This window comes from Mesorhizobium sp. EU05-FHT14A09 (genome assembly GCF_058790995.1).
This window is the reverse complement of the sequence record NZ_JBYTDF010000010.1, coordinates 1-55,963: the sequence shown is the minus strand read 5'-3', so window position 1 is coordinate 55,963 and position 55,963 is coordinate 1. Positions and strand designations below refer to the sequence as shown.

The 55,963-nt window shown below is 63.6% G+C and carries 55 protein-coding genes and 2 tRNA genes (1 of these 57 cut by a window edge); 37 read left to right on the top strand and 20 right to left on the bottom strand.

From position 1 onward, the window contains the following. A protein-coding gene (locus AC3WTO_RS25660; protein WP_492463772.1) for a DinB family protein crosses the window boundary here: on the top strand, nt 1-285 show its 3' portion. It extends 225 nt beyond the left edge of the window; the window shows 285 of its 510 coding nt (coding positions 226-510); its start codon lies beyond the left edge, outside the window; its stop codon occupies nt 283-285. A gap of 33 nt (nt 286-318) precedes the next feature. On the opposite strand, the gene AC3WTO_RS25655 is transcribed toward AC3WTO_RS25660, so the two are convergent. Continuing rightward, a complete protein-coding gene (locus AC3WTO_RS25655; RefSeq protein WP_492463771.1) occupies nt 319-870 on the bottom strand; it encodes an AAA family ATPase in 552 nt (183 codons plus the stop codon). Between the two features lie 238 nt (nt 871-1,108). Here AC3WTO_RS25655 and thrS point away from each other — a divergent pair, with 238 nt between their 5' ends. The 4 genes from thrS (at nt 1,109) to AC3WTO_RS25635 (ending at nt 4,542) form a co-directional block, all read left to right on the top strand. Continuing rightward, nucleotides 1,109-2,314 (top strand): threonine--tRNA ligase, encoded by a 1,206-nt coding sequence (gene thrS, locus AC3WTO_RS25650; RefSeq protein WP_492463770.1) that lies wholly within the window; start codon nt 1,109-1,111, stop codon nt 2,312-2,314. Between the two features lie 451 nt (nt 2,315-2,765). Then, on the top strand, nt 2,766-3,119 hold the full coding sequence (locus AC3WTO_RS25645) for a hypothetical protein (protein ID WP_492463769.1): 354 nt from the start codon (nt 2,766-2,768) through the stop codon (nt 3,117-3,119). Nucleotides 3,120-3,159: 40 nt separating this feature from the next. Next, nucleotides 3,160-4,176: a trypsin-like serine protease gene (locus AC3WTO_RS25640; protein WP_492463768.1), complete on the top strand. Its 1,017-nt coding sequence runs from the start codon at nt 3,160-3,162 to the stop codon at nt 4,174-4,176. 39 nt (nt 4,177-4,215) lie between these two features. After that, nucleotides 4,216-4,542 carry a hypothetical protein gene (locus tag AC3WTO_RS25635; RefSeq protein ID WP_492463767.1) on the top strand — a complete coding sequence of 109 codons (327 nt, stop codon included), beginning with the start codon at nt 4,216-4,218 and terminating at the stop codon, nt 4,540-4,542. A 2-nt stretch (nt 4,543-4,544) separates the two neighbouring features. Here the strand turns inward: AC3WTO_RS25635 and AC3WTO_RS25630 are convergent, their stop codons facing one another. From AC3WTO_RS25630 to AC3WTO_RS25590, 9 genes are all read right to left on the bottom strand, one after another. Next, entirely contained in the window at nt 4,545-6,110 is a 1,566-nt protein-coding gene (locus tag AC3WTO_RS25630; protein ID WP_492463766.1) for an FGGY-family carbohydrate kinase, read from the bottom strand. 172 nt (nt 6,111-6,282) lie between these two features. Next, a complete protein-coding gene (locus tag AC3WTO_RS25625; RefSeq protein WP_492463765.1) occupies nt 6,283-7,761 on the bottom strand; it encodes a mannitol dehydrogenase family protein in 1,479 nt (492 codons plus the stop codon). Nucleotides 7,762-7,923: 162 nt separating this feature from the next. After that, nucleotides 7,924-8,697, bottom strand: a complete 774-nt coding sequence (locus AC3WTO_RS25620; protein ID WP_492463764.1) for an L-iditol 2-dehydrogenase — start codon at nt 8,695-8,697, stop codon at nt 7,924-7,926. A 31-nt stretch (nt 8,698-8,728) separates the two neighbouring features. After that, nucleotides 8,729-9,118: a VOC family protein gene (locus AC3WTO_RS25615; protein ID WP_492463763.1), complete on the bottom strand. Its 390-nt coding sequence runs from the start codon at nt 9,116-9,118 to the stop codon at nt 8,729-8,731. A 7-nt stretch (nt 9,119-9,125) separates the two neighbouring features. Next, complete coding sequence (locus AC3WTO_RS25610) at nt 9,126-10,124, bottom strand: ABC transporter ATP-binding protein (RefSeq protein ID WP_492463762.1); 999 nt, start codon at nt 10,122-10,124, stop codon at nt 9,126-9,128. 27 nt (nt 10,125-10,151) lie between these two features. Continuing rightward, on the bottom strand, nt 10,152-10,976 hold the full coding sequence (locus tag AC3WTO_RS25605) for a carbohydrate ABC transporter permease (protein WP_492463761.1): 825 nt from the start codon (nt 10,974-10,976) through the stop codon (nt 10,152-10,154). Nucleotides 10,977-10,985: 9 nt separating this feature from the next. Continuing rightward, nucleotides 10,986-11,858, bottom strand: coding sequence for a carbohydrate ABC transporter permease (locus AC3WTO_RS25600; RefSeq protein ID WP_492463760.1), 873 nt, complete (start codon nt 11,856-11,858; stop codon nt 10,986-10,988). A gap of 260 nt (nt 11,859-12,118) precedes the next feature. Next, nucleotides 12,119-13,429, bottom strand: a complete 1,311-nt coding sequence (locus AC3WTO_RS25595; protein ID WP_492463759.1) for an ABC transporter substrate-binding protein — start codon at nt 13,427-13,429, stop codon at nt 12,119-12,121. Nucleotides 13,430-13,693: 264 nt separating this feature from the next. Next, entirely contained in the window at nt 13,694-14,656 is a 963-nt protein-coding gene (locus tag AC3WTO_RS25590) for a sugar-binding transcriptional regulator (RefSeq protein WP_492463758.1), read from the bottom strand. Between the two features lie 245 nt (nt 14,657-14,901). On the opposite strand from AC3WTO_RS25590, the gene AC3WTO_RS25585 reads away from it, so the two are divergent. From AC3WTO_RS25585 to AC3WTO_RS25530, 12 genes are all read left to right on the top strand, one after another. After that, nucleotides 14,902-15,678: an HAD-IB family phosphatase gene (locus tag AC3WTO_RS25585; protein WP_492463757.1), complete on the top strand. Its 777-nt coding sequence runs from the start codon at nt 14,902-14,904 to the stop codon at nt 15,676-15,678. 14 nt (nt 15,679-15,692) lie between these two features. After that, nucleotides 15,693-17,129, top strand: coding sequence for an aspartate aminotransferase family protein (locus AC3WTO_RS25580; RefSeq protein WP_492463756.1), 1,437 nt, complete (start codon nt 15,693-15,695; stop codon nt 17,127-17,129). A 4-nt stretch (nt 17,130-17,133) separates the two neighbouring features. Further along, nucleotides 17,134-18,057, top strand: coding sequence for a hypothetical protein (locus tag AC3WTO_RS25575; RefSeq protein WP_492558442.1), 924 nt, complete (start codon nt 17,134-17,136; stop codon nt 18,055-18,057). Continuing rightward, nucleotides 18,054-18,422, top strand: a complete 369-nt coding sequence (locus tag AC3WTO_RS25570; RefSeq protein WP_492463753.1) for a DMT family transporter — start codon at nt 18,054-18,056, stop codon at nt 18,420-18,422. Before AC3WTO_RS25575 ends, AC3WTO_RS25570 begins: the two co-directional genes overlap by 4 nt. Next, on the top strand, nt 18,422-19,297 hold the full coding sequence (locus AC3WTO_RS25565; protein WP_492463752.1) for an alpha/beta hydrolase: 876 nt from the start codon (nt 18,422-18,424) through the stop codon (nt 19,295-19,297). The genes AC3WTO_RS25570 and AC3WTO_RS25565 overlap by 1 nt, the downstream gene beginning before the upstream one ends. Then, the gene (locus AC3WTO_RS25560) at nt 19,272-20,468 is read left to right on the top strand and encodes a GNAT family N-acetyltransferase (RefSeq protein ID WP_492463751.1); all 1,197 of its coding nucleotides are present in this window, start codon (nt 19,272-19,274) and stop codon (nt 20,466-20,468) included. Before AC3WTO_RS25565 ends, AC3WTO_RS25560 begins: the two co-directional genes overlap by 26 nt. Beyond that, nucleotides 20,465-20,851, top strand: coding sequence for an EamA family transporter (locus AC3WTO_RS25555; protein ID WP_492463750.1), 387 nt, complete (start codon nt 20,465-20,467; stop codon nt 20,849-20,851). Before AC3WTO_RS25560 ends, AC3WTO_RS25555 begins: the two co-directional genes overlap by 4 nt. Next, complete coding sequence (locus AC3WTO_RS25550; RefSeq protein WP_492463749.1) at nt 20,848-21,363, top strand: DUF2147 domain-containing protein; 516 nt, start codon at nt 20,848-20,850, stop codon at nt 21,361-21,363. The genes AC3WTO_RS25555 and AC3WTO_RS25550 overlap by 4 nt, the downstream gene beginning before the upstream one ends. A gap of 25 nt (nt 21,364-21,388) precedes the next feature. Then, nucleotides 21,389-23,152 (top strand): sensor histidine kinase, encoded by a 1,764-nt coding sequence (locus tag AC3WTO_RS25545; RefSeq protein WP_492463748.1) that lies wholly within the window; start codon nt 21,389-21,391, stop codon nt 23,150-23,152. Continuing rightward, on the top strand, nt 23,127-24,503 hold the full coding sequence (locus AC3WTO_RS25540) for a sigma-54-dependent transcriptional regulator (RefSeq protein WP_492463747.1): 1,377 nt from the start codon (nt 23,127-23,129) through the stop codon (nt 24,501-24,503). Before AC3WTO_RS25545 ends, AC3WTO_RS25540 begins: the two co-directional genes overlap by 26 nt. Beyond that, nucleotides 24,500-25,348 carry a MipA/OmpV family protein gene (locus AC3WTO_RS25535; protein WP_492463746.1) on the top strand — a complete coding sequence of 283 codons (849 nt, stop codon included), beginning with the start codon at nt 24,500-24,502 and terminating at the stop codon, nt 25,346-25,348. Before AC3WTO_RS25540 ends, AC3WTO_RS25535 begins: the two co-directional genes overlap by 4 nt. Before the next feature lie 265 nt (nt 25,349-25,613). After that, nucleotides 25,614-26,645 carry a COG3904 family protein gene (locus AC3WTO_RS25530; protein ID WP_492463745.1) on the top strand — a complete coding sequence of 344 codons (1,032 nt, stop codon included), beginning with the start codon at nt 25,614-25,616 and terminating at the stop codon, nt 26,643-26,645. 188 nt (nt 26,646-26,833) lie between these two features. Here the strand turns inward: AC3WTO_RS25530 and AC3WTO_RS25525 are convergent, their stop codons facing one another. Next, nucleotides 26,834-27,559 carry a helix-turn-helix transcriptional regulator gene (locus AC3WTO_RS25525; RefSeq protein ID WP_492463744.1) on the bottom strand — a complete coding sequence of 242 codons (726 nt, stop codon included), beginning with the start codon at nt 27,557-27,559 and terminating at the stop codon, nt 26,834-26,836. 295 nt (nt 27,560-27,854) lie between these two features. On the opposite strand from AC3WTO_RS25525, the gene AC3WTO_RS25520 reads away from it, so the two are divergent. After that, a complete protein-coding gene (locus AC3WTO_RS25520; protein ID WP_492463743.1) occupies nt 27,855-33,266 on the top strand; it encodes an autotransporter domain-containing protein in 5,412 nt (1,803 codons plus the stop codon). A 33-nt stretch (nt 33,267-33,299) separates the two neighbouring features. Here AC3WTO_RS25520 and AC3WTO_RS25515 read toward each other — a convergent pair whose 3' ends face one another. Beyond that, nucleotides 33,300-33,674, bottom strand: coding sequence for a winged helix-turn-helix transcriptional regulator (locus AC3WTO_RS25515; RefSeq protein WP_492463742.1), 375 nt, complete (start codon nt 33,672-33,674; stop codon nt 33,300-33,302). 133 nt (nt 33,675-33,807) lie between these two features. Between AC3WTO_RS25515 and AC3WTO_RS25510 the strand changes: the two genes are divergently transcribed. Beyond that, a complete protein-coding gene (locus AC3WTO_RS25510; RefSeq protein ID WP_492463741.1) occupies nt 33,808-34,269 on the top strand; it encodes a nuclear transport factor 2 family protein in 462 nt (153 codons plus the stop codon). 232 nt (nt 34,270-34,501) lie between these two features. On the opposite strand, the gene ilvD is transcribed toward AC3WTO_RS25510, so the two are convergent. Next, a complete protein-coding gene (gene ilvD / locus AC3WTO_RS25505; RefSeq protein ID WP_492463740.1) occupies nt 34,502-36,175 on the bottom strand; it encodes a dihydroxy-acid dehydratase in 1,674 nt (557 codons plus the stop codon). Between the two features lie 112 nt (nt 36,176-36,287). Between ilvD and AC3WTO_RS25500 the strand changes: the two genes are divergently transcribed. Continuing rightward, nucleotides 36,288-37,196 carry a LysR substrate-binding domain-containing protein gene (locus AC3WTO_RS25500; protein ID WP_492463739.1) on the top strand — a complete coding sequence of 303 codons (909 nt, stop codon included), beginning with the start codon at nt 36,288-36,290 and terminating at the stop codon, nt 37,194-37,196. 63 nt (nt 37,197-37,259) lie between these two features. Here the strand turns inward: AC3WTO_RS25500 and AC3WTO_RS25495 are convergent, their stop codons facing one another. From AC3WTO_RS25495 to AC3WTO_RS25475, 5 genes are all read right to left on the bottom strand, one after another. Beyond that, entirely contained in the window at nt 37,260-38,210 is a 951-nt protein-coding gene (locus tag AC3WTO_RS25495) for an alpha/beta fold hydrolase (protein ID WP_492463738.1), read from the bottom strand. Between the two features lie 28 nt (nt 38,211-38,238). Beyond that, complete coding sequence (locus AC3WTO_RS25490; RefSeq protein WP_492463737.1) at nt 38,239-38,670, bottom strand: DUF6841 family protein; 432 nt, start codon at nt 38,668-38,670, stop codon at nt 38,239-38,241. Nucleotides 38,671-38,885: 215 nt separating this feature from the next. Further along, nucleotides 38,886-40,109 carry a TadE/TadG family type IV pilus assembly protein gene (locus AC3WTO_RS25485; protein WP_492463736.1) on the bottom strand — a complete coding sequence of 408 codons (1,224 nt, stop codon included), beginning with the start codon at nt 40,107-40,109 and terminating at the stop codon, nt 38,886-38,888. A gap of 276 nt (nt 40,110-40,385) precedes the next feature. Then, nucleotides 40,386-40,736: a hypothetical protein gene (locus AC3WTO_RS25480; protein ID WP_492463735.1), complete on the bottom strand. Its 351-nt coding sequence runs from the start codon at nt 40,734-40,736 to the stop codon at nt 40,386-40,388. 142 nt (nt 40,737-40,878) lie between these two features. Continuing rightward, nucleotides 40,879-41,385, bottom strand: coding sequence for a MarR family winged helix-turn-helix transcriptional regulator (locus AC3WTO_RS25475; protein ID WP_492463734.1), 507 nt, complete (start codon nt 41,383-41,385; stop codon nt 40,879-40,881). Nucleotides 41,386-41,665: 280 nt separating this feature from the next. Between AC3WTO_RS25475 and AC3WTO_RS25470 the strand changes: the two genes are divergently transcribed. From AC3WTO_RS25470 to AC3WTO_RS25440, 7 genes are read left to right on the top strand one after another with little or no spacing between them, the layout of a single operon-like run. Next, nucleotides 41,666-42,838 (top strand): ABC transporter substrate-binding protein, encoded by a 1,173-nt coding sequence (locus tag AC3WTO_RS25470; protein WP_492463733.1) that lies wholly within the window; start codon nt 41,666-41,668, stop codon nt 42,836-42,838. Nucleotides 42,839-42,856: 18 nt separating this feature from the next. Then, the gene (locus tag AC3WTO_RS25465; protein WP_492463732.1) at nt 42,857-43,567 is read left to right on the top strand and encodes an ABC transporter ATP-binding protein; all 711 of its coding nucleotides are present in this window, start codon (nt 42,857-42,859) and stop codon (nt 43,565-43,567) included. A gap of 6 nt (nt 43,568-43,573) precedes the next feature. Next, complete coding sequence (locus AC3WTO_RS25460; RefSeq protein WP_492463731.1) at nt 43,574-44,329, top strand: ABC transporter ATP-binding protein; 756 nt, start codon at nt 43,574-43,576, stop codon at nt 44,327-44,329. Further along, the gene (locus AC3WTO_RS25455; protein ID WP_492463730.1) at nt 44,326-45,210 is read left to right on the top strand and encodes a branched-chain amino acid ABC transporter permease; all 885 of its coding nucleotides are present in this window, start codon (nt 44,326-44,328) and stop codon (nt 45,208-45,210) included. Before AC3WTO_RS25460 ends, AC3WTO_RS25455 begins: the two co-directional genes overlap by 4 nt. Then, on the top strand, nt 45,210-46,274 hold the full coding sequence (locus tag AC3WTO_RS25450) for a branched-chain amino acid ABC transporter permease (protein WP_492463729.1): 1,065 nt from the start codon (nt 45,210-45,212) through the stop codon (nt 46,272-46,274). The genes AC3WTO_RS25455 and AC3WTO_RS25450 overlap by 1 nt, the downstream gene beginning before the upstream one ends. 15 nt (nt 46,275-46,289) lie before the next feature. Beyond that, a complete protein-coding gene (locus tag AC3WTO_RS25445) occupies nt 46,290-47,192 on the top strand; it encodes an MBL fold metallo-hydrolase (RefSeq protein ID WP_492463728.1) in 903 nt (300 codons plus the stop codon). A 5-nt stretch (nt 47,193-47,197) separates the two neighbouring features. After that, nucleotides 47,198-47,782 carry a cysteine hydrolase family protein gene (locus AC3WTO_RS25440; RefSeq protein WP_492463727.1) on the top strand — a complete coding sequence of 195 codons (585 nt, stop codon included), beginning with the start codon at nt 47,198-47,200 and terminating at the stop codon, nt 47,780-47,782. A 202-nt stretch (nt 47,783-47,984) separates the two neighbouring features. Here the strand turns inward: AC3WTO_RS25440 and AC3WTO_RS25435 are convergent. Continuing rightward, a tRNA-Thr gene (locus AC3WTO_RS25435) sits at nt 47,985-48,059 on the bottom strand. Nucleotides 48,060-48,190: 131 nt separating this feature from the next. Here AC3WTO_RS25435 and AC3WTO_RS25430 point away from each other — a divergent pair. The 10 genes from AC3WTO_RS25430 to AC3WTO_RS25385 all read left to right on the top strand — a co-directional run bounded on the left by AC3WTO_RS25430 (nt 48,191) and on the right by AC3WTO_RS25385 (nt 55,227). After that, on the top strand, nt 48,191-48,382 hold the full coding sequence (locus AC3WTO_RS25430; RefSeq protein ID WP_492463726.1) for a hypothetical protein: 192 nt from the start codon (nt 48,191-48,193) through the stop codon (nt 48,380-48,382). A 132-nt stretch (nt 48,383-48,514) separates the two neighbouring features. After that, nucleotides 48,515-49,813 carry a UDP-N-acetylglucosamine 1-carboxyvinyltransferase gene (gene murA / locus AC3WTO_RS25425; RefSeq protein ID WP_492463725.1) on the top strand — a complete coding sequence of 433 codons (1,299 nt, stop codon included), beginning with the start codon at nt 48,515-48,517 and terminating at the stop codon, nt 49,811-49,813. Between the two features lie 254 nt (nt 49,814-50,067). Further along, nucleotides 50,068-50,502, top strand: a complete 435-nt coding sequence (locus AC3WTO_RS25420) for a DUF2948 family protein (RefSeq protein ID WP_492463724.1) — start codon at nt 50,068-50,070, stop codon at nt 50,500-50,502. Nucleotides 50,503-50,505: 3 nt separating this feature from the next. Next, entirely contained in the window at nt 50,506-51,798 is a 1,293-nt protein-coding gene (gene hisD / locus AC3WTO_RS25415) for a histidinol dehydrogenase (protein ID WP_492463723.1), read from the top strand. Between the two features lie 6 nt (nt 51,799-51,804). Then, entirely contained in the window at nt 51,805-52,290 is a 486-nt protein-coding gene (locus tag AC3WTO_RS25410; RefSeq protein WP_492463722.1) for a UPF0262 family protein, read from the top strand. A 130-nt stretch (nt 52,291-52,420) separates the two neighbouring features. After that, on the top strand, nt 52,421-52,639 hold the full coding sequence (gene infA, locus AC3WTO_RS25405; protein ID WP_006200926.1) for a translation initiation factor IF-1: 219 nt from the start codon (nt 52,421-52,423) through the stop codon (nt 52,637-52,639). 24 nt (nt 52,640-52,663) lie between these two features. After that, the gene (locus tag AC3WTO_RS25400; RefSeq protein ID WP_492463721.1) at nt 52,664-53,293 is read left to right on the top strand and encodes a Maf-like protein; all 630 of its coding nucleotides are present in this window, start codon (nt 52,664-52,666) and stop codon (nt 53,291-53,293) included. Between the two features lie 85 nt (nt 53,294-53,378). Continuing rightward, nucleotides 53,379-53,609, top strand: coding sequence for a DNA gyrase inhibitor YacG (yacG, locus tag AC3WTO_RS25395; protein WP_492463720.1), 231 nt, complete (start codon nt 53,379-53,381; stop codon nt 53,607-53,609). A gap of 194 nt (nt 53,610-53,803) precedes the next feature. After that, nucleotides 53,804-53,879: transfer RNA gene (locus AC3WTO_RS25390), tRNA-Phe, on the top strand. Between the two features lie 160 nt (nt 53,880-54,039). Next, entirely contained in the window at nt 54,040-55,227 is a 1,188-nt protein-coding gene (locus tag AC3WTO_RS25385) for a tyrosine-type recombinase/integrase (RefSeq protein ID WP_492463719.1), read from the top strand. 350 nt (nt 55,228-55,577) lie between these two features. Here AC3WTO_RS25385 and AC3WTO_RS25380 read toward each other — a convergent pair whose 3' ends face one another. Beyond that, nucleotides 55,578-55,745: a hypothetical protein gene (locus AC3WTO_RS25380; RefSeq protein ID WP_492463718.1), complete on the bottom strand. Its 168-nt coding sequence runs from the start codon at nt 55,743-55,745 to the stop codon at nt 55,578-55,580. Nucleotides 55,746-55,963: the final 218 nt, after the last annotated feature.

Here is a 55,963-nt window from a genome sequence, read left to right as displayed (position 1 = left end):
GCATCGGTGGCGGCGACGGACAGATGGTTCCAGCAATACGTGCTGGACGTCACGGACGACCAGCTCGATGAGGCGGTCGCCTTTACCTTCACCGATGGCGACAAGGGCAGCATGACCCGGCGCGAAATGCTGCACCATGTCGCCCTGCATTCGGCAATCCATCGCGGCGAGGTCAGCCGCATCCTGGTACAGCTTTCGATCACACCGCCCTGGGACACACTTGCCGTCTACCTGCATCGAACGCAGCCGGCGCGCCGTGAGCAGGAATTGCGGCCGACCGGGTAAACCCACCTGCCGCCTCTTCTGCCCCGGCAGCCGTCAGACCGGCTTCCCGTCTGGCCAGCCGGTTTCCTCGATCACGACCCTGGCCAGCTCAGCCGGCGTCCTGCCGTCCGTCGGCACCACGATCAGGCCCTCGGTGTTTTCGTCGGCCATGCGCCTTGCCTGCCGCAACGAGCGTTCGGCCTGCGCTTCCGCGCCCTGGCCGACTTCGCGCTTTGCCAGGCGCGCAAGCAGCGCAGGCTCGCTCACGGCAAGGCGCACGACGGTGATCTGCGCATCGGGTATGGCAGCCAGGATCCAGCGCCGGTCGAAGGCCAGATGCAGCATGACGCCCGACATGATCAGGCGCGTGTGCCCCAAAGCCCGGTATGTCGACCAGATCGCCGCCAGGTTGATGCTGCTGATGTCGACGGTGCCCGGCGACAGCAGATCGAGGTCTTCCCGCGTCGGCTGCGGGTAAACCCTGTCGAGCTCGTCGGTCTCGATCACCGCATGCGCGACCTGCCGGGCGGCAAGCGCGGCGCTCAACTCCCAGCTCAGCGTCGATTTGCCGACACCCGCCGGCCCGGTAATCAGCAACAGCTGCATTTTGCCTCTTCGGTTGTGCGCCGGTCCCGCCGGCCAACATTGACAACGCGCCTAACCATACCCATACCTTGTGCCCATGAGACAGATGTTTGCCTCCGCCACGACCACGACGACCATCGCTTTGCGGTGGCCGGTCGTCTGATGCGCTGAACAAACAGCTTCTCGACCCCCAGCCCCGCCGGATTGTGCGGGGCTTTTTTGTTCCTTTCGCTGTCCGGCTTTTTTCAAGGACAGAACCATGGAACAAGACGATCACCGTATCCTGGCCAACCGGCTCGACCTCTTTCATTTCGAAGAGGACGCTCCCGGCATGGTCTACTGGCACCCCGCCGGCTGGCATCTCTTTCGCCAGCTCGAGGACTATATCCGAAGTCGCATGCGGCAATCCGGCTATGAGGAGGTGCATTCACCGCAGCTCCTGCCACGCAGCCTGTGGGAGCGGTCCGGGCATTGGGAGAAATTCCGCGACAACATGTTCGTGATGCCGCGCGAAGGCGGCCGCGACATGGCGCTGAAGCCGATGAGCTGCCCGTGCCATATCCAGATCTTCAACGCTTCGCTGCGTTCCTGGCGCGATCTGCCAATGCGGCTTTGCGAGTTTGGCGCCTGCCACCGCGACGAACCCTCCGGCTCGATGCACGGGCTGATGCGGACACGTGGTTTCGTCCAGGACGATGCCCATGTGCTTTGCCAGTCCGAGCAGGTCGAGGCGGAAGTCGCCCGTTTCGTCGTGCTGCTTTCGTCGATCTATGCCGACCTCGGCTTCGACGATTTCGAGGTCGCGCTGTCGCTGCGCCCCGAAAAACGCGCAGGATCGGAGGCGGATTGGGATCTCGCGGAAGCACAATTGCTGGCGGCGGCACAGGCGGCCAGCCTCGAACCCGTCCTGCAACCTGGCGAAGGCGCCTTCTACGGACCGAAGCTGGAGTTCGCACTGCGCGACCACCAAGGACGTTCGTGGCAATGCGGCACGATCCAGCTCGACTTCGTGCTGCCGGGCCGGCTCGACGCGTCCTACATCGACGCCGGCGGCAACCGCGCGGTGCCGGTGATGCTGCATCATGCCGTGTTCGGTTCGATGGGCCGCATGATCGGCATCCTGCTCGAACATCACCAGGGCAAGCTGCCGTTCTGGCTGGCACCGATCCAGATCGCCATCCTGCCGGTGGCCGAAGACCAGCACGGCATCGCCCGGGACTTCCAACAGCGTCTTGTCGCCGCCGGGCTGCGGCCGCGGCTGTTCGACCAGGCGGAGACGCTGTCGCGGCGCATCGTGAGCAGCCACGACCTGCTGATTCCCGCCGTCGCGGTTCTCGGCAAGCGGGAGGCACAGGATGGTTCCGTAACCCTCAAATCCAGCCAGGGGCAATGGACGATGGCTCTCGATGAGGCTGTGGCGCGGCTGCTTGCAACGTCCAGCCAGAGAGGCGACGTGTTCGCGTGACGCGTCGCCTCCTTCAACCCGAGGGCGACCCTGCCCCGTGGTACGGCCACTCCGGCCGGGTTCGGCCGCTGCCCGCGACCCGGCCGGCGCAGAGCGCCGAAAGCACCATACCTGGCTGATTTCGACGAGCCAGGAGGTCTTGCCCTGGAGCGGTGGAAGAACCACCACGCTACCACTTTCGAATTACGACCTTGATGGGTACGCCCTCAGGACTAATTGACCTCAAATCCGATTTTCGTTCTATTAGATACATCTAAATCAGCAACACGAAACCGAGCGATCGTCACCGGCGAAGATCCAGTTCTTCGCGGGATCAGCTTCGGTCAGCTGATGTGATGTATCGCTATCCACCCTACAAACCGCCCCGTCGCGGCCGATAGCGACGGCATGACTTGCCATGCGTCAACCCGAACCAATTCAACACCGCTCGTTACGCGGCATGGAGGGTAAAATGCTTCGATCAACCAGCCTATCAATGGCCGCTGCTGGCGCTGTAACCATTGTCGTCGGCCTGGCGTCACCATCACATGCTCAAAGCCACGCAGTCGGTTCCGTCACCATGGTACGCACCGGTTGGAACGCGGACAGCTTCGCCATCGTAACGGCCGAGCCGATCATGAACCCGGCACGCTGTCCGACGCCGGACGGCTACATCTCCGACAAGTCATTTCCAGGTTATGGGACCTACTACGCGGCAGCGCTGACTGCCATTGCAGCGCGGCGTCGGGTCATCGTCGCCATCAACGACACCGAATGTTTCGCGGGTCGACCGAAAATACTGGGCGTCAATCTCACATCGGAATGATGCGCGACACCAGTCGGCGCCATCTTGCAAGGAGAGTCTCATGACCGGCTTGCGTTGGAAACTGTTTGCAATTGCCATGCCGTTGCTGCTGCCGCCCGTCACCGTCGTCGGCACGCCGCAAGCGCATGCCCAGGAATGCCAGGACACGCCCGAGGGCCGAATCTGCACCGTCACGCAACCGATTGTCGCAGGCACTCTCGTTGATGCCGATACGCAGCGGCGGCTTGGGTTGATCACGGTCAGCGGCGGGTGCTCGGGCACATTGCTCAACCGTTACTGGGTTCTGACCGCACGCCATTGCGTGACACGGCAACCGCCCGTCGCAGGCAGCGCCAGGACCGTCGACGACCCGATCTCCAACCCGCTTCAGGATGCGAGCCAGGTCAGCATAACCGCGGACTGGGCACCTGGCCGAACCGGCCGCGCCTCGCGCATTTATGAGTTCGCAGCCAATCGCAACGCGTTCGCTGCCAATGTCGACACAACAGCCATCTCCGACATCGTCCTAGTCTATCTCGGCGCGGCGGATCTCGGCCCTGTCGACAGCCAGCGCATCTATGCCATCGCGCTCGATCACGGAAATGGCTCGGTCACGATCAGTGGCCGCCTGAGAACCACCGATACCGTGACCCAGTATGGCCGGGGCTTCGCCACACTCGCGACTGGAACTTTCGGAACCCCTACGGCGCAGCAGGCGCAGGGATTGGGGCAATATCGCAGTGGCCGGTTCACGCCCTCGAACATCGATGCCAACACCTATCGCCTCACCATGAACGGTAGCAACCAGGTCGGACACGGCGGAGACAGTGGCGGCCCGACAGTTGTCACCGTCGCCAACGAAGGGGTCGGGATCGCTGGGGTGCAGTCGACCTGCAATGCAGACTATCTGGCCGGCGCGCCTCAGAACTGGTCGTGGGCATCGAGGATCCGCTTTTGCACCTATGTTTCGACGGAACCGTTCATGAGCGAGATCCTGGCGGTAAAGAAAGAGACGCCCGAATGCCCATTCGGCGCGGCCTGCGCCCTTCCAGCCATCGTTCAATATGTCCTTCAGTAGCAAGCCGACGATCAAGGGTTCGATTTCAGGAGCACTGCCATGAACGCAACCTCGTCTGTCTCGACCGCGTTGGTCGCATTGATTTTCGTGGGAACAGCAATCTGGACCAAGCCAGCCGAAGCCCAGAGCGTGACCTCAGGGGCGGTCGTCAATGTCTTTGCGGACCCCGGCGACTTCGTTCTGGAACTCTCCGAGGCCGGACGTTGCGGTTCGAAATATTTCCACGTCCAGAGAGCCAATGCGAATTTCAAGGAGATGGTGGCCGTCGCATTGACGGCGTTCGCAACCGGCAAGGTAATGACGATGTTCGTGGCAAGTTGCGCCAGCGACAGGAACATCGTCAGTCATGGCTATGCTAGCCGCTGACCTCAAACCAGCGCATCGAGCGCTTGGCGCTGCCGGTGCATTTCGAGAAACACGCGATAGTCGCGGTCGAACCGGCTTCGCGCAGCCGGGTTCGGCTGCCGCTCGCGGCCAGGCTGGCGCATGGCGGCGCAGGCCTCGGCCAGGCTCGGATGCAGGCCGGCGGCCGCCGCCGCCGACATCGCCGTGCCCAGCAGTACGGCATCGCCGCTCTCCGATTCCAGCACCGTGCAGCCGGTGGCATCGGCATAGAGTTCCATCAGCAGCGGGTTGCGGGTGTGGCCGCCGGTGACATGCAGCGTGTCGATGACATAGCCGTTGGCATTGAGGGCTTCCAGCACATGGCGCACGCCGAGCGCGATGGCGACGGCGGTGCGCCAGTAAAGCCGGGCCAGGCTGTCGAAGGATGAGTCCAGCGTCAAGCCGCTGATGACGCCCAGCGCGTGCGGGTCAGCCAGCGGCGAACGGTTGCCGTGGAAGTCCGGCAGCACGTGCAGGCGCGAAGCAAGGTCCAGCCCCTCTTCGGTGCGCAGCTCCATGACGCGTTCGACGATGCGTTTGTGGCCGGCGGCATCGGGTTCGCCGCCATGCCAGCGGATGATGTGGTCGAGCAGTGCGCCGGTGGCGGACTGCCCGCCTTCGCTCAGCCAGAGACCTGGCAGCGCCGCGCCGAAATAAGGGCCCCAGACGCCGGCAAAGCCACATGGCTCGGCCGACATCGCCATGACGCAGCTTGATGTGCCGGCAATCAGCGCCAGATGGCGGTCGATATCGTCGAGGCCGCCGATGACGCCGAGCGCACCGGCAAAGGCATCGATGAGGCCCGCACCGACGCGGCAACGCGTGGTGAGGCCGAGCTCGGCAGCGGCCTCTTCCGTCAACGGACCGAGATCGCGGCCGATTGCGCTGGCGCGATCCGGCAGCGATCCGTGGTCGAAGATATCGGCCAGGCCAACGGCCTCGAAGAAATCCGGTCGCCAGCCGGCTTGCTCATGCGCAAGGAAGGTCCATTTGGCGGTCAGCGTGCATTGTGAGCGGGCAAGCGAACCACAGGCCCTGTAAGTGAGGAAGTCGGCCAGGTCGAAAAGCTGGCCGGTGCGCGCCCAGGCATCCGGCAGATGCCGCTTGACCCACATCAGTTTCGGCGTCGCCATCTCCGGTGACATGACGCCGCCGACATGGCCGAGCACTCGATGGTTGGTGGCCGTGCATTCGTCGGCTTCGGCCAGGGCGCGATGATCCATCCAGACGATGGTGTCCCAGCGCTCGCCACCCTTCTTCGAGACCCCGACCTGCTCGCCGCTGCGGCCACGAAACACGGTGGAACAAGTCGCGTCGAAGGAGATGCCGGCGACATCTTCCGCCGCGATGCCGGCGGTTTGCCGGGCGGCCCGCATCGCCTCGCACGCGGCGGCCCAGATGTTTTCCGAATCCTGCTCGTAGTGGCCAGGGCTGGCCTGGTTCATGGCGATCGGCCGCTCGGCGCGGGCAAGCAGTCGGCCGGCCTGATCGAACAGGCCAGCGCGCGCGCTGCCGGTCCCGACATCGATGGCGGCAAGCACCGACACCATCAGTGCGGCAGGACCTGTTGAGCGGCCACCTCGGCCGATGTTCCGCGGAGCCCGCAGGCCGATTCCGGTTGCGGCAAGGAGGTCAGAAAGGAAACATCGGCGTGCAGCATGGGGCGCACTCTATATGCGCGTTTTGCCCCGCGCTACCGCCTCGATCACATGGACGACTGGTTCAGAGCCGACCGGCTAGATAACGCGTCAGCGTCGAGCGTGCGCCGACGTCCCAGACCGTTTTCAGAGCATGGGAGAAGGCGGCAACGAAAGCCGGCGAGCGACCGACTTCGCCATAGATATCCTCCATCGCAAGCCAGGCCGACGGGTCGGACCTGGCGGCCTTCGCGGTAACCTGCATGCGGTCCCAGCTGGGATCGTTGGGTTCGATCACCGCGCCGGAATCAGTGGTGCCGAAGCAGTAGCGGCACCAGAAGGCGGATTCGAGCGCGAGGCCGGCAACGCTCGCGCCGGCCTTCAGGCGGGCTGCTATGGTGGGGATGATGAATTTCGGCTGACGGTTGGAACCATCGAGGCAAAGGCGGCGCACCGTGTCGCCGATCTTGGGATTGGAGAAGCGGCGCTCGATCAGCTGGTAATAATCCTCGAGGTCGGTATCCGGCACCGGCGGCACGGTCGGGATGATCTCGTCATGCTCAAGCCTGGCGAGGAAGCCGCGCACCAGCGGCTCCTGCATCGCCTCATGCACGAAATGGATGTCCATCAGCCCGGCCGGATAGGCGATGGTGGCATGGCCGCCGTTGAGGATGCGGATTTTCATCAGTTCATAGGGCGAGACGTCCGGCACGAATTGCACGCCGACCTTTTCCAGCGCCGGTCGGCCGGCGGTGAACTTGTCCTCCAGCACCCACTGCCGGAACGGCTCGCAGAAAACCGGCCAGTTGTCGTCGACGCCGAAATCCGTCGCCAGCATGCCGCGCTCGCGCTCGGTGGTGGCGGGCGTGATGCGGTCGACCATGCCGTTCGGAAAGGCGACATTGCCGGCGACCCATTCGGCGAGGTCGCGGTCGAACAGGCGGGCGAGACCGATGACGCCGTCGGACGTGACACGGCCATTGTGGGGGATGTTGTCGCAGGACATCACCGTGAAGGGTTGGACGCGGGCAGCGCGCCGGCGCACCAGCCCGGCGAGGATCAGGCCGAACACCGTCCTGGGATGGTCCGGATCGTTGGCGTCGGCAACGATGTCGGGGTGTTCCGGATTGAAATAACCCGAGGCCGGGTCGATGAAATAGCCACCTTCGGTGATGGTCAGCGAGACGATGCGGATCGCCGGATCGGCCAGCCTGTCGATGATCGCCGCCGTCTCGCCCGGCACCAGGAAATCGATCATCGCGCCCGTCACCCGGGCGGCCATATGACCTTCGTCCTGCTCGACCACGGTGGTCAGCCAATCCTGCTCGGCCAGCCTGGCGCGGCCGGCCTTCTCGCCCTCGAACACGCCGGCGCCGACTAGCGCCCAGTCATGCCCCTCGCCCGCATTGAAGAGGTCGTCGAGATAGACGGCCTGATGCGCGCGGTGGAAGTTGCCAACGCCGAAATGCAGGATGCCGGCCTTGAGTCCGTTGCGCCAGTAAGCGGGCGTAGCCACCTGCGCCGGCAGCTTGTCCAGAGTGGCGAGCGAGAGTTTTGTCGTCATGTCAAAACGCCTTTCGTAGAGGCCGTTGCCTTCTCCCCATTCACGGGGAGAAGGTGGCCCGAAGGGTCGGATGAGGGGCAGTGCCAACTTTTGCCAGGACGGCGCAGCCCCTCACCTGCCTGCCGGCATCCTCTCCCCGTGAACGGGGGGAGGAACGCTGTCTCAACTCATCCACTGGCCACCGTCGACGTTATAAGTCTGGGCGACGATGTATTCGGCCTCGCTGCTGGCCAGGAAAACCGCCATGCCGGTCAGGTCTTCCGCGCGGCCCATCCGGCCGTAGGGCACGCCCGCGCCGACAAGCTTCTTCTTCTCGCCGAGCGGCCGGTTCTCGTATCTGGCGAACAGGGAATCGACATGGTCCCAATGCTCGCCATCGACCACGCCCGGTGCGATCGCGTTGACGTTGATGCGATGCTTGATGAGATCGAGCCCGGCCGACTGGGTCAGCGAGATGACGGCCGCCTTGGTCGCGCAATAGACCGCCACCAGCGCCTCGCCGCGACGGCCAGCCTGGCTTGCCATGTTGATGATCCGTCCGCCTCTACCGTGCGCGATCATCGACTTCGCCGCCGCCTGAAGCATGAACAGCGTGCCAACGACGTTGACCGCGAACAGCCGGTCGTAGCTGGCACGGCTGATCTCGACGATGGGCGCGGCGTCGAACAGCGCGGCGTTGTTGATGAGGATGTCTAGCCCGCCGGCCTTCTTCTCGACCGCGGCAATCGCGGCATCGATGGAGGCCTGGTCGGTAACGTCGAGCCGCACAGCATAGGCTGCCGTGCCGATCTCGGCGGCCGTCTTCTCGGCCGCTTCCAGATTGATGTCGGCGATCGCCACCGTCGCGCCTTCGCGCACATAGGCTTCGGCGAACGCGCGACCGATGCCGCGCGCCGAGCCGGTGACGATGGCGGATTTGCCCTCGAGTCGCTTCATCGGGCGACACCTGCACTGAAAGTCATGCTCGTCATATGTCCTTGTCCTCGGCTAGCGGCTCACCGATTTCGATCGCGTGTCGATCGGGATCGTAGAACCGGAACACGCGCTGGCCCCACACCTGCTCGGTGATCGGATGGATGATCTCGACCTTGCCGCCCAGCCGCGCAAAGCAGGCATCGATGTCGTCGTCCTCGAAGTAGAGCAGCAGGTTCGGCTGCCCCAGCGGTTCAGGTATTTGCGGAGCCGCCGCCCCCCACACGGTTTCGATCAGCGCCGTCGCGTCATGGATGGCGAAACGCTCCTTGAAGATGACGATCGTGCCGTGGTCAGCCTTGACTGTCAGGCCAAGCAGATCGCGATAAAAAGCCGTCGCGACGCCAATGTCCTTGACGAAGATGATCGGATTGACGAAGCGCACGGCCGTCTCACAGCGCCTTTCCGTCAGCGTCGAAACGGTGCAGCTTGGCCGGATCCGGCGTCAGGTAGACGATGTCGCCATGGCGAACGCCGATCTCACCGTCAGCGCGCACATTGATGGTGCCAACATCGTCGGTGTGCACATGCAGGAAGGTGTCAGCGCCAAGATGTTCGGCGACCCCGACCTTGCCGCGCCATTCGCCGCTGTTGGAGGCGATCTTGAGGTGCTCGGGCCGGATGCCGATGGTGGCGGCATTGTGCTTTGCTGCCGCTGCGCCGGTGAGAAGGTTCATCTTCGGCGAGCCGATGAAGCCGGCGACGAACAGGTTCTTCGGGCTCCGGTAGAGATCCAGCGGCGAGCCGACCTGCTCGATGTTGCCGGCGTTCAGCACGACGATCTTGTCGGCCATGGTCATGGCTTCGACTTGGTCATGCGTCACATAGATCATGGTCGTCTTGAGCTGGTTGTGCAGTTCCGAGATCTCGAGGCGCATGGTGCCGCGCAGGGCCGCATCGAGGTTCGACAGCGGTTCGTCGAACAGGAAGGCCGAGGGCTGCCGTACGATGGCGCGGCCGATGGCGACGCGCTGGCGCTGGCCGCCGGAAAGCTGGCCGGGACGGCGCTCGAGATAGTTGGTCAGGTTCAGCACGCGGGCGGCATCGCCCACCTTCTTGTCGATGACCGCCTGGCTTTCGCCGGCCATCTTCAGCGGGAAGGCGATGTTCTTCGCCACCGTCATATGCGGGTAGAGTGCATAGGATTGGAACACCATGGCCAGCTTGCGCTTGGCCGGCGCCTCGTTGGTGACGTCGCGTCCGTCGATGGAGATGGTGCCGCCGCTGGTGTCCTCCAGTCCGGCGATGAGGCGAAGCAGCGTGGACTTGCCGCAGCCGGACGGCCCGACGAACACCACGAACTCGCCATCCTCGATGTCGAGGTCGATGTTGGGAATGATCGACGTAGCCCCGAAGGACTTGGAGACATTCCTGAGAGCGATCTTACCCATTTTGTCCTCCTTGAGCTTCCCGACGCATCACTTCACGGCGCCGAAGGTCAGGCCGCGCACCAGCTGCTTCTGGCTGAACCAGCCCATGATCAGGATCGGCGCGATGGCCAGCGTCGATGCGGCCGAAAGCTTCGCCCAGAACAGTCCCTGCGGGCTGGAGAAGGACGAGATGAAGGCGGTGAGCGGAGCGGCGTTGGTAGTGGTGAGCCGGATGGTCCAGAATGCCTCGTTCCAGGCCAGGATGATGTTGAGCAGCATGGTGGAGGCGATACCCGGCACCGCCATCGGCGTCAGCACGTAGATGATCTCGCCCCACAGCGTGGCGCCATCCATGCGCGCAGCCTCCAGGATCTCGCCCGGGATCTCGCGGAAATAGGTGTAGAGCATCCAGATGACGATCGGCAGGTTGATCAGCATCAGCATCACCGTCATGCCGATGCGGCTGTCGAGCAGGCCGAGATCGCGGAAGATCAGGTAGATCGGAAACAGCACCGCCACGGCCGGCATCATCTTGGTGGACAGCATCCACATCAAGACGTCCTTGGTGCGCTTGGTGGGCGAGAACGCCATCGACCAGGCGGCCGGGATGGCGACCACCAGGGCCAACAGCGTCGAGCCCAGCGCCAGGATCACCGAATTCATGAATGGCTTGAAGTAGTTGTACTGCGACTGGACTTCCGCATAGCTCTCCAGCGTGCCCGACGGGATCAGGCTGAAGCCCTGGATCGCCTCCTGCTCCGACTTGAAGGAGGTGATGATGGTGTAGAGGATCGGGAAGAAGATCACGAGCGCGACAGTCCAGGCCGCAATGGTTGCGATCGTCTTGTGCCGGTTGGTGACGGTGCGTGCCATTGTTGCCTCCTACTTGTCCAGGTTCTTGCCGACGGCGCGCATGGCGAAGAAGGCAACGATGTTGGCAAGGATGACGGCGATGATACCGCCGGCGGACGCCTGGCCGATTTTGTATTCGAGCAGGGCCTTCTGGTAGACAAGGAACGGCAGGTTGGTGGACGCATAGCCCGGCCCGCCATTGGTGGTGACGAGGATCTCGGCATAGACCGAAAGCAGGAAGATCGTCTGGATCAGCACCACGACGGTGATGGCGCGCGAGAGGTGCGGCAGCGTCAGGTACCAGAAGCGCGACAGGATGCCGGCGCCGTCCATTTCAGCCGCCTCCTTCTGCTCGCCGTCCAGCGACTGCAGCGAGGTGAGCAGGATCAGCGTGGCGAAGGGCAGCCATTGCCAGGCCACGATCACGATGATCGAGAACAGCGGATATTGCGCGAACCAGTCGATCGGCTGCGCCCCGAAGAAGCGGGCTATGTCGGCAAAGACACCGTAGCCCGGATGCATGATCATGTTCTTCCACACCAGTGCCGCCACCGGCGGCATGACGAAGAAGGGCGAGATGACCAGGATGCGGACAATGCCCTGCCCCCACATCGGCTGGTCGAGCAGAAGCGCCAGCAGGATGCCGCCGACAATGGTGATGACGAGCACCGCAACCACAAGGATCAGCGTGTTGAGGATGGCAGTGATGAAGGCCGGATTGTTGAAGAACAGCGCGTAGTTCGAGAAACCGACGAAGCCGTCGCGGATCGGGTTCAGCGGATTGTATTGCTGGAAAGAAAACCACAGCGTGATCGCCAGCGGCACCGCCATCCAGATCAGCAGGAGCAACACCGAAGGTGCGGCCATGAAACGCGCGAGCGTACGGGTCTGTTTGGTTGCCATGGTCTCCTCCAACCGGTTCCCAAGCGCCGTAAACTGGCTGCCGCCGTCATGGCGGGCAGCCTTTTCGATGGCCCGGCCGAGCAATGGCCGGGTGAGCAGGAACAGATTACCGCATCTTTTCCGAAAATGACCGCCCGGACCGGGAAGACCCGGGCGGCCAAGGCACCAGGATGTCCTTGGCATCGCGAGATGCCTCGAACACCGGGAGGAGCCCTTGGGCGTCAGTGGATGCCCTTGTCGCAGGGCACCCGGACTGCCCTTTACTGGATGTAACCGCCTTCGGTCATTGCTGCCTTGGCGGCGTCCTGAGCCTGCTTCAGCGCATCGTCCACCGACATCTGGCCGGCAAGCGCCGCCGAGAACAGCTGGCCAACCGTGGTGCCGAGACCCTGGAATTCGGGGATCGCCACGAACTGCACGCCGACATAAGGCACCGGCTTGACCGTCGGCTTGGTCGGGTCGGCGGAGTTGATGGAGTCCAGCGTCATCTTGGCGAAGGGCGCCGCCTTCTCATATTCGGCGTTGGCGTAGAGCGAGCTGCGCGTGCCGGGCGGCACATTGGCCCAGCCTTCCTTCGAAGCCACGAGGTCGAGGTAACCCTTGCCGGTTGCCCAGGCGACGAACTTTTCGGCCGATGCCGCCTTCTGCGTGCCGGCCGGAATGCCAAGCGACCAGGCCCACAGCCAGTTGCCGCGCTTGCCGAGCCCGTTGTCGGGGGCCAGCGCATAGCCGACCTTGTCGGCGACCTGCGAATTCTTGGGATCCGACACGAAGGAAGCCGCCACCGTGGCGTCGATCCACATGCCACACTTGCCCTGCTGGAACAGCGCGAGGTTCTCGTTGAAGCCGTTGGAGGATGCGCCGTCCGGGCCGTCGGCCTTCATCAGGTCGACATAGAACTGCAACGTGTTCTTCCATTCCGGCTGGTCGAACTGCGGGTTCCACTTCTCGTCGAACCAGCGCGCGCCGAAGGAGTTCGACATGGCGGTCAGGAAAGCCATGTTCTCGCCCCAGCCGGCCTTGCCGCGCAGGCAGACGCCGTTCACGCCGTTGGCCTTGTCGGTCATCTTGTCGGCGGCTTCCTTGATGAAGGTCCAGGTCGGCGCGTCCGGCATCTTGAGGCCGGCCTTCTCGATCAGGTCCTTGCGGTACATGACGAAGGAGCTCTCGCCATAGAAGGGTGCGGCATAAAGTTTGCCGTCGACGGAAAGGCCACCGGCGATGGCCGGGATGATGTCCTTCTGGTCGTAGTCGGCGCCGAGATTGTCGAGCGGCAGCAGCCAGTTCTGCTTCGCCCAGATCGGCACTTCATAGGTGCCGATGGTCATCACGTCATACTGGCCACCCTTGGTGGCGATGTCGGTGGTGACGCGTTCGCGCAGCACGTTCTCTTCCAGCGTGACCCAGTTGAGCTGGATGTCGGGGTTCTTCTTGGTGAAGTCCTCCGTCAGTTTCTGCATGCGGATCATGTCGCCATTGTTGACGGTGGCGATGGTGATCGTCTCGGCATGCGCGGCGAACGCAAAAGCGCTGGCCGAACACAGCCCCAGGACGAGGGTGCGCAGGTTCATCGATTTCCTCCCAAAGAGCCAAGTGAGCATTTGCCTTAGCTGTGAGCAATTATTCATTCTTCGAGATTTATGTCAAGCCGGAATCCGGCGAGCACCGTCACAGGTGGCCCAACCCTGGATGACCGAAATGGTTCCAGCCTCGGCGGGAAGCCGGGCTACCCGAGGCAAATGATGGAAAAACAATGCCGGAATGGCTGTTGCCGGCGGCACACGGAGCGGCGGCCAAACGATGCCGAAGACGATGCTGGAAGGAGCGCGGCGCGCCTAGAGGGTGGTAGCCAACAGGCTTTCGGCCGTACGCTCGTCGGTGATCAGGCCGTTGACCAGCCGCCGCGTCACCGCGGCGAGAATGCCGGGCAGCTTGCGCTCGCCCATGGCGAGCGCCACCACCAGCGAACGCTCTCGCGACGGCAGCGGCGCGGAGGCGACGCGATCATTGGTGATGCCGTCGATCAGGCGGCCATCGCGATCGAAAGCCCAGCCGACGATCTCGCCGACGGCGCCGGCTTTCTGCAAAGCCTTGAGGTCGGCCTCGGTGATGAAGCCGTCTTCCAGCAGCGGCGCCTGCGGGCCGAGGTCGCCGACACCGACAAAGGTGATGTCGGCTTGCGCTGCAAGCGCCAGCGTCGGCTGGATAAGCTGCTGACTGTGCAGCATTTTCCGTTCCTCCGGCGAGGAAGCGATCGCTGGCAGCGGCATCGGGAAACTGCGCGCCTTGATGGTGTCGGCCATGGTGAAGATGACGTTGTAGAAAGCGGCCGAACCGTCCGGCGAGATGTTGCCGGTGAGCGAAACCACCTTGTGCTGCGGACACTCCATCGGCGGCAGCTGCTCGATCGCCGCCTTCAGTGTGCGGCCGGTGCCGATCGCCATGATGACCGGCTCGGGCCGGCGCAGCCACTTCTCGATCTCTACAGCCGCCGCCTGGGCAACGCCGATGGTCGAGGACGTGGAGTCCGGATCGCTCGGCGTCACCTCGACCAGGTCGAGCGCGAAGCGGGATTTGAGCCGGGCGGCAAGGTCGAGGCAATTGGCGATGGGATGGTCGACCCGGACCTTGATCAGCCCTTCCGACATGGCCAGCGACACCAGCCGCTGCGCGGTCTGGCGCGAGATGCCGAGCTTCGTTGCGATCTGGTCCTGCGTGTTGCCGGCGACATAATAGAGCCAGCCGGCACGCGCGGCATCGTCAAGCCTGGGATTGCTGGTTTCGGAGCGGGCACTCATAGGTTGGCACTTCGCAGAAACGATCTCGCTGCTACTGTCGCAGGGTTTTCAGAAATGCGCAATCGCTCACAGACTAGACAATTGTTCGTACAAATTCCCAAGTCGCCATGATCCGTGACAGGCACGGGACCATCATCCCAACTGTCGCCCGCGGCCCTTCCGGACGCTCCTGACAGTTGCCGTTGCGGAACGCAAGACGTTTGCCCTCCTCCCGGCAGGTTCCTACAATTTTTGTAGGTATAAATTTGGAGACGAAACCCCTCCTCCCTGATTTGCTTCGTTTTTTTGACTTGGCACGCGGCATGCATGTGCAGTGCAGCATGAACAAAATCGACCTCCTCCCCTTGCCCCCCGTGGAGTGCTTCATCGATTTCGATGGCACGATCTCACTGGAAGACACGACCGACCTTTTGCTTGCCCAGTTCGCGGAGCCGGAATGGCGCAGCGTCGAGGCCGCCTGGGAACGCGGCGCGATCGGCTCACGCGAGTGCATGTCCAGGCAGGTGGAGCTGCTGCGCGTCGAGCCGGTCATGCTCGACCTGTTCGCCGGCTGTCTGCGCATCGATCCGGGCTTCGTCCGCTTCGTCGAGGCGCTGCAGGCCACCGGCATCAGCGTCACCATCGTCTCCGACGGGCTGGACCGCGTCATTGCACGCGCGCTGAAGGGGTATGGCCTTAGCCTGCCGGTCCTCGCCAACGAACTCATGCACGCTGGCGGCGACCGCTGGCAGCTCGGTTGTCCGCACGCTTCGGCAGGCTGCCGCGCCAGCTCCGCACACTGCAAATGCGCCAGTTTCGACCGCGCGCCTAACAGCGCGCTGCGTGTGCTGATCGGCGACGGCCGTTCCGATTTCTGCGCAGCGTCCATCGCCGACATGGTGTTCGCGAAAGGCAAGCTTGCCGACCATTGTCGCGCCAACGGCATCACCTATCGCAGCTTCGGCAATTTCACCGACCTGCCGCCGCTTTTCTCCGACTGGCTGGCCAATGCCATGGCCGTCCAGTCCACCCACCTTCTGTAACAAGGACCTGACCCATGCCCACCAACGCCGCCCTTCGGCTCGCAGCCGATTCCGAGCTTGAGCTGAGCGAGACAGAACTGCTCGCGCTCGAGGCCGAATACTGCTCGCATGGCGACACCGTGCACTACACGGATTTCCCGAAGATCTTCGACCGCTGCGAAGGTTCCTACATGTTCGATGCGGCAGGCACGGCGTTCCTCGACCTGCAGATGTGGTATTCGGCGGTCAATTTCGGCTACGCCAACCAGCGCCTCAACAATGCGCTGAAGCGCCAGATCGACAAGCTGCCGCAGGTCGCCAGCCAGTATCTGCACCGCGAGAAGATCGAGCTCGCGGCATTGATCGCGCGTGATGCCGAGCAGAAGTTCGGCCACAAGGGCCGCGTGCATTTCAATGTCGGCGGCGCCCAGGCGATCGAGGATTCCCTGAAGCTGGTGCGCAATGCGTCCAAGGGCAAAAGCCTGATGTTCGCCTTCGAAGGCGGCTATCACGGCCGCACGCTCGGCGCTTCGGCCATCACCTCGTCCTATCGCTATCGCCGCCGCTACGGCCATTTCGGCGAACGCGCCCAGTTCGTGCCGTTCCCCTACCATTTCCGCGCGCCGAAAGGCATGAACAAGGAAGAATACGGCCTGCACTGCGTGCGCCAGTTCGAGCGCCTGTTCGAAAGCGAATATCAGGGCGTGTGGGACCCGAAGGCCGGTGAAGCCGAATATGCGGCATTCTATGTCGAGCCGCTGCAGGGCACCGGCGGCTACATCATCCCGCCGATGAACTTCTTCACCGAATTGAAGAAGGTGCTCGACCGCCACAACATCCTGATGGTGGTGGACGAGATCCAGATGGGCTTCTACCGCACCGGCAAGCTGTGGTCGATCGAACACTTCGGCGTCAATCCCGATGTCGTCGTTTTCGGCAAGGCGCTGACCAACGGCCTCAATCCGCTGTCGGGCGTGTGGGCGCGTGAGGAGCTGATCAATCCGGGTGCCTTCCCGCCCGGTTCGACCCACTCGACCTTCAACGCCAATCCGCTCGGCACCGCCGTCGCGCTCGAAGCCATGAAGATGATGGCCGAGGACGACTATGAAACGACGGTCCCGGAAAAGGGCGCCTATTTCCTGCGTGGCCTGGAAGAGCTGAAGCGCCGCCACAAGATCGTCGGCGAAGTCGACGGCCTCGGTCTCGCGCTGCGCATCGAGATCTGCGAGCCGCATGACAGCTACACGCCGTCCAAGGCGCTGGTCGACCTGATGGTCGACGAGTCGCTGAAGGGTGACCTCGTGCACAACGGCCAGACCTACGGCCTCGTGCTCGACATCGGCGGCTACTTCAAGAACGTCATCACGCTGGCGCCGTCGCTGACCATCAGCCATGCCGAGATCGACCTGGCGATCGCGCTGCTCGACCAGCTGTTCACCCGCGTTACCAGAGCTCATGTAAACAAGGGGTGAGTGGATGCGCCTGCGCATCGTCGATCTCGACGGCGCCGTGACGGGACAGGGCTTTCACAGCACCCGGACCGAACCAGCCGACATCGTGCCAGCCGGGGACCTCGCGCCCCGGCTGCGCATTGTTGCGAGCAGGCGCGCGCTCACCGAACTCGGCAAGCGGGTCGGCCCGCGCGCAAACGGCAAGGCCGAGGTGATGTTCTACGGTTCGGGCGACTTCCATCACCTCGCCGATCTGTTCCTTGGCCGGACCGAAGAGCCGGTGACGGTGATCCAGTTCGACAATCATCCCGACTGGGTGTCATTCCCGGCGACGTCCAATTGCGGCGGCTGGGTCAACCGCACGCTGGAACGGCGCAACGTCGCCCGCGTCATCACCATCGGCCCGACCAGCACCGATCTCGTACTGCCGCAGCTCAAGTCGGCCAACCTGCAGGCGATCCGCGACGGCCGGCTGGACATGTATGCCTGGCGCGTGCCGGCGACGCAGCTCGCCGGCACGGCGGTCAATGCCGGTGGCGCCAGCACCTTTGGCGATGGTTTCACCAAGCGGCTGGTCTGGCGCAGCCTTGCCGACGAGGACTGGCAGGGCTTCGTCGACGAGCTGATCGCCGGGCTCGGACCGGAAGCGCTGTGGATCACCTTCGACAAGGACGTGCTGGCCGCCAGCGAAGCGGTGACCAACTGGGACCAGGGCGCCATGCGGCTGGACCAGGTGCTGTACGCCATCGAACGCCTGGCCGCGCATCGGCGCATCCTCGGGGTCGATGTCTGCGGCGACTACTCGCCGCCCGAGTTCCGCGATCCGTTCCGCTATACGCTGGCCAGGCTCGACCATCCGCGCCAGCCGAAATTCGACAGCGCCATGGCCGCCGTCAACAACGCAACCAATGCCCGCATCGCGGCAAAGCTCGAACAGGTGCTGGCATGAGTACCGAGCTGATCGTCCTGTTCGTGCTGTCGATCGTCTGCGACGTGTTCGGCCAGATCGCCTTCAAATTCGGCGCCGACGCGCTGCCGGAATTTTCCGGCGCCAGATGGCGCCCTTTCATGCGTGCGCTGTTCGCCGACCGCTGGGTCGGGATCGGGCTCGTCATCTATGTCGCCGAGTTCATCATCTGGGTGCGCATCCTGACACTCGCCCCGCTCGGCATCGCCTTTCCCCTCGCCAGTCTCAACATCCTCGCCATCACGCTCGCCGGGCGGCTGTGGCTGGGTGAAAAGACCGGCCCCTCTCAATGGCTCGGCGCGCTGCTCATCACGGCAGGCGTCATTCTCGTCGCAGGTACGATCTGATGGTTGAAGCACCCACGAAAATCCAGTCGAAAGACCGCACAATTTTCTTCCCGCGTGGCGATGTCGGCGTGCTGCTGCTGCACGGGCTCGGCGGCACGCCTATCGAGATGAACAATGTCGCCCGCAATTTCGCCGAGCGCGGCCACACGGTGATGTGCCCGACGCTGGCCGGCCATTGCGGCACCGAGGCCGACCTCGTCGCCACCAACTGGAAGGACTGGTACGCCAGCGCCGAGGACGCGCTGACCACGCTGGAGCAGCGCTGCCGTGTCGTGCTGGTCGGCGGCCTTTCGATGGGCGCGGTGCTGGCCGCCATGCTGGCGGCGCGCCAGCCACAGCGCGTGCATGGCCTCATCATGTTCGCGCCGACGCTCTGGTACGACGGCTGGTCGATCCCCTGGTACCGCTTCCTGCTCAAGCTGTTCATCAACACGCCGAGCGGCCGCAAGTATCGTTTCGTCGAGCAGGAACCATACGGTCTGAAGGACGAGCGCCTGCGCATGGTGCTGGCGCAGTCGATGTTCTCCGGCGACTCCACCGCCGCCGGTCTCGAAGCGACGCCGGCGCTGGCGCTGCGCGAGCTGTGGCGGCTGGTCGATGCGCTCAAGCCCGAACTGCCGGAGCTGCGTCAGCCGACGATGGTGGTGCATGCCCGCGAGGACGACATCGCCAGCCTCACCAACCTGGAATATCTGCAGCGCAATCTCGGCGGCACGGTCGAGTCGCTGGTGCTGGATGACAGCTATCACCTCGTCACGCTCGACCGGCAGCGGCGGCTGGTCATCGCCAGAGCCGCCGCTTTCGTCGAAAGCGTTGCCCGATCCTATGAACGCGCAGGGGCGCATGAGCATGACCGGCTCCAGGTTGTCGCCTGACGTTTTGCGGGCCCAAGGCGGCGACATCGTCGCCGGCCTGTCCTCGCTCGATCCGGTCTCATGGCCAGCGACGAGCTGCAGCAACGCCGAAGGCATCCATTATCACGCCGCCTGCGAAGTCTCGGCGGCCGCGGACGGCACGGCGCCACTTGCCGTCGCCGTGACCGACAGCCATGGCCTCGCGATGGCAGCACCGCTGTTTTCGCTGACCTACCGGCTCGACACGCCATTCCAGGGTTCGCTCGGCGCCTGGACCGGCCGGCTGGTCGACCAGTTCCCGGGGCTGCTGGCGCTCGGGCTGCTCGGTGTCGGGTCACCGATGGCCGACCATTGCCATTTCGTGCGCCGTGACTGGCTGTCGGCCAGCGAAGGCACCACGACACACGCTTTGCTGATCGACGCGGTGGAGCGGGAAGCGCGCCGGCGCAAGGCAGCCGTCATCGTGTTCAAGGATGTTGCGCCCGAGGACGAAATGCTGGTCGGCAACCTGCTCACCGCCAAGGGTTTCACGCGGCTGGCCAGCCTGCCGGTGGCCGTGGCCGACGTCGGCGACAACGAAGATGCCTACCTGGCGCGGCTTTCGAACGCGACGCGCAAGGACATAAGGCGCAAGCTGAAAAGCCGCGACGGCATCCGCATCGAAAGGCGCAACGACATTGCCGGGCTGGAGGACGAGATCGCCGCGCTCTACCGCTCGACGCAGGAAAACAGCAAGCTGCGTTATGGCGATTTCGAGGACTTGCCGCGCGGCTACTTCACGGAAGTGGCACGGCGCCTCGGCAAGGATGCGGTGTTCCAGCTCTATTGGGTCGGCAACAGGCTGGCCGCCTTCAACCTGCTGCTCGTCGGCGCCGATCGCGTGGTCGACAAGTTCCTCGGCATGGCCTATCCGCTGGCGCGCGAGCACAATCTCTATGTGGTGAGCTGGATGGAGAATCTGCGGTTCTGCAGGGAGATCGGAAAGCCGCTGCTGCAGACCGGCCAGACAGCCTATGCCTCGAAGCTGCGCATGGGCAGCCGGCTCGTACCTTCGGCCATCTATGCAAAACACACCAACGGGCTCTTGAACCGCGGCCTTGCAGCCATCGCACCCTGGCTGGCGCTCGATCGCTGGGATCCGGACCTGCGCGAGGCCCGCGCAAAAGCCAGCTACAAGGCAGGTGAACAATGACCATGACGGCCACTGGCACGTCCGGCCTGCGCGGCATCATCGCTGGCTTCGTCGTCGTCGACACGGCAACGCAGATCGCCTTCAAATGGGCAAGCGAGCGCATCGGCGCCGGCTCGCTCGACATGGCCTGGGTGCTGGCGGCGCTGACGACACCGGCACTATGGCTCGCCGTGTTCTTCTATGCCCTTACTTTCATCCTGTGGATGCTGATATTGGCGCGCATGGACCTTGGCCGCGCCTTCCCGCTTTCAGCCCTCACCTACGTCACCGTGCCGGCGGCGGGCATGCTTTTGTTCGGCGAACATCTCACCTGGCCGCAGACGGCGGGCATCGCGCTCATCATCTCCGGCGTCCTGTTGATCGGACGAGGAAAAACGGAATGATGCCATTGCCCCTCCATCGCACCGTGCAACGGACCATCGCCCGATGGTTGGCCGCTGGCGCGACCAGCGTCGTGCTTGTCACCGGTGCCGGTGCTGCACCGGCCGGTGACATCGCCACCACCTGGCTGACCCATGACGGACAAGGCGTGGTCGAGATCGCCCCTTGCGGAGCCAAGCTGTGCGGCCGCATCGTCTGGCTGAAGACATCGACCGACGACAAGGGTGTCGCCCTGACCGACCAGAACAACCCAAGCCAGAAACTGCGCAAGCGGCCGATCTGTGGGCTTGCCGTGCTGAGCGGACTTCAGCCCGACAAGTCCGGCGGCTGGGACGGCGGCAAGATCTACGATCCGGCAGAGGGCGACACCTATGACGCAGCGCTGAAGCTTGCCGGTCCCGACAAGCTGACCGTCACCGGTTATCTCGGCGTCAAGGCGCTCGGCCAGAACTTCACCTGGAAACGATACGCCCTGCCCGCCGGCCAGCGCTGCTCCACGGCGGCACAGCAATGACACTGCAACCGCGACAGGAGGCGTCGTGCTCAACGGGCTGACCCTGCGCTGGCGGCTGGTGCTCGCTTTCCTGGCGGTTTCGGTGCCGCCGGTGCTGATCGCGTCCTATGTCGCGGCCGTGCTGATCTCGTCCAGCTTCAAGCACAATGTTGAACGCTGGCTGGGCCGCGCCGCCGACTTCCTGGTCAGCGAAACGATGAGCAGCGAGGACGAAGCCGACCGCGCCGCTTCCATCCTCGGCGCTTCGCTGCCGACGCATGGCGGCGCGCTGACCGGTGAGGTCAACGAGAATTCGACGTCGCTGCGCGTCTATTCCGACCTGTTGTCCACCGTCGGCTACGATCTCGTGCTGATCTATGACGACAAGGGCAACACGCTCTACCGGTTCGGCAACGCCACGCTGGACATGCCGCTGCCGCGCAGCTCGACGCGATCGGTGTTCACCGTGACCAAGGAGGACCGGCCGGGCCTCGTCGTCGGCGCGGCGCGCCTGTTCGAGCGTGACGGCCAGGTGCTGCACGTCCTGGTCGCCAACCAGATCGACGATTCCTTCTTCGCCGCGCCGCGCGCCAAGACGGCGATCATCATCCATGCCTACAGGCTGCAGGGCAACACCATGATCCCGCTGGTGCGCGAAGGACGTGGCGAGCCACTGACCATCTCCGATGACGTGCTTGCCGTGCTGAACCGCGGCGACAGCTACACCGTCGTGCCGGACAAGGGCAGCGGCGGACTGGCCACCGGCTACGGCGCCATCCGCGACGATTCCGGCCGACTGGTCGGCATCGTCACTTTCGGCCTTGCCGCAAGGCGGCCGGTGTTCGAGCAGTTGATCGACTGGCGGCTGTTCACCATCCTGGCGCTGATCGCCTCCAGCCTGTCCATCACCGTCGGTATCGTGCTGGCCAGCCGGCTGACCGGACCCTTGCAAAGCCTGAAACGCGGCCTGCGCGAGGTTGCTTCCGGCAATTACCGCCTGCAGCTGGCCGAGCGCGGCGGCCCCGAAATCGCCGAAGTGGCAAGCGGCTTCAACATCATGACGCGCCAACTCGAAAGGTTGCGCCAGATGGAAGGCGAGATGCGGCGGCGCGAACAGCTGGCAGCACTCGGCGAGGCAGCGGCGGTCATCGCGCATGAAATCCGCAACCCGCTCGGCATCATCAAGACATCGAGCCAGTTGGTGGCGCAGCGCAGCTACCTCGCCCAGCCTGACGAAAGGTTGCTAGGTTTCGTGCTCGACGAGGTCAACCGCATCGACCGGCTGGTCACCGAGGTGCTCGACTATGTGCGGCCAAACCGGCCGACCATGCGCGTGGTTGCCCTGGACGAGATCGTCAGCAAGGCGATCGACTTCATGGCGCCCGAACTCGACAAGCGCGGCATTGCCCGCGACGTCGCCGTGACGGAAGGCCTGATGGTGGAAGCCGACGCCGACCAGATCCACCAGGTCATCATCAACCTGGTGCTCAATGCCATGGAGGCGATGGCCGAGGGCGGAAAGCTGACGGTTAAGGCGGAAGCGGATGAAGAGGCAAGAGAAGCAGTGCTGACCATAGCCGACTGCGGCACCGGCATGGAGCCGGACGTGGTGCACCGCATGTTCGACCCGTTCTTCACCACCAAGACCAAGGGCACCGGCCTTGGGCTCGCCAAGGTGCTCTCGGTGGTCGAACATCACGGTGGCGCCATCACCTGCACCAGCGCCTTGGAGAGCGGCACCAGCATCGTTATACGTTTGCCGTTGAACCAGAAGAAAGGTCCAAATGGCGAGCTCGATACTGGTCGTTGACGACGAGGCCCGCCTGGCGGAAACGCTGGCGCTGGCGCTCGAAGGCGGCGGCCTGACCAGCGATTTCGTGACCAGCGCCGAGAGCGCGCTGGAGCGCATCGAAAATGGTGAGTTCGGTCTGGTCATCACCGATCTCAGGATGCCGGGCCGCAACGGTCGCGAACTGCTGCACGAGCTGCGCAGCAAGCGCCCCGAACTGCCGGTGGTGGTCATGACGGCCTATGCATCGCTGCGCGACGCGGTCGCGCTGGTGAAGGAAGGCGCCTTCGACTACATCTCGAAACCGTTCGAGATCGACGACGTCATCGCCACCGCACGCCGCGCCCTGCGGCTGACGCAGGTCGTCAACGAGAACCGCCGGCTGCGCGCCGAGCTCGAAGACAGATACAGCTTCGGCAATTTGATCGGTTCCAGCCCGGCCTTCGGCGAGGTGCTGCGGCAGATCGCCGAGGTCTGCGAAAGCCGCGCCACCGTGCTGATCCAGGGCGAAAGCGGCACCGGCAAAGAGCTGGTCGCCCGCGCCATCCATTTCAACAGTCCGCGGCGCGACAATCCCTTCATCGCGGTCAACTGTTCGGCGATCCCGGAAAACCTTCTGGAAAGCGAGCTGTTCGGCCACGCCAAGGGTGCCTTCACCGGTGCGATCGCGGCGCGCGAGGGTCGCTTCGTCACCGCCAATGGCGGCACGCTGTTCCTCGACGAGATCGGCGACCTGCCGGCGTCGCTACAGCCCAAACTCCTGCGCGCCCTGCAGGAGCAGAGTTTCGAACCGGTCGGCTCGGACCGCAGCGTCAAGGTCGACGTGCGCATCATCGCCGCCACCCATCGCGACCTCGAAGCGGCGATGGACGAAGGCGATTTCCGCGAGGATCTCTATTACCGCCTCGCGGTCTATCCGATGCGCGTGCCGGCGCTGCGTGAACGCGCCGGCGACGTGCTGCCGATCGCCAGCCATTTCCTCAGCCATTTCGCCGCCGAGATGACCAAGAAGATCTCCGGCTTTGCGCCGGAAGCCGAGGCGGCGCTTTCAGCCTATCAGTGGCCCGGCAACATCCGCGAATTGCAGAATGCCATCGAGCGGGCAACCATCGTCGCTTCCCATAATGTGATCACGCCGCAGGACCTGCCGGGTTACGTCACCCGCGCCCGGCGACAGGCCGCGGCGACCCCTGCAGTGCCGTCCGACCTCGATGGTGAAATGGAGCGCATCGAACGCGATTTCATCCTCGCCGCCCTGCAGGAAAGCGACGGCGTCCAGGTCAAGGCGGCCGAACGCCTGGGCATAGCGGAACGAAGCCTTTGGCATCGGATCAAAAAACTTGGTATCAAGATCGCCAAGACAGCGAAGTGAGGTTCGTTTTGCGTTGCGTTTTCCATTCCGGCCGCGAGGCGTTGCTGGCGGCCACCGTCAGCCTGACCGCACTGGTCGCATCGCAGTCCGTACAGGCCGCCGACAGCCTCACCGAAAAGCCGGTCGCATCGAATGATCCCTGGATCATCAGTGTCGGCGGCATGATGACGGTGAGCCCGAAATGGGACGGCTCCTCGCGCTACGGCCTCGGCGGCATGCCTTCGATCTCTTTCCGCCGCGCTTCCGAGCCGGAGACTTTCTCGGCGCCCGACGACAATTTCGACATCACCTTCTTCACAGGCAAACGTTTCGCCATCGGCCCCGTCGCCAGCCTGCGACCCGGCCGCTCCAGCGAAGGCGGGCGGCTGGAGGGTCTCGACACCTACCCCTGGGCGGTCGAGGCAGGTGTCTTCGCCGAATTCTGGCCGATCGAGGACCAGTTGCGGCTGCGCGGCGAGCTGCGCCACGGGCTGCGGTCCAATGACGGCTTCAGCGCCGACATCGGGGCGGACTATGTGCAGAACTACGGCCAGCTGACGCTGTCGGGCGGCCCTCGCCTGGTGCTTGCCGACGACAACGTCATGAACCTCAAATACGGGATTTCACCGGAGGCAGCGCTGCGCAACGGCAGCCTGGCCGCGTTCGACCCCAGGGGCGGCATCGTCAGCGTTGGCGTGTCGGCGGCGCAGAACTATGTCTGGTCGAAGGAGTGGACGACCACCCTCTACCAGCGCTTCGACTACATGGTCGGCGACGCCGCCAACAGCCCGATCGTCAAGGATCTCGGCTCGCGCAACCAGTTCACCTTCGGCGTCGGCGCGACCTATTCGTTTACCGTCGAATAGTCAGGCGAACCGTGCCGGCGAAGACGCCTTCGGTATGGTTCCGTGGCACAAGCGCGAACGCCCGCAGCAAACCGGGACCTCTTGGCTCGCTCCTGTCTGCCGGAGCGGGTTGTTGCCACCTCAAAGGAATTCCGGCCACAAAGCTCGAACCGGCAAGTACCTTCAAGCAACGTTGCGCCCTCTTCATAACCATATCCCTGCTCAACACTTGAAATAATCTTCAAGCTGGCGCTTATTTAGGCTGGGCTTGCGGAGCGTGCGGGATATGCGTTTCCTGAACAGAATGGCGTTGGCTGCGGCGGTTTCTGGCGCGATGACTCCGGGCGCCTGGGGGCTGGAGTTCAAATTGGAGACAGCCGGCGCACTGACATATGGGATGGTGTCCGGCAGGTTCGAGGCGGACGAATCCCTGGCCGGGTTCACGAATACCATCGTCCAGAGCGGGGCGAAGTACGTCACATTCGATTCTCCGGGCGGAGCTGTTGGAACCGCCATGCAGCTTGGGCAGATGATACGAGCCGCAGGGCTGAACACGTTTCAGCTGCGCGTGACGGAATGTGCGTCAGCCTGTTCGCTCGCCTTCCTGGGCGGCGTCGAGCGCATGGCCGATCCGGGTTCGATCGGGGTGCATCGCTCGTCCTTTTCGAGCGATGCCACGGTATCGACCGACGATGCCGTCGCTGGTGTCCAGGCGCTCACCGCTTATATCATTGCCTATCTGACCGAGATGGGCGTCGATCCCAAATTGCTCGCCGTGGCGTTGAGCTACGACAGATCGGACATGCGCTACCTGTCTTCCAGCGAGATGACGCAAATGCGCGTGACGAATGCGGATATCGCGCAAGTGATACACGCCACCCGGGCCGCTCCGGCTCAAGCGAGCGCCACGCAGACCGCTGGTGAACCGCAGGCCACGGAGCCGGAAAACGCCGCGCTCGCGGTGGTGAGAGAGCTGATCGAACAGCAGGATGGCAATGAGAACCTGGCGATCAGCCAGGTTGTCGCCACATACGCAGCTAGGGTGGACTACTACGGCAAACTGAAGGATCTCAATGAGATCGCAGCCGACAAGCGAAAGTACTTCCAGAGATGGCCCGAGCGTGGCTATCGGATACGGGATGACAGCATCATGGTCACCTGCGCCAATGAACGCTGCATGGTGTCGGGAACCTACGACTGGATCGTCCGCAATGTCGTGCGCAACAAGCAGGCCCGGGGCGCGGCCCGCTTCAGCTACACGCTTACCACCGGGGCGTACCCCAAGGTGGTCGCCGAAGGCGGTGAGATCATTCGCTAGAGCAATTCCAGCAAAAGTGCGCAGCGGTTTTGCGTCCGGAATTGCGTCAAAACAAGAAGATAGAGCATTTATGGCGATCCTGTTTTCGCCAGAAATGTTCTAGCAGTTGCGAAATCGAACGTTACCGCTCCGCCGGCTTCGCCAGCCTGCGCGACCTGCAGATCGCGCCGTGATTTTCATCCGCCCATTCAGAGCATGCGCCGGTTGGCTGCCCGCGCCACCGCCTGGGCCCGGTTGACCGCGCCCAGCTTCCTGCGCGCATTGTCGATGTGGAAACGCACCGTCGCTTCCGTGACGCCGGTCATGTCGGCGATTTCCCGGTCCTTGTGGCCATCCGCCATATAGGCGAGGCAGTCGCGTTCACGCGGCGTCAATTCCGGCAGGTCATCCGGCACGCCGCTGGCGAAATCCATCAGCCGCTCGGTCAACAGCAGGCCCGCGAATTGCATCGTTCTCGCGGCATCGCTGTTCGGCTCGCGCTCGCCGATCCCCAGATGCAGCGAGGCGATGACTCCCCTGGTGCCGTAGGATGTCGTGCATAGCGCTTCGGCGATCCCGGCTTCGCCCAGCGCGTCCCAGTAAGCACGGTAACGCAGGTCACCATGGCTCGCGAAATCGGAGAAGCGATAGCGCGTCCGGCTTTCGCGGATCGCCGCCAGCAAGGGATTGCAATCGAAACAGACGTAGTTGAAAGCGGCGCTGCCGGGCCAGCCCTGTGGCGAAATGCGCTTGATGAAGCCGCCGGCCGACCAATGGGCCTGCGAAGTCAACCGCTCCACCGGCCGCCGGTAGAGCCGGGTCTGGAGATAGGTCGCGCCGAGGGTCGAAGCCGCCGTGAAAAACCGGACACTGGCTTCTTCGGCCGAGGGCGCGGTCAGTGCGCCTTCGGCGAGCGTCATGATCTGCCCGAGCATTGCCGTCGCGCCCCGATGTCGTGTCCATCCCCCGATCATTGTTGGCATGGCCACCGCACGTTTTCAACGAATGCCGCGGTTTTCACGCCGGAAAAGCGCAAAACCTATGACTTTCGAGAGTTGTGCAGTGCGGCAGATCGGCGATCTTCCTCCCATTGAATCGAAGGGGACATGAGGGGGCAATCCAGGCCGCGCCTCGCGGCCGGGACGCCTGTTCGTGACGGATCATCAGCACATGGGACCACCACGCCCGGACGGGCGGGGGGCGACGCGGATTTGTGGGGCGGACCATCGAATGGTGTTGGAAATGCGTGCATTGCGGGTAGCAGGCCAGGCTGCCCGGGTCGGCTCGGGGTTGCGGAGCATGGGGCTGGCGGTGTTTCTTCTGTCGAGCTCATCGCTTGCGCTCGGCGCTTCGCTGACCTGGAACGGCTCGACATCGGCCAACTGGTTCGTCGCAGGCAACTGGACCCCTGCGGCGATACCCGCTGCCGGTGATATCCTGGTCATCAACAACGCCGGTCCCAGCACGGCGACGGTGAGTTCGGCCGGTGCGGCGGCAAGCACGATCACGATCGGCAGCCTCGCCGGATCGAGCGGCGCGCTTGTGGTCAACGGCGCCGGCACCCTGGCGGTGGGTTCGAACTATCTCAAGGTCGGCGACTACGGTAGCGGCACGCTGACGATTTCCGGCGGCGGCAAGGTCACCGGCAGTGGTGCGATCGCCGACAATCCGTTCTCCAGCGGCCAGGTCACCATTACGGGTGCCGGCTCGCAATGGACCAACAGCTTCCTGTCGATCTCCGCCGACAATGGCGCGATCGGCCGTTTTCGTGTTGAGGCCGGCGGCAAGTTCCTGTCGACCGGCAATGTGATGCTCGCCCAAAGCCACGCCAATGCCGACGGGCAGTTGCTGGTTACCGGGGCAGGCTCGGATTTCACCATGAGCAATGCCGGCGTGGTCCAGTTCAGGGTCGGCGCGAACGGAAAAGGCGATTTCCAGCTGCTGGACAACGCCACCGCGTCCACCCGATACACCTATCTCGGCGGCGTTGTCGGCAGTCTGGGTACCGCAACCGTCTCGGGCGGCGCATCCTGGACGACGGGCCCGTTCACCATAGGGCCGCAGGGCCAGGGCGAGCTGACCGTCTCCGGCGGCGGCAAGGTCACCACCGTCGGCACCGGCAGCACGGCCCGTATCACCAATGGCAAGGCGACGGTCACAGGTACCGGTTCACAGTGGAAGATCGACGGCAGCAACTACCTGCCGCTGGGGATCGGTTCGACCACCCAGACGGCGAGCCTCGACATCCTGAACGGCGGCACGGTGCTGATCGATGCCAACGCGCCGAACTTCCTCGCGGCCGACCTGCGGCTGGCAGACGGCACCGGTCAGAAGGCGACCATCACCATCGACGGCCCCGGCTCCAGCTTCACCACGCCCTATCGGCTCTACAGCGGCAACGGCAGCAATTCGACCGCGGCCATCATCGTCTCCGGCGGCGGCAGGCTCAACACCGGCTACGCCAACATCGCCAGCGCCAGCGACGCCACTCTTGCCACGACAGACAGCGTGACCGTGACCGGCGCCAACTCGCTCTGGGCGATCAGCAACACGCTGGGTTCGGGTCCGACTGACCTGCAGGGCCTGACCATCGGCGGCAACGGCATTGGTGCGCTGACCATCGCCAACGGCGGCAGGGTCCAGGTCATCGGCGGCAGCGGCGGCGTCGGTCTCGGTGGCGTCACCGGTTCGGCCGGCACGCTCAACATTGGCGCGGCGGCTGGCTCTCCTGCCGCGGCACCGGGCACGCTGGAGGCCAACCAGATACTTTTCTCCAGCACCGCCACCGGGCCGCAGGCGATCAACTTCAACCACACCTCCGGCACCTACGTCTTTGCGCCCAATATCGGCGGATTCGGCGCGCTCGCCGGTCCCGCCGCGGTGAACATCCTGGCCGGCACCACCATCTTCACCAGCGAGAACGCCTATTCGGCCATCACCAACATCAGCCCCGGTGCCGTCCTGCAGCTCGGCAATGGCGGCACCACCGGCAGCATCCGCGCCGGCGTCGTCAACAATGACGGCACGCTGATCATCGACCGTTCGGCCGACATCGTTCCGCGCTATACCGGCGTCATCTCCGGTGCGGGCTCGCTCATCAAGAACGGCACCGGCCTGGTCACGCTCGTCGGCGTCAACAGCTACAGCGGCGGCACCACCATCAACGCCGGTGAACTGCGCATCGGCGACGGGCTCGCCGGCGACGGCGCCCTTACCGGCAACTACGCCAACCATTCCAGGCTCTCCGTCTACTTCAACGGCGCGCACAGCTATTCCGGCGTTATCTCCGGCGTGGGCAGTTTCGAGAAAACGGGCAATGGTTCGCTGACGCTGAACGGCAACCAGACGTATACGGGCGGCACGAAGATCACGTTCGGCACGCTTTTCCTCGGCGGGGCCAACCGGCTGGCGCCAACGGGCGCCCTCACCCTCAACGGCGGCACTTTCGATCTCAATGGCTATAGCCAGACCGTGGGCGACCTTTCCGGCTACGGCCGGCTTGTCATCGGGACCGGCGGCCTGACCGCCGGCGGGTCGGCCGACACCAGCTTCAACGGCGTCATCACCGGCAGCGGCAGTTTGACCAAGGAAGGATCCGGCACGCTGACACTGGCGCTCAGCGCCTTCTTTCCAACCACCTTCAACGGCGTGACCAAAGCCAATGCCGGCACGCTGAAGGTCGATGGTGCGATGGCGTCGAGCAGTTTCCAGGTAGGCTCCGGCGGCACCCTGACGGGCAGCGGCTCGGTCGGCGCCACCACCATCGACGCTGGCGGCACTTTGGCCGGCCGAGCGGGACAGTCGCTGACGCTTGCCTCGCTGACACTCAACGACGGGTCCAACATCAATGCGGCGCTGGGAGCAGCCAACACCATGCCGTTGTTCGACGTCGGCGGCAACCTGACACTGGACGGCAGGCTGACGGTCAGCGACGCCGGCGGCTTCGGCAACGGCACCTACCGGATCGCCAATTATGGCGGCACGTTGATCAACAACGGACTGGTGATCGGCACCGTTCCAGCCGGCTTCAATCCCGGCGACTGGTCGATCCTGGCCGGAAGTGGCGTCGTCGACCTGCTTGTGGCGACGGGCGCAGGCGAGCAATACTGGGACGGCACCAACATGGCTCCGGGCGGCGTCACCGACGGCCGTGGCGGCAACGGCACCTGGGATGCCGCCTCGACCAACTGGACGAACAGCGCCGCCACCATCAACGCGGCCTCGGCCGGCCAGAAGGCGGTCTTCGCCGGTGCGCCGGGCACCGTGAGCATCGTCGGATCGCACACCTTCACCGGGCTGCGCTTCGTCTCGCATCCGAGCGACTGGACCTACACGCTTGCCGCCGGCGCGGGCGGCGGCCTGGTGACCAACTCGGCCGGCACGGAAATCATCGTCGCGGCGGATCCGGGCGTTGCCGTCAACAATGCGGTGCTCAATGTCAGCATCTCCGGAACCGGCAGCATCGTCAAGCTCGGCCAGGGCACGCTGACGCTCGGCGCTCCCAACAGCTATCAGGCCGGCACCCTGGTCAGGGAAGGCGAACTGGTGGCGGCAGCCACCGGAGCCCTGGGCAGCGGTGCGGTTTCGGTCTCGGGCGCGCCGGCTGCCACGCAGAAACCAAGCCTGCGTTTCGCCGGTCCGGTCGATGCCAACGGCCTGACGATATCGACACAGAACGGCTCGGTGGTGTTCGACGACAAGTCAGGCGCCGGCTCTGCTGCCATCACCAACCAGGGCGATGGCAGAACCGTGTTCCTGGCGGGTTCCGACGCAGGTACGGCGACCATCACCAACCAGAGCGGCGGCACCACTGCCTTCCGTGGCGACCTCGCCTCGACCGGCGCGAGTATCATCAACCAGGGCGGCGGCAAGGTCGACCTTTCGACCTTCGATGCGACCGGCCTGTGCAACTGCGTCTCGCTCGGTTCCCTTTCCGGTGCCGGCGACATATCGCTTGGCGCGCATACGCTCTCGACCGGCGCGCTCAACCTCGACGAGACGATCTCCGGCGTCATCTCCGACGGCGGTGCTTCCGCCAAAGGCAGCTTTGCCAAGACGGGCACGGGCACGCTGGTGCTGTCGGGCGCCAACAGCTATCTCGGTACCACCACCATCAAGGGCGGCCGGCTGAGGATCGACGGCTCGCTGGCCTCGGCCGACGTGGTGGTGACGAGCGGTGCAACGCTCGGCGGCATCGGCATGATCGGCACGCAAGCGGGCGGCACGGTGACGATCCGGAGCGGCGGCCACCACGCGCCCGGTGCCTCGATCGGGACGCAGACCATCAATGGCGACTACAGGCTTGCCGGCACGCTCGACATCGAGATCGAGCCAGGACGCGCCGACAAGGTAGTGGTGACAGGCAATGTCAACCTCAGTGGCGGCACCCTCGCGCTGCACGAATTGTCAGGCACCGGCTGGCAGCCGAGCCAGACCTATACGATCATCGACAATCAGGGCGTCAACGCCGTCACCGGCCAGTTCGCCTCGATCGCCCATCTCTATGCTTTCCTGACACCGGCCGTGAGCTACACGGGTGGTGACGGCAACAATGTGGTGCTGACGCTCGACCGCAACCAGGTCGACTTCGCCTCCGTGGCGCGCACCCCCAACCAGAAGGCCGCGGCGGGTGGCATCGAATCGCTGGGAGCGGGCAACACCGTCTACAACGCCATCGCACCGCTGACCGAGGACGAAGCCCGCAATGGCTTCGACCAGCTTTCGGGCGAGGTGCACGCCGCAGTGGCCGGCATGCTGCTCGACGAGAGCCAGTTGCTGCGCCAGGCAGCGCTGGACCGCGCTGGCGCCACATTGGGCGAAGCAGCGGGACGCGGCTTCTGGATACAGGGCGGCGGCCTCGCCCGTTCGCTCGACAGCGACGGCAATGCTGCCAACGCCAGCGCCAAGGCCGGCGCCATGTTCTCGGGCGTCGACACCGGCGCGGGTGACTGGACACTGGGCTTTCTCGGCGGCATCAGCGTCTCCTCGCTCGATACGCCCGATCGCAACGCCTCCGCCGACGTCACCAGCGTGCATGTCGGCGCCTATGCCGGCGGCGTGATCGGCGCCGTCAAGTTGAAGGTCGGCGCGGGCTACAGCCATCACGACATCGACACATCACGCTCACCACGGTTCGCCGGTTTCAGCGATCAGCTCAAATCCGGCTACGACGCAAGCTCGCTGCAGGTTTTCGGCGAAGTGTCACGGTCCTTCGATGCCGGCGCGCTCAAGATCGAGCCGTTTGCCGGCCTTGCCTATGTGCGGCTCTCGACCGACGATTTCAGCGAGAGCGGCGGCGCAGCAGCACTCGGCTCCAGCGGCGATGCCAATGACGCCAGCTTCACCACGCTGGGCGCACGCCTGTCGAAGCAGTTCACGACAGACAGCACGGTGTTCGACCTCAGCGCTTCGCTCGCCTGGCGTCATGCCTTCGCCGACGCGCCGGCGGCCCGGCTCTCCTTCAGCGGCGGCAGTGCCTTCACCGTCTACGGCGTGCCGGTCATGCGCGATGCGCTGGCGCTGCAGGCAGGCTTCGGCGTCAAGCTCGGCGCGACGAGCCAGCTGGATTTCGGCTATGATGGCCAGTTCGGCTCGGGCGGCATGGAGAATGCGTTCAAGGCGCGTTTTTCGACACGTTTCTGACGGCGGCGTGATTTGCGCGCCACCGTCGAACTCTTATCCCTGAGCCGATCGGACAAGCCTGCGCGACTTGCAGATCGCGCCGTGATTTTCATCCGCCCATTGGGTCAGGATATGCAATGGACCGAGGAAAGACCGGCCCAGTGTCGTCAGCGCATATTCGACACGCGGCGGCACTTCGGCGAAGATGGTCCGGCTGATGTAGCCGTCCTCCTCCAGGCGCCGCAGCGTGCGCGCCAGCATCTGGCGCGAGATATCGTCGATCTCGCGGCCGAGTTCGTTGAAACGCATGGTCTTGCGGCCGAGCGCTTCCAGCACCAGCAGGCTCCACTGATCGCCGATGCGGTCGAGCACATCGCGGATCGGGCAAGGCTGGTCGAATTCAACGTCTTCGGTCTTTTGTTGGTTCATCGCCGTGATTTCCTGGATTCTAGGTCACCGCGCAGTGACCTGTTCGCTTGAAACTGACTTCTTGCGAGGTCCGTACAGCTCCTGTAGCGCTCCAATGGTCTACAAGATAGACCAATCTTTAGCAGGAGTTGATATGCCGGCATTTCCCAAAATCGTAGCAGTTGCTCTGTTCATCGGCACGGCCTTGTCGCCGGCGTTCGCGCAGACGCGCGACCTTGCCACCGAGGAGGCCAACCGCAAGCTGGTGGTCGAGTTCTACGATCGTTTCTTCAACAAGCATGAGACGGCCGAGGCAGCGGAAGTGGTGGCGGATTCCTACATCCAGCACAACCCGCAGGTGCCGGACGGCAAGGCGCCGTTCGTTTCCTTCTTCACCGGCTACTTCAAGACCAACCCGGAATCGCGGGCAAAGATCGTGCGCAGCGCCACCGATGGCGACCTCGTCTACCTGCACGTCCATTCGACCGAAGGGGCCAAAGATCGCGGCGTGGCGGTCGTCGACATCTTCCGCGTCAAGGACAGCAAGATCGTCGAGCACTGGGATGTCATCCAGCCCGTTCCGGAAAAAGCGGCGAACCAGAACACGATGTTCTGAGAACTTGGCTTGACGTTCGCCGGACTGAGGTGAGCGCAGTCTTTGTGAAGGTCCCCTCTCCGTCTCGCCCTTTGGGCGAGCCACCTCTCCCCGCCTTCGGCAGGGCGAGGAACCGCAGTTGCGGCGCAAACGCCTTTCCGGCTTGGGTTCCTCGCCCCCGCAAAGCAGGGGAGAGGTGGCTCGTGCGAAGCCCAAAACGGAGAGGGGGCTTCACTCTATGGGCGATTTGCCCCTACCCCGTGACAGCCCCTTCATTGGCCGGCCGCACGAGCGCCGAGAATTTGGCCAGGACACCGCGCCGGTAGCGCGGTTCAGGCTGGCGCCAGAGGCCACGCCGCCTTTCGATCTCGGCTTCCGCGACATTGAGTTCGATGAGCTGGCGATGAGCGTCGATGGTGATCTGATCGCCCTCCTCGACCAATGCGATCGTCCCGCCCTCGAAAGCTTCCGGGGTGACGTGTCCCACCACCATGCCCCAGGTTCCGCCCGAGAAACGGCCGTCGGTGATCAGGGCGACACTTTCGCCAAGCCCCCTGCCGATGATGGCGGAGGTTGGCGCCAGCATCTCCGGCATGCCGGGGCCGCCCCTCGGCCCGAGATAGCGCAACACCAGCACATCGCCCGGCTTGATCCTGTCGGAGAGGATCGCGTCCATCGCCGACTGCTCGTCGTCGAAGACGCGGGCGGGGCCGACGATCCTTGGGCTCTTCAGGCCGGTGATCTTGGCCACCGCGCCACCCTCGGCAAGGTTGCCCTTGAGAATGGCCAGGTGACCTTCCGGATAGAGCGCCGCCTCGATCGGCCGGATAACGTCCTGATCGGCGGATGGCTGGTCGGGCACATCCGCCAGTTCTTCCGCGATGGTGCGGCCGGTTATGGTCAGGCAATCGCCATGCAAAAGCCCGGCATTCAAAAGCAGCTTCAGCACCTGCGGGACGCCGCCGGCCCTGTGCAGGTCGATCGCCATATAACGGCCCGACGGCTTGAGGTCGCAGATGACGGGTATGCGGCGGCGGATGCGCTCGAAATCGTCCAGCGTCCACTCGACCTCGGCGGCATGGGCGATCGCCAGATAGTGCAGCACGGCGTTGGTGGAGCCACCCGTCGCCATGATCAGCGCGACGGCATTTTCGATCGACTTGGCGGTGACGATGTCGCGTGGGGCAATGCCCTTCCTGACCGCCTCGACCAGCACCTCGGCGGACCTGCGCGTGCTCTCGATCTTCTCGGCATCGGTGTTGGCCATGTTGGCAGAATAGAGCAGAGACATGCCGAGCGCCTCGAAGGAGGAACTCATGGTGTTGGCTGTATACATGCCGCCGCATGAGCCGGTGGTTGGGCAGGCATTGCGCTCGATGCCCTCGAAATCTTCTTGCGACATGGTGCCGGCCATGAACGCGCCGACGGCCTCGAAGGCTGAGACGATCGACAGGCTCTGCCCTTTCCAGTTCCCCGGCTTGATCGTTCCGCCATAGACATAGATCGCCGGCACGTTGGCACGCAGGATGCCGATCATGCCGCCCGGCATGTTCTTGTCGCAACCGCCGAGCACCAGCACGCCATCCATCCACTGGCCCTGCACCGAGGTTTCGACGCAGTCGGCGATGACCTCGCGCGACACCAGTGAATATTTCATGCCTTCGGTGCCCATCGACATGCCGTCGGAAATGGTCGGCGTGCCGAAGGTCTGCGGGTTGGCGCCGGCAGCCTTGACGGCGGCGACCGCCGCGTCGGCCAGCGGCTGCAGTCCCGCATTGCAGGGCGTGATGGTGGAATGGCCGTTGGCGATGCCGATCATCGGCTTGTCGAAGTCAGCCTTCTCATAGCCGATGGCGTAAAACATCGCCCGATTGGGTGAGCGGGCGACACCCTGGGTGATGTGCCTGGAGCGTTCATTGTGCGGCATTGGCTTTTTCCCGTGGCTTATGCGAACGGGCTGATCGTACTGGAACTCAAATCAGTCGTGAAATATACTTTTTGTGTCCTATTAGGTCGAATTACATATTAAAGGATCGCGCGTGCAATTGCGGCAACTGCATCATTTCCTGGCCGTCGCCGACGAACTGCATTTCGGCCGCGCCGCAGCGCGGCTAAATATGACGCAGCCGCCGCTCAGCCAGTCGATCCAGGCGCTCGAGGCAGAGCTTGGCGTGCAGCTCTTCGTCCGGACAAAGCGCAATGTGGAACTGTCGCCCGTCGGCAAAGCGTGGGCGCCACATGCGCGGCGCGTCGCCGACGAAGCGGCGGCCCTGCCGGCCACGGCGAGACGGCTTTCCCGCGGTGACATCGGGCTGCTGCGACTGGGCTTCGTCAGCACAGCCGACTACGGCATGCTCCCATCCGTCATCGCCCGCTTCCGCACGACCTACCCCGATGTCGAGATCGCGCTGCAGGAGGCAACCAGCGACGTGCAGACCGAAGCCGTGCTCAACGATGAGCTCGACCTCGGCCTTGTCATCGCACCGCCACGGGCAGCGCTGCACAGGGCGCTCGTGTATCACCGGCTGTGGCGCGAACCACTGGTCGCAGTGGTGCCCGAGGCATGGGTCAGCGGCAGCCGCGACGGTTTCGAGAGCAACCCGCTCGCCCCCGCCTCGTTCCTGGCGGCACCGTTCATCCTGTTTCCACGCCGCTCGGCACCGGTGTTCCACGACCTGGTCTCCGGCTATTTCGCCAACCACGGCGTGCCGTTCTCGGTCCATCAGGAAGCGATCCAGATGCAGACCATCATCGGCCTCGTCGCTTCAGGCCTGGGTGTGTCGATGGTGCCGCTTTCGCTGACGTCCCTGAAGCGCGACGGCGCGGTCTATATCCCGCTGGCCGGGCGGGTGCCGGAGGTCGAAACCGGGTTGATCTGGCGCAGGGACAACACCGCCGCGACAATTCGGAATTTCGTCTCGTCGGTCAGCAACCTTCAGCCGGAGTGATGCCAGCTCGACAGCAGGCTTGAGGGGGCATTTTCCGGTTCCGTCTCGTGCTCCAGAGGCCAGTCAACCGTTGCTGAAAAACGATCGCAGCAGTCCGGCAGTCATTTCCGGCTTTTCCTCGGGAAAGAAATGGCCGCCATCGACGGAATGGCCGGACACGTCCTTTGCCCAGCGGCGCCAGATACCAAGCGGGCCGCCGGCGTCGTCATACCAGTTGGCGAGGCCGCCATGCGCGCTCCACAACGCCAGCAGCGGGCAATCGATCTCGCGTCCCGCCGCGAGATCGGCGCAATCGTGCTCGCGATCGACGGTGGCGGCGGCACGATATTCCTCGCAGATCGCATGGATCTGCTCCGGATCGCGCAATGCGGCGGCATAGGCATCCCGTACGGCACGCGGGAAGGTTTCGGGCGGCGATCCCCATTCGTCGAGGGCATTGTCGACCACCGCCTCAGGGGCGGCGGCGATCAGCCGCTCCGGCAGTGGCGCCGGCTGCGCCAGCAGCGAGAACGGCCAGAACGCTAGGGCAAGGCGCGCGTCCGCGCGGTCCCAGACCTCAAGGGTGGGGATAATATCGAGCACTGCCAGCCTGGCCACCACGTCGGAATGGTCGAGTGCCATGCGGTAGGCGACTCTGCCGCCGCGATCATGTCCCGCGACGGCGAAGCGGTGATGCCCCAGAACTGCCATCGCCTCGACCAGCGTTGCCGCCATGGCGCGTTTCGACATGCTCTCATGTCCTTGGGTTTCATCTCCGTCAGGCGGGCAATCGCTGGCGCCATAGCCGGGCAGGTCGACACCAACAACGGTGAAATCTGACGCCAGCATCGGGCCGATGTCGCGCCACATCAGGCTTGTCTCAGGGAATCCGTGCAGCAGGAGCAGCGGTGGTCCCGACCCGCCCTGGTGCACGAACACACCGCCTTGCGCCGTCTCGACCCTGCGGCTCTCGAACCCGATCATCGCCTGCTGTTCCATGAGGGACAGAACGCGCGGCGCGCGGATTTCGTTCATCCAAACAATCGAACGGCAGAGCGCGGCTTCAGCCGATACCGTGTTTCTTCAGCAGTTGCTGCTCGTCGCCGGCGACCCAGCCGAAGATCCTGGGTTCACCGTCCAGAGTCTGCATGAGGTAGTGAACCTCGAAATCGACCGACAGGTCCGGTTCCCCCTTGCGGGCATAGGTCGCCATCCAGGCGACATTAGCGATGGAGTGGTGCTGGTCGATGGGGGTGACGCGGATAGCGGTGATCCGCATCGCCTTGGTGCCGATCTCCCGATAATGCGCATAACCATGCGCCAGCGTGCGCGCGAGGTGGTCATCGTTGCGACCGGTCATCACCCCGCGCGGCGATGCCGCGATGAATTCGGACGCGTAGAGCGCCGCCAGCGCATCCTCGTCGATATTGCCGGCAAGCGCCCGGTTGAAAAAGCCTGCATAACCTTCGAAGAACGTCTTGATGATCGTTTCCATCGCCGGCCTCCTTGTGCTCGACACGAAAGCACTGTCGGGGTTCCATCTCTCGGCGGGCCTACGACATCGAGGACGTCTGGCACGCGCACGACTGTCTAACGCGCGTTGATACCATGAACACAGGCGCCAAGGGAGCGTGGACGCGAAAGCGGCAACGGTCCCATAGCGACGGGGGTTCAGCCGCCCTGCTTCCACCTGGCCGCAGCCAGGTGAGGTTACCGCACCAGCCTTACCTGCGGTGCGCCTGCAAGCGCCGTCGGCACCGGTATCGGCCCCGAGCTGGCGGGTTTCTTGAAGACAACTGTTCCCGAGACATACAGGTTCAACCTCTTCGCGATCAGCGCGGTGTAGCTCGCCTCCGCGTTGGCGCTGCCGCTGACGTTCCAGTCGATGACCGTGTAGGGAAGATAGATGGTGCCATCGTAGAAGCTTCCAGCCGCCGTATTGATCCGGAACTGAACGTCCGCATTGATCGCCTTGCGCCCCTGGAACATCAGGATGCCGGCATGCGTACCGGTGGTCGGCGCGGATATCTGCATGATCGCCGCGCCGTTCATCAGCAGCGGTGACTGCTCGTCCTCGAAATAGAACAACACGCCGGCCCCGAGAAGCTTGGCCGAGGTGTTCAGGGTAAGCGGACCTCCGCGAAAGGTGTAGATGCCCGGCTTGAAGGTGACGTCGTCCGACGCGTTCAGGGTCAGTCCACCACAATAGACACCGGGACTGATGGTTAGTTTCACCTGGGTGTCGATGGTCTTCAGGCTCTTGGACGTGCATGCGGTCGTGGATGGCACCGGCTCGGGCATGGATTGCAGCGGGTCGGCGATGACCGGGGAGCCGTCGACCGGGGCGGGCGACAGCACTTTGCCCGAGATCTTAGACTTGCCGTGCACCGCAACGAGCGGGGCGGAGAATTTACCGCCATTGTCGATGTAGAAGGCGCGCTGGCTGTTTGCCGAGTTGACCTGAAAACCGCAGTCGCTGCCGACCGAGTTTGCGTTGATGATCTTGAGCGCATCGGCCTTGTCGGGATCGAGGACCAGGATGCAGGCGGAATTTCCGGCCGACCGCATCGCCTGGGCCTGAACCGCAAGGGGCACCGAGCCTATACCCAGGATATGGATGAAGGTGGTCTTGTAGTCTCCGCGCGCGTTGACGCTGACCAGATTTCCGTCAACGGAGACATCGTATTTCCCCTCGATGGCATCAGCTCCGAGATGGCCGGCCAGAAAACCATGGGACACCGCCTGTTCCTTACCCGGGGTCGCGGCCGCGGCGGCAAGAACGGATGCGTCGGCGGCATTTTGCAGGACGGATTGCATCCTCAGGGCGCCGGTGTAGTCGACCGCGAAACCAACCGCGCCGAAAAGCGGCACGAGAAGCAGTGCGCTCATAACGCCTAAGTTGCCGGAGCGATCGCGAAGGAACTTGAGGAGCATGTTTCGGAGGTCCCCAGAGCAATTCCAGGAAAAAGCGTGCAACGATTTTCCATTCGGAATTGCCTAAAAAACAAAGAGTTGGAGCACATCGATACGGCAAGACCGTTTACAAGATAATTAACGTGCTAATTTCAATGTTACTAAATCACTGAAGCCCTGCGATGACGGCCATTGCAGATCGGCCAACCATGCCGCTGCTCACGCGCGCATGGCCGACGGGACCCTTCAACGATCCCCGACAAGTTTGTGAAGGCTGCCGCGCCGACCTGCGGAGCTTCACTCGCCTGCCCGCGCCATCGCATAGGCATTTCGCTTCAGAAGCGGACGATCGAGCGACGATCCGGCGATGGCAGCGAACCACGCACCCTCGACCATGCGGGCCGCCGCGCGCGCCGATTTCTCGACACCGTTGAGGCTGCCGATGTTACGGCTGATCTCGGTGCCATGCGCGTTCATCGCCCAGAACCACAGGCCCTGCTGCGGGCCGTCATCGCGCAAAGTGATGCGGCCGACACTGCCGTCATACCCGTCGGCGTCGGCGACGTAGTCGGCCTCGCGATCGGCTTGCCGCCAATTCAGACGCAGGGAAAGAGCTTCGCTCTCCGCGACCCTCGCAGGTTCGGTCATTGTCGTTCTCCATCGGTTTGATGGCACCAGATTGCCATCCCGGCGGAGAAGCCGTCAAGGATTTTGTTCCTATTTTGTTCCAAAATCCTCCGAGCGAACCGATCATCCTGAACCCTACCAGGGCAAAGGCAGGGACCACGCGCTAGGCACCAAGAAGCTTGTCGACATCGTCCTCGCTGTCGACAGGAATGCCGACGTTCAGGAGATTGTGCTGGGCCTGATGCAGCACACGCATGCAGGTGGCGATGTCCTCGAGCGGGATGTCCTGCAGCGCATCGCGGTTCGCGGCGATAGCCGCTTCCAGCGCAGCCGTCTGCAATTGCTGCCCCTTCTTTGTCAACGAAACGATGTATTTGCGGGCATCGTTCGGATCACGCCGCCGGCGCACCAGCCCGGCAGCGATAAGACTGCGCACCGCGACGACCATGGCGGGACCCGCAATACCGGACTCATGCGCGAGCTCGACCTGGGTGAGACCGTCCCGGGTCCACAAGGTGCGCAGTGCGTACCATTGGCCGAGCGAAATGCCCATATGCGCGATGCGCAGGCCAAGATCGCGCTGGATGAGCCTGTTCAACTGCCGAAGGCTATGACCGAAGCTCTTCTGGGTCGGGAGGATCGACCCTTCTTCTGTCTTGCTGTCGTCCATCTGTGCCGGCTCCTCCATGCAATCCCTGCCCCACTAAACATGAACCATACGCGCTGCAAGCGATCTGAACACCATGTCGGCCCAGGAGAAAATTTAAGCCTGAAATATTCTTCCGTCACCCGCTTGTCGGTGCAAAACAAAGGCGCTAACATCAATTCGTTCATAAATTAACGAATTGGCCCGTTCGCTTTAAACCGGAAAAATCGCCTGACGTCGAGTCCAACGGCAGGCACCCATTCGAAGGTTCATCGCCGATGAGAGCCAGACATGGGGAACCTTTATGACCATACGTTTGCACATCATCGCCGCGCTGTTGTTCTCGACAAGTGCGGTGTTGTCGACGCCGTCCCATGCCGAGCCCGTGAAGCTTGGCATGGTCATGTCGTTCAGCGGCTGGTTCCAGCCGATCGACGCCAGCACGGTCAATGGCGCCAAGCTTGCCATCAAGGAGATCAACGCGGCCGGGGGCGTGCTCGGCAGCCAGATCGAGGTCGAGACCTTCGACAACAAGTCCGATCCGTCGCTTGGAGCCGAGGGCGCGCTCGATGTCATCGGCAAGGGCGCCAAGGCGATCATCTTCCCCAGCGATTTCGACTTCGGCGCGCCCGGTGCTATCGTCGCCCAGCAGAACAATGTCGTCGCGCTTTCGGGGGCCTCCGATCCCAAATTCGGCGTCAAGGCCGTCGGCCCTTATGCCTACTCCGTGTCGGTCGCCGGACAGGCGCAAGGCGCCTTGCTGGCGGAATGGGCGTTTCAGGAAAAAGGCTGGAAATCGGCCTATGTGCTGCTCGACAACACGATTTCCATCACCAAATCGATATGCGGCAGCTTCAGCGCGCGCTGGAAGGAACTGGCCGGAGATGCCGGGCTTGCCGGCAACGACGTCTTCCTGAACAGCGATCCGAGCATCGCGGCCCAGGTGTCGCGCATCAACGCATTGCCGGCCAAACCCGATCTTATCGTTCTCTGCTCCTACGCGCCGGGAGGACCGAGCGCGATCCGCCAGTTGCGCGCGGCCGGCATCGACCAGCCGGTCCTGACCGGCGAGTCCATGGATGGAGATTACTGGGCAGGCACGGTTCCGAACCTGTCGAACTTCTATGTCGCCAATTACGGCTCCATCTACGGCGATGATCCGGACCCGGCGGTCAACGAATTCTTCAAGCGCTATCAGGCCGAGTACGGCCAGCGCTCGGACGCGTCCTATTCTCTGCGTGGCTATTCGATGGTCCAGGCCTGGGCGAGGGCCGCAACCAAGGCAGGCTCCTTCGATGCCGACAAGGTGGCCGCCGTCCTCGACAGCTTCAAGGGCGAACCGCTGCTGATCGGACCGACAAGCTATTCGGCCGAGCTGCACATCGAGACCACGCGTCCGATGACGATCGTCGAGAGCCAGAACGGCAAATTCTCGTCCATCGGCAGGTTCGCGGCGCAATCCGTCAAGCTTGATTGAAGTGGACGGGTCACGGCCGTGGAACTCAGCGCAACCGACATTGCCGTCCGGTTTTCCGGCGTCCGTGCCATCGAGGGCGTTTCGCTCAACCTCCGCAAAGGGGAAATCGTCGGGTTGATCGGCCCCAACGGAGCCGGCAAGACGACCATGGTCAATGTGCTGAGCGGCTTTCAGCGCCCTCACCAGGGTGACGTTACGATTGGCGCCAGGGCAGCCACCGGCCGTCCGGCAACCTGGTTTTCACGCCAGGGCGTCGTCAGGACATTCCAGGCCGTGCGGCTCTTCAGGGGTCTGACGGTAAGTGAAAATGTCGAGGCCGCGCTGAGCAGCCTCAACCTCAACCGCGCCGCCGCCCGGCGGCGCGCATTGCAGATACTCGACTACATGGGCATCGCCGCCAAGGCCCATCTGATGAGCGACGCGCTTACCTATGGCGACGAGCGACGCGTCGGCATTGCGCGCGCGCTCGCCCTCAATCCGGATTTCCTTTTGATGGACGAGCCGGCTGCCGGACTGAACATCGGCGAGGCGGCAACGCTCGGCGCCCTGATCTCGACGATCCGCGACGAGATCGGCTGCGGCATCCTGCTCATCGAACACAACATGACGCTGGTCACACAGACCTGCGGCCGGCTGCACGCCATGGCCAGCGGCAGAACCATCGCCACCGGCCTGCCGGATGCAGTCCTGGCCGACCGGCAGGTCCGGTCGGCCTATCTGGGGGCGTAGCGCAGCATGGGCAACACGACCTCGCCCGATCGACACCTCCTGTCGGTGGACAAGCTTATCGTTCGTTATGGCCAGATCACCGCGCTCGACGGCGCCGGCATCCATGTCGACAAGGACGAATTCGTGTCGATCGTCGGCCCGAACGGTGCCGGAAAATCCTCGCTGCTCGGAGCGATAGCCGGGCTCGTTCGGCCGGCATCGGGATCGATCGTCTTCGCCGGCGAGGACACGATCGGCCAGTCGCTGGAGCGGACGGTACGCCGCGGCATCGCGCTGGTCCTCGAGGGCCGTCATGTCTTTTCCGGCCTGACCGTGCTGGAGAACCTCAAGCTCGGGGCAGCCGCCAGGAACGATAGTGCCGAAATCGCACGCGATATCGCCGAGCAGTTCGAAACATTCCCGATCCTGGCCGAGCGGCGGCAACAGGCGGCAGGCCGCCTGTCAGGAGGTGAACAGCAGATGCTGGTCATAGCGCGGGCGCTATTGTCGCGGCCGCGACTGCTGATGGTCGACGAGCCATCGCTTGGTCTCGCGCCGGTGATGACCGACCGCGTCTATGAAGTGCTGGCGAAGGTCCGCAAACGCGGTGTCTCCGTTCTGGTCGTCGAGCAGAACGCGCCGCGCGCCCTGCAGGCGGCCGACAGGACCTATGTGCTGAATGGCGGGCGTGTCGGCCTTTGCGGACCGTCGAGCGAGCTGGGCAACCATCCCGACTTCGAAGCCGCCTATTTCGGCCTCATGAGAAACGAGGTTGCGGGATGAGCCAGATCCTTCAGATCGTGATCGATGCGCTCAGCGTCGGCGGGCTCTATGCGCTGACTGCATTGGGCATCGGCATCGTCTTTTCCGTCATGAGGCTCGCCAATTTCGCCCATGCCGAGTTCGTGACCGTCGCCGCCTATGTCCTGCTGGCCCTGTCGGGGCAACCGATCATCATGTCGGTGGCGGCTTCCGTTCTGATTGCCATTGCGCTCGCCGTGCTGACGGAGCGGGTCGCATTCCGCCCGATCCGGCAGGCAGACCAGGCAACCATGCTGATCGCATCCTTCGCCGTCAGCATGCTGTTGCAGCGGGTCCTGATCTTTCTTCTCGGCTCGCGCATCAAGGCCGTCGATCCGCTGCCCGGTCTCAGCCAGGCGATCATGGTCGGCGGCGTCCAGGTCAGCTTGTTGAAACTGGCGACGATAGCGACCTGCGGCATTCTTCTGATCGCCTTGTCGCTGTTCATGACAAGAACCCGATACGGCCTGCACATGCGCGCCGCGGCCGAAAACTTCACCATGTCGCGTCTGGTCGGCGTGCGCGCCAACGCGGTCATCGCAACCGCCTTTGCGCTGAGTGGTGCGCTGGCCGCCGTCGTGGCCGTCCTTTTTGCCGCACAGACCGGTTTCGTGCAGCCGCGCTTCGGCGTCCAGCTCGTCATCGTCGCCTTTGTCGCGACCGTGATCGGCGGGCTCGGCAACCTTGTCGGCGCCGTCGCCGGTGGTTTCCTGGTCGGAGCGGTTTCCACGCTTCTGCAAACGCTCCTGCCGGAAGAACTGCGACCGTTCCGCGAGGCATTCCTGTTCGTCGTGGTGATCCTCGTCCTGCTCATCCGGCCGCAGGGCATCTTCCCGGCGAAAGGACTGAAGGAACGCGTATGATGTTCGCCAATCCCCCCGTTTCGTTCAGAAACGCCGTATCCGACCGGGCAAGGCGGCTGGTTCCACTTGTTGTCCTGGCAGCGATCATCCTGGTGGTGGTCCTTCTGGGCGGCTTTGCCGATGCAGTCATCCAGCGCCGCGTGACCTTTGCCCTGGTCAACCTCTCGGCCGTCGTCGCGCTGTATGTCTTCATGGGCAATTCGGGCATTCTCAATTTCAGCACGGCGGGGTTCATGGCCATCGGCGCCTACACCTCGGCCCTGCTGACGATGCTGCCGGCGATGAAGCAGACATTCCTGCCGAATCTTCCCGCCGTCCTGGCGACGGCGCAGGTCTCGCCACTGACGGGTGCGCTGGCCGGCGGGGCGCTGGCGGCGCTGCTCGGGCTCATCGTCGGCTGGCCGCTCATGCGCCTGTCCGGCATTGCCGCCGGCATCGCGACGCTGTCACTGCTGATCATCGGCTACATCGTGCTCGGCAACTGGACCTCCGTCACCGGCGGGCAGCAGTCGCTGATGGGGCTGCCCACCTATGTCGGCCGCTGGACCGCCGGATTGGCCGCTATCGCGACGGTGGCGCTCGCCTTCCTCTATCAGGAGACGCGCTGGGCGATCGCGCTCAGGGCGCTACGCGAGGATGAGGTGGCCGCCAGAGCTTCCGGCATCCATGTCGTGCGCACCCGGCTTATTGCCTTTGTGCTCAGCGCGTTCCTGGCCGGTATCGCCGGCGCGCTCTACGGCCACTTCCTGGGGACATTGAGGATCGAGAATTTCTATCTCGACCTGACCTTCCTGCTGATCTCGATGCTGGTGGTGGGGGGCATGCGCAGCCTTACCGGCGCCGTTGTCGGGGCACTGGTCCTGTCGGGCATCGCCGAAATCCTCCGCCTGGCGGAAGCCGGCATCTCCCTTCCGGGCAGCGGCGGCATCCTGAAGCCTCCGGCAGGCCTCGGCGACGTCGTCCTCGCCGCCCTGATGCTGCTGATCATCCTGTTTCGCCCCCGGGGCATCACCGGCGGGCGCGAAGTTGCCTGGCCCATACCGCAACCCGGCAAACCTGCCTGATCCAAGGAACATCATATGAGCGATAACAGCCTGCACACCCCACCCGCGCCGACCGTCGAAACCGGTACCCCGCGCGAGATCGCGAATGGAGTCTTCGTCATCGAAGACCATCGTGTGCCGCTCGTGCCCAATATCGGCGTCATCCTCGGCAACGACAGGGCGCTGGTCGTCGATACCGGCATGGGCCGCGGGAACGGCGAACGCGTCCTGGCCGCGGCAAGGTCGCTCGCCGGCGCGCGGGAACTGGTCCTGACACTGACGCATTTCCATCCCGAGCACGGCTATGGCGCCGACGCGTTCAAGGGAAAAGCCGAGATCGTCTACAACAAGGCGCAGGCGGACGAACTGGCCGACAAGGGCGGCGCCTATCTCGACATGTTCAAGGGCATGGGGCCCTCGATCGCCGATGCCCTTGCCGACACGGTACTGGTTGCAGCCGACCGGCTCTATGACGGCGCAGAACATGTGCTGGACCTCGGCGGACGCAAGGTCCTGCTCAAGACCTGGGGCAAAGCGCACACACACGGCGACCAGATCGTCTATCTGCCCGAGGAACGAATCCTCTTCACCGGCGACCTGGCGGAAGAAAAGACCTTCCCGATCTTTCCTTGGTTCCCGCCCAACGACATGGACATCGATGCCAACAACTGGGTGAGTGCCTTGAACGATTGCCTGGCGCTGGAGCCGGAAACGGTCGTGCCGGGGCATGGCGACATCGGTGGCGCGGAAATCCTGACCGGCGTGCGCGACTACATCATCGACGTCGCGACAAGGGTGAAAGCCACCGCAGGCAGCAAGAAAACGGACGAAGACATCGTCACTGAACTGGCGCCACAAATCAGAAGCCAGCATCCCGACTGGCATTTTCCCGAATGGATCGACTTCGCGATCCGGTATCAGCTCGCGCAAGAGAGATGAGCGCCATGAAGACGGTCTTTCTCGCTTTGCATTACCAGAACGAGGTGCTGCACCCGAAAGGCCGCATCAAGGTCGGCATGGCTGAGAAAGACGACCGGCGAGACAAGGTCATCGCGGCCGCGACGCGCCTTTTCGACATCTGCCGCGGCTCCGGCATCCCGATCGTTTCCGTCAGGATCGCGTTCCGCGCCGACCATGCGGACGTCATCCAGAACTGCAAGATCTTCCGGGATGTCGTCGCCGCCAAGGCCATGGTGGAGGGCAGCTGGGGTGCCGAATTCTACGAGGGGCTTTCCCCCGTCGAGGGGGAGTTCGTCGTCAAGCACGCGCGCGTGAACGCTTTCCACGGCTCGCAGCTTGCGGAGGTGCTAGAAATCCTGAAGGCGGAACGCCTCATCGTCGCCGGCATCGCGACGAATTCGGTGGTGCTCACCACCGTCGCGGCCGCCGCCGACATGGGCTACGACGTGACCGTCGTCGGCGATGCCTGCTCCTCGGGCAATATCCACCTTCACGAATCGTCGCTGGAGAACATGAAGCTCGTGTCCGAGGTGATCGATCTGGAGCAATTTGCGTCCCGTTTTCGTTGAAACGGCACAGCCGTCACGGAAAATCGCCAACCGACGCGGCAATACGCGGGATCGGATCTTTCGGAATTCGCCGGAAAACGTTCTGCCATAGGTGAGCAGGCGACGTTCGAAGCTGGAGACAGCATCGGCGTCGACACAACAGCGTTGTGGACAAAGCCACTCACGGGCGCTTAATGCGGATGATTTCAAGAAAGAAGGAGAATGGTGCTGCCAGAGAGGATTGAACTCTCGACCTCTCCCTTACCAAGGGAGTGCTCTACCACTGAGCTACGGCAGCTCCTCGAATGCGGCGCCTTCTGCCACAATGAATCGCCAAGCGCAAGTTGCTATAGCAGCATTTTCCCACAGCCTCTCAGACATGGCCGCGCCACAATGTCGGTTATGCATTGTTAAGGACTAAGCGAGACCATGACCGACAAGACCGAGCCGAAATCGCCCAAGCCGGAAACGAGGGCCGACCACCGCAAAGCCAGGCTGGCCGATGCGTTGCGCGCAAACCTGCAGAAGCGCAAGGCGCAGTTGAGGTCGCGCCGCACCGGCGAAGCCGACACCAGGCCCGACGGGCTTGCCGCTGCGAAGGAACAGAAAAAAGAAGGGTAAGAGAATCAATACCCGGCCATTCTTGCGCCGACTTCTCGAAATCCTATTTCTTGAACCGGACCGACCAATGGTTTAGAGGGCGGCCCAAACACAACCGATTTAAGCCGGCTTCCGGCTGAGGGACACTTCTTCATGGATCGCATCAGGATCGTCGGCGGCCGCGAGCTCGCCGGCATCATCCCAATCTCTGGCGCCAAGAACGCCGCCCTGCCCTTGATGATCGCGGCGATGATGACCGGCGACACGCTGACGCTGGAAAACGTGCCGCATCTGGCAGACGTCGAACAGCTCATCCGCATCCTCGGCAATCACGGCGTCGACTATTCGGTGAACGGCAAGCGCGACCACCAGAACGGCAATGGCGGCGGTTATTCGCGCACCATCAACTTCACCGCGCGTGACATCGTCGACACCACCGCTCCTTATGAGCTGGTCTCCAAGATGCGCGCCTCGTTCTGGGTGATCGGCCCGCTTCTGGCCCGCATGGGCGAAGCGCGCGTGTCGCTGCCCGGCGGCTGCGCCATCGGCACCCGCCCGGTTGACCTCTTCATCGACGGCCTGCAGGCGCTCGGCGCCGACATTGATGTCGACAACGGCTATGTCGTGGCCAAGGCCAAGAACCGGCTCAAGGGCAACCGCTACACCTTCCCGAAGGTTTCCGTCGGCGCCACCCATGTGCTGATGATGGCGGCGGCACTTGCCCGCGGCGAGACCGTGCTGGAAAACGCCGCTCGCGAACCGGAAGTCGTCAACCTCGCCGAATGCCTGAACGCCATGGGCGCCAAGATCCACGGCGCCGGCACAGCGACCATCACCATCGACGGCGTCGACCAGCTCCATGGCGCCAGCGTGCGCGTCATTCCCGACCGCATCGAAACCGGCACCTATGCCATGGCGGTCGCCATGGCCGGCGGCGACGTACTGCTGAAGGACGCCCAGCCCGACCTGTTGCAGACCGCGCTCGACGTGATCGCGCAGACCGGCGCCGAGATCACGCCGACCAATGAAGGCATCCGCGTGAGGCGCAACGGCGCCGGCATCTCGCCGGTCGACGTCACCACCGAGCCTTTCCCCGGCTTCCCGACCGACCTGCAGGCGCAGTTCATGGGCCTGATGACCAAGGCCAAGGGCAAGTCGCGCATCACCGAGACCATCTTCGAAAACCGCTTCATGCATGTGCAGGAGCTGGCCCGTCTCGGCGCGCACATCACGCTTTCGGGCCAGACGGCTATCGTTGAAGGCGTTTCCAAGCTGAAGGGTGCGCCCGTGATGGCGACCGACTTGCGCGCTTCGGTTTCACTGGTCATCGCCGGCCTCGCCGCTGAAGGTGAGACCACCGTCAACCGCATCTACCATCTCGACCGCGGCTTCGAGCGGCTGGAAGACAAGCTGTCGGGCTGTGGCGCGGTGATTGAGCGGATTTCGGGATGAGGCAGTAGGCAGTAGGCAGTAGGCAGTAGGCAGTAGGCAGTAGGCAGTAGGCAGTAGGGGAATAGGGCAGTAAGGCAAACGAACACCAACGGTATCACGAGATACTGCCCAACTTTCTGTTTCCCTATTGCCGACTGCCGACTGCCTACTCTCCCCTACTGCCTTAGTCCCCGACTGCCTTCCCCGGTTGCGCCCGCCAGAAAGACCGCCTAACAGAAGGTAAGACAAAAAACCTTCGCAGGTGCGGTATCCGCATGGACGCTTTGAAGTTATTGGCGCTGGACGAGCAGGATCTGGGCATCATTTCGGCCCATGTCCAGGATGCCGTCATGAAGGTGGGCGAGCTTGAATACCTGCCCACCTGGAAGCGCTTCGTCATGCCGATGAACCGCTTCGCCTGGGAAGTGCGCTCCGGTTTCTTCCGCAAGCACAATGAACGCCGGCAAAGCGTGCTGCATTTCGAGCGCGTGCTGGCGGTCAAGACCAGCGGCATCCCTCGCGAGAAGTCGGAAGAGGTGCTGTCGCTGCTGGCCATCAGCTTCATCCCGATCGCGCCGCCCGCCGGCATCATCGAGCTGATCTTCGCCGGCAACGGCACCATCATGCTGGAAGTCGAATATGTCGAAGCGCGCCTCGCCGATCTCGGCGGCGCCTGGCAGGCTTCCTCGCGTCCGGTTCACAGGGGCTGAGCGATGGCTGTCACGCTCAACGCAACCGACACGGATTTCGAAGCCCGCTTCACCGCGTTCCTGGCCACCAAGCGCGAGGTTTCGGCCGACGTCGAGGCCGTGGTGCGCGACATCATCGCCCGCGTGCGAGCCGAGGGCGACAAGGCGTTGATCGACTACACGCAGCGTTTCGACAGGGCCGATCTCGGCACGCTCGGCATTGCCGTCTCGCGCGCCGATATCGAGGCTGCCTATGCGGCGGCCGACCCCGAAACGGTGGAAGCGCTGAAATTCGCCCGTGACCGCATCCGCTCGCATCACCAGCGGCAATTGCCGAAGGACGATCGCTACACCGATCCGATCGGCGTCGAGCTCGGTTCGCGCTGGACGGCGGTCGAGGCGGTCGGGCTCTATGTGCCCGGGGGCACGGCGAGCTACCCGAGCTCAGTGCTGATGAATGCCGTGCCGGCCAAGGTTGCCGGCGTCGAACGCATCGTCATGGTGGTGCCGGCGAGCGGTGGCGTGATCAGCCCGCTGGTGCTGGTGGCCGCCGATCTTGCCGGCGTTTCGGAAATCTACCGCATTGGCGGCGCCCAGGCGGTGGCCGCGCTTGCCTATGGCACGGAGACCATTCGCCCGGTGGCGAAGATCGTCGGCCCCGGCAATGCCTACGTGGCCGCGGCCAAGCGTCAGGTTTTCGGCACGGTCGGCATCGACATGATCGCCGGCCCCTCGGAAGTGCTGGTGGTGGCCGACGGCAGCAACGATCCCGACTGGATCGCCGCGGACCTGCTGGCACAGGCCGAGCATGACGCCTCGGCGCAATCGATCCTGATCACCGACGATGCCGGCTTCGCGACGGCGGTCGAAGCCGCCGTGCAGCGGCAGCTTGCCGTGCTGCCGCGCGGCGCGATCGCTGCCGAAAGCTGGCGCGACTTCGGCGCCGTCATCCTGGTGGAAAAGCTGGAAGACGCGCTGCCGCTGGCCAACCGCATCGCGGCCGAACATATCGAGCTGGCGCTCGACGATCCGGAAGCATTCCTCGCCGGCCTGCGCAATGCCGGCTCGGTGTTCCTCGGCCGTCACACGCCGGAAGCGATCGGCGACTATGTCGCCGGTTCCAACCACGTGCTGCCGACGGCGCGCTCGGCGCGCTTCTCGTCCGGCCTTTCCGTGCTCGATTTCGTCAAGCGCATGTCGCTGCTGAAGCTCGGCCCCGACCAGTTGCGGCAGCTGGCGCCGGCGGCGATAGCGCTGGCCACGGCCGAAGGGCTCGACGCGCATGGCCGCTCCGTCTCCATCCGGCTGAACATGTAGGCAGGCATGTCGGGAGCCGGGCCAAACAACGCAAGGCTGATCGACGTCGAACTCGACGAGACGATCGGCCGCTCGACGCCCGACGTGGAACATGAGCGGGCGGTGGCCATCTTCGACCTGATCGAGGAAAACTCGTTCAGCCCGGTCAATGACGATGGCAGCGGCCCTTACAAGCTGAGGCTCTCGCTTGCCGAATCGCGGCTTGTCTTTGCCATCAGCCGCGAGGATGGCGCCGACGTCGTCACGCACATCCTGTCGCTGACGCCCTTCCGCCGCATCGTGAAGGATTATTACCTGATCTGCGAAAGCTATTACGACGCCATCCGCTCCTCAACGCCGAGCCATATCGAAGCGATCGACATGGGCCGGCGCGGGCTGCACAATGAGGGCTCGCAGACGCTGATGGACCGGCTGGCCGGCAAGATCGAAATCGACTTCGACACGGCAAGGCGTCTGTTCACACTGGTCTGCGTGCTGCACTGGCGCGGATGACTGAAACAGCCTATAGAACAGGCCTGAGAACAAGCCGATTAAGCTTGTTCACAAAGCGGCGATAATCATATAGGTTCCGCGCCAAATTCCGGCCGGCCCGCCGGGAATCCATCCAAACCAAAGGTATCGAATGCCGAAGGAAGAAGTCCTCGAGTTTCCGGGTGTGGTGACAGAGTTGTTGCCCAATGCGATGTTCCGCGTGAAGCTCGAAAACGAACACGAAATCATTGCCCACACGGCTGGGCGCATGCGCAAGAACCGCATCCGCGTCCTGACGGGCGACAAGGTTCTGGTCGAGATGACGCCCTACGACCTGACCAAGGGCCGCATCACCTATCGCTTCAAGTAAGATTTTCGTGGCGGGCCAGATGCGATGAGCACCATGCACAAGCTCGTGCTTGCCTCGGGATCGCCCCGCCGGATCGAGCTCTTGCAGCAGGCCGGCATCGAGCCCGACCGCATCCTGCCCGCCGATATCGACGAGACGCCGCAGCGCGCCGAGCATCCCCGTTCGCTGGCCAAGCGCCTGTGCCGCGAAAAGGCCGAAAAGGCTTTCGCGTCGCTGCGCGATGAGCCGGAAGCCGAGCGCGGCTATGTGCTGGCCGCCGACACGGTGGTGGCGGTCGGCCGGCGTATCCTGCCCAAGGCAGAGACCAGCGACGATGCCGCCTTCTGCCTGCAACTGCTGTCGGGCCGTTCGCACCGCGTCTACACCGGTGTCTGCCTGATCACGCCCGACGGCAAGCAGCGGCAGCGGCTGGTGGAGACGCGCGTGCGCTTCAAGCGCCTGCCACGCACCGAGATCGACCGCTATGTCGCTTCCGGCGAATGGCGTGGCAAGGCCGGCGGCTATGGTGTGCAGGGACTGGCCGGTGCCTTCGTCGTCAAGATGTCCGGGTCCTATTCCAACATTGTCGGCCTGCCGCTCTACGAGACCACCGCGCTTTTGGCCGGCGAAGGTTTCGACATCCATCGCGGCTGGCCGGAACGCGGGCTGTCCTAGATCATTATCCAGAACCGGAGGTCTGCGAAGGCGCAGATGTCCTCGGATATGGGTCGACAGGAACAGTGTCACAGCGAGAAAAACCATGGCAAGCAATGACAGCACAGTGACGCCGCTGCGTCCGAAACGGCCCTGCCCCGAATGCGGGCGGCCCTCGGCGCGTGACACCTATCCGTTCTGCTCGACGCGCTGCAAGGACATCGACCTCAACCGCTGGCTGAAGGGGGTCTACGTCATTCCCGGCGACGACGGCGAGGCGGAAGACGCGCTGCCGGGCAACGCCCCAGGCAAGACACTGGACGACGCGCAGGACTGACTGCGCCAGCCCGGACGGTTGCCGCAAAGACCGCCAAAGCGCGGATTTTTCAGGGGTTTTCGGCTAACGATTGTTTTCCCTGCGAAATCGACACGGCGGTGCTGGACAGGCAGGAATCTCATGCTATAACCCCGCTCGCTTTCGGGTTTTGGCTCGGCAAGCAGGCAAAGTCCGGATCATGGATTTCGCCAGATGCCCAGGTAGCTCAGTTGGTAGAGCATGCGACTGAAAATCGCAGTGTCGGTGGTTCGATTCCGCCCCTGGGCACCATTGCCTTTTCCCACCCCATCCCACAGCGTCCACCAGATCAATACAAATCAATGAGTTAGGTGGTTTTGGTGGCTCATGGCGCACCGCCACATACCATTGCAACGCATCAGTTTGTGGGTAACGATCCGGGTATTACCCATTACCCGGAGGCCCGTTACCCATGCCGCTTTCCGATTTCGCCTGCAAGAACGCCAAACCCAAGGACAAGCCATACCGTCTCGCCGACGGCGATGGGCTCTACCTCTTCGTCCAAAAAAGCGGCGCTAAGCTCTGGCAATTGCGCTATCGCTTCCTGGAAAAGGAAAATATCCTCTCCTTTGGAAAATACCCAGTGGTGTCGCTTCTCGATGCCAGAGAGAAGCGCGACCAAGCCAAGAGGCTGCTGGTTGCCAGCATCAACCCTTCCACAAAGCGCAAGGAAGAGAAGATTGCGGCCATCACGGAGGCGCGCACGACATTCGGGCTAATTGCTGAGGAGTATATTCGCAGGCTGGCGGAACGGAAGGCGGCGTCGGCCACTATCACCAAAACCAAATGGCTTCTAGAGGACTTGGCTAGCCCACTGGCCAAGCGCCCGATCAAAGAAATCACCGCGGCTGAGATACTTCAATTCCTCCAAAGAATCGAGAAGAGCGGCCGAAGGGAGACAGCGCGGCGCTTGCGCGGCGTAATCAGCAGTGTTTTCCGACTTGCGATTGTCACACTCCGAGCCGAGAGCGATCCCACTCTGGCCCTGCGGGGCGCGCTACAGCCACCTAAGTCTAATGGCCGTGCCGCAATCATTGATGAAAGGAAGTTTGGTCGTTTACTGGTCGCCATAGATGAATATGACGGCTGGCCGACCCTGCGGGCCGCTTTGCAGTTTCTTGCCTTGACATGTGTGCGTCCGGGCGAGGTACGGGGGGCGACCCGCGACGAATTTGATAGAGAGAAGGCCGTGTGGCGCATCCCAGCCGAACGCATGAAGATGCGTGTCCCGCACGATGTGCCGCTGTCCAGACAGGCGTTACGCGTCTTGGACGAGGTTTGGCCCCATTCTGCATCCGAGGGGCTGGCCTTTCCCTCGATCCGTTCGATAAAGCGCCCCCTGTCCGAGAACGCTATGAACGCGGCGCTACGACGCATAGGCTACAGCAAGAGCGAAGTGACCGCCCACGGCTTCCGCGTGACTGCCAGCACCATCCTCAACGCCCGCAATTATGACCCGGATGTAATCGAGGCCATATTAGCGCACCAAGACAAGAACACTATCCGCCGGACCTACAACCGCGCGACGTATTGGGCGCAACGGGTGACGCTGATGCAGAATTGGGCAGATCTATTAGACACCCTGAAGGGCGAACTATAGAGAAAGCCTGTTCGATGGTGAGGTTTTCGAGTGAGACCAGCACTCATCAGGGTCGGAAGTCGTTGGTCCGCTACTGGGACGAGCGCGCCGGATTGCCACCGGGAATCGACCTCAATCGGCCATTTGAAGTGCTATCGTTACCGCCGGAAACTTCCCATTCATTCCATTTTACCAACCGGCAAAAGCTGAGCCAGCCGCGTATCCGGTGAGAGGGTATAATTTAATCCGCTTATCCATGAGCATTTCGATCTTTCTTCTATCGCCAGGCCGCGCAACTGGACCAAAGATGAATGGATACTCCTGAATACAGGCCGAACAACCGTCGTTCAGCAGCCAATAGAACTCGCGTTTTATGAGGGGCGTTTATCCTCGGCAGTTTGTTGAGCGTCCCGGGGCGCACGATCAGCATCAGCTTTCTTGCGCTGTTCGCCAACCGCCTTGCGAATGTTTTCGAAGCGGTTTTGTTCGTTCTCTTCCGTTGCGGGCTTTGGCTCGATTTTCTTGGTGTAGATGATCATCGAATGGGCTCCTGTTGCTGGTTAACGATGAAAGAGATCGCCGGGGATGTTTCACCCCGATAGCCATGCGGCGAGAGCAGAAGCGTAGCCTTGAGGGGCCACCCTATCTGTCTGCCCAGTCACAATCGCCCTGCTCCTCCGGCCGAACGGTTGAGGCACTGTTGTCAGTATCCCATTGCGCCCATGCCGCCGTTGCCGGCCGCCGGCGCGGAGTCTTT

What these genes read in the sequence shown, in the direction of transcription:
- AC3WTO_RS25655 (WP_492463771.1), bottom strand. Translation starts at nt 870, where the DNA reads ATGCAGCTGTTGCTGATTACCGGGCCGGCGGGTGTCGGCAAATCGACG.
- thrS (WP_492463770.1), top strand. Translation starts at nt 1,109, where the DNA reads ATGGAACAAGACGATCACCGTATCCTGGCCAACCGGCTCGACCTCTTT.
- AC3WTO_RS25645 (WP_492463769.1), top strand. Translation starts at nt 2,766, where the DNA reads ATGCTTCGATCAACCAGCCTATCAATGGCCGCTGCTGGCGCTGTAACC.
- AC3WTO_RS25640 (WP_492463768.1), top strand. Translation starts at nt 3,160, where the DNA reads ATGACCGGCTTGCGTTGGAAACTGTTTGCAATTGCCATGCCGTTGCTG.
- AC3WTO_RS25635 (WP_492463767.1), top strand. Translation starts at nt 4,216, where the DNA reads ATGAACGCAACCTCGTCTGTCTCGACCGCGTTGGTCGCATTGATTTTC.
- AC3WTO_RS25630 (WP_492463766.1), bottom strand. Translation starts at nt 6,110, where the DNA reads ATGGTGTCGGTGCTTGCCGCCATCGATGTCGGGACCGGCAGCGCGCGC.
- AC3WTO_RS25625 (WP_492463765.1), bottom strand. Translation starts at nt 7,761, where the DNA reads ATGACGACAAAACTCTCGCTCGCCACTCTGGACAAGCTGCCGGCGCAG.
- AC3WTO_RS25620 (WP_492463764.1), bottom strand. Translation starts at nt 8,697, where the DNA reads ATGAAGCGACTCGAGGGCAAATCCGCCATCGTCACCGGCTCGGCGCGC.
- AC3WTO_RS25610 (WP_492463762.1), bottom strand. Translation starts at nt 10,124, where the DNA reads ATGGGTAAGATCGCTCTCAGGAATGTCTCCAAGTCCTTCGGGGCTACG.
- AC3WTO_RS25605 (WP_492463761.1), bottom strand. Translation starts at nt 10,976, where the DNA reads ATGGCACGCACCGTCACCAACCGGCACAAGACGATCGCAACCATTGCG.
- AC3WTO_RS25600 (WP_492463760.1), bottom strand. Translation starts at nt 11,858, where the DNA reads ATGGCAACCAAACAGACCCGTACGCTCGCGCGTTTCATGGCCGCACCT.
- AC3WTO_RS25595 (WP_492463759.1), bottom strand. Translation starts at nt 13,429, where the DNA reads ATGAACCTGCGCACCCTCGTCCTGGGGCTGTGTTCGGCCAGCGCTTTT.
- AC3WTO_RS25590 (WP_492463758.1), bottom strand. Translation starts at nt 14,656, where the DNA reads ATGAGTGCCCGCTCCGAAACCAGCAATCCCAGGCTTGACGATGCCGCG.
- AC3WTO_RS25580 (WP_492463756.1), top strand. Translation starts at nt 15,693, where the DNA reads ATGCCCACCAACGCCGCCCTTCGGCTCGCAGCCGATTCCGAGCTTGAG.
- AC3WTO_RS25575 (WP_492558442.1), top strand. Translation starts at nt 17,134, where the DNA reads ATGCGCCTGCGCATCGTCGATCTCGACGGCGCCGTGACGGGACAGGGC.
- AC3WTO_RS25570 (WP_492463753.1), top strand. Translation starts at nt 18,054, where the DNA reads ATGAGTACCGAGCTGATCGTCCTGTTCGTGCTGTCGATCGTCTGCGAC.
- AC3WTO_RS25565 (WP_492463752.1), top strand. Translation starts at nt 18,422, where the DNA reads ATGGTTGAAGCACCCACGAAAATCCAGTCGAAAGACCGCACAATTTTC.
- AC3WTO_RS25560 (WP_492463751.1), top strand. Translation starts at nt 19,272, where the DNA reads ATGACCGGCTCCAGGTTGTCGCCTGACGTTTTGCGGGCCCAAGGCGGC.
- AC3WTO_RS25555 (WP_492463750.1), top strand. Translation starts at nt 20,465, where the DNA reads ATGACCATGACGGCCACTGGCACGTCCGGCCTGCGCGGCATCATCGCT.
- AC3WTO_RS25550 (WP_492463749.1), top strand. Translation starts at nt 20,848, where the DNA reads ATGATGCCATTGCCCCTCCATCGCACCGTGCAACGGACCATCGCCCGA.
- AC3WTO_RS25540 (WP_492463747.1), top strand. Translation starts at nt 23,127, where the DNA reads ATGGCGAGCTCGATACTGGTCGTTGACGACGAGGCCCGCCTGGCGGAA.
- AC3WTO_RS25530 (WP_492463745.1), top strand. Translation starts at nt 25,614, where the DNA reads ATGCGTTTCCTGAACAGAATGGCGTTGGCTGCGGCGGTTTCTGGCGCG.
- AC3WTO_RS25525 (WP_492463744.1), bottom strand. Translation starts at nt 27,559, where the DNA reads ATGCTCGGGCAGATCATGACGCTCGCCGAAGGCGCACTGACCGCGCCC.
- AC3WTO_RS25520 (WP_492463743.1), top strand. Translation starts at nt 27,855, where the DNA reads ATGGTGTTGGAAATGCGTGCATTGCGGGTAGCAGGCCAGGCTGCCCGG.
- AC3WTO_RS25515 (WP_492463742.1), bottom strand. Translation starts at nt 33,674, where the DNA reads ATGAACCAACAAAAGACCGAAGACGTTGAATTCGACCAGCCTTGCCCG.
- AC3WTO_RS25510 (WP_492463741.1), top strand. Translation starts at nt 33,808, where the DNA reads ATGCCGGCATTTCCCAAAATCGTAGCAGTTGCTCTGTTCATCGGCACG.
- ilvD (WP_492463740.1), bottom strand. Translation starts at nt 36,175, where the DNA reads ATGCCGCACAATGAACGCTCCAGGCACATCACCCAGGGTGTCGCCCGC.
- AC3WTO_RS25495 (WP_492463738.1), bottom strand. Translation starts at nt 38,210, where the DNA reads ATGAACGAAATCCGCGCGCCGCGCGTTCTGTCCCTCATGGAACAGCAG.
- AC3WTO_RS25490 (WP_492463737.1), bottom strand. Translation starts at nt 38,670, where the DNA reads ATGGAAACGATCATCAAGACGTTCTTCGAAGGTTATGCAGGCTTTTTC.
- AC3WTO_RS25485 (WP_492463736.1), bottom strand. Translation starts at nt 40,109, where the DNA reads ATGCTCCTCAAGTTCCTTCGCGATCGCTCCGGCAACTTAGGCGTTATG.
- AC3WTO_RS25480 (WP_492463735.1), bottom strand. Translation starts at nt 40,736, where the DNA reads ATGACCGAACCTGCGAGGGTCGCGGAGAGCGAAGCTCTTTCCCTGCGT.
- AC3WTO_RS25475 (WP_492463734.1), bottom strand. Translation starts at nt 41,385, where the DNA reads ATGGACGACAGCAAGACAGAAGAAGGGTCGATCCTCCCGACCCAGAAG.
- AC3WTO_RS25470 (WP_492463733.1), top strand. Translation starts at nt 41,666, where the DNA reads ATGACCATACGTTTGCACATCATCGCCGCGCTGTTGTTCTCGACAAGT.
- AC3WTO_RS25460 (WP_492463731.1), top strand. Translation starts at nt 43,574, where the DNA reads ATGGGCAACACGACCTCGCCCGATCGACACCTCCTGTCGGTGGACAAG.
- AC3WTO_RS25455 (WP_492463730.1), top strand. Translation starts at nt 44,326, where the DNA reads ATGAGCCAGATCCTTCAGATCGTGATCGATGCGCTCAGCGTCGGCGGG.
- AC3WTO_RS25450 (WP_492463729.1), top strand. Translation starts at nt 45,210, where the DNA reads ATGTTCGCCAATCCCCCCGTTTCGTTCAGAAACGCCGTATCCGACCGG.
- AC3WTO_RS25445 (WP_492463728.1), top strand. Translation starts at nt 46,290, where the DNA reads ATGAGCGATAACAGCCTGCACACCCCACCCGCGCCGACCGTCGAAACC.
- AC3WTO_RS25440 (WP_492463727.1), top strand. Translation starts at nt 47,198, where the DNA reads ATGAAGACGGTCTTTCTCGCTTTGCATTACCAGAACGAGGTGCTGCAC.
- AC3WTO_RS25430 (WP_492463726.1), top strand. Translation starts at nt 48,191, where the DNA reads ATGACCGACAAGACCGAGCCGAAATCGCCCAAGCCGGAAACGAGGGCC.
- murA (WP_492463725.1), top strand. Translation starts at nt 48,515, where the DNA reads ATGGATCGCATCAGGATCGTCGGCGGCCGCGAGCTCGCCGGCATCATC.
- AC3WTO_RS25420 (WP_492463724.1), top strand. Translation starts at nt 50,068, where the DNA reads ATGGACGCTTTGAAGTTATTGGCGCTGGACGAGCAGGATCTGGGCATC.
- hisD (WP_492463723.1), top strand. Translation starts at nt 50,506, where the DNA reads ATGGCTGTCACGCTCAACGCAACCGACACGGATTTCGAAGCCCGCTTC.
- AC3WTO_RS25410 (WP_492463722.1), top strand. Translation starts at nt 51,805, where the DNA reads ATGTCGGGAGCCGGGCCAAACAACGCAAGGCTGATCGACGTCGAACTC.
- infA (WP_006200926.1), top strand. Translation starts at nt 52,421, where the DNA reads ATGCCGAAGGAAGAAGTCCTCGAGTTTCCGGGTGTGGTGACAGAGTTG.
- AC3WTO_RS25400 (WP_492463721.1), top strand. Translation starts at nt 52,664, where the DNA reads ATGAGCACCATGCACAAGCTCGTGCTTGCCTCGGGATCGCCCCGCCGG.
- yacG (WP_492463720.1), top strand. Translation starts at nt 53,379, where the DNA reads ATGGCAAGCAATGACAGCACAGTGACGCCGCTGCGTCCGAAACGGCCC.
- AC3WTO_RS25385 (WP_492463719.1), top strand. Translation starts at nt 54,040, where the DNA reads ATGCCGCTTTCCGATTTCGCCTGCAAGAACGCCAAACCCAAGGACAAG.
- AC3WTO_RS25380 (WP_492463718.1), bottom strand. Translation starts at nt 55,745, where the DNA reads ATGATCATCTACACCAAGAAAATCGAGCCAAAGCCCGCAACGGAAGAG.